The 56,481-nt window shown below is 60.3% G+C and carries 55 protein-coding genes (2 of these 55 cut by a window edge); 25 read left to right on the forward strand and 30 right to left on the reverse strand.

The window, feature by feature from the left end; all coding sequences use genetic code 11:
- Positions 1–693, reverse strand: the start of a protein-coding gene (gene secA, locus ACE3SE_RS02325; protein ID WP_045846439.1) for a preprotein translocase subunit SecA. 2,025 nt of this gene lie to the left of the window's left edge; only the first 693 of its 2,718 coding nucleotides appear in the window; its start codon is at positions 691–693; its stop codon lies off the left edge, out of view.
- Positions 694–1,171: 478 nt separating this feature from the next.
- Here secA and ACE3SE_RS02330 point away from each other — a divergent pair, with 478 nt between their 5' ends.
- From ACE3SE_RS02330 to ACE3SE_RS02345, 4 genes are all read left to right on the forward strand, one after another.
- A complete protein-coding gene (locus ACE3SE_RS02330; RefSeq protein WP_374553679.1) occupies positions 1,172–2,911 on the forward strand; it encodes an ABC transporter permease in 1,740 nt (579 codons plus the stop codon).
- A 14-nt stretch (positions 2,912–2,925) separates the two neighbouring features.
- A complete protein-coding gene (locus tag ACE3SE_RS02335) occupies positions 2,926–4,242 on the forward strand; it encodes an ABC transporter ATP-binding protein (protein WP_045846441.1) in 1,317 nt (438 codons plus the stop codon).
- 407 nt (positions 4,243–4,649) lie between these two features.
- Positions 4,650–5,699, forward strand: a complete 1,050-nt coding sequence (locus tag ACE3SE_RS02340) for a fimbrial protein (RefSeq protein WP_374553681.1) — start codon at positions 4,650–4,652, stop codon at positions 5,697–5,699.
- A 201-nt stretch (positions 5,700–5,900) separates the two neighbouring features.
- Complete coding sequence (locus ACE3SE_RS02345) at positions 5,901–6,335, forward strand: DciA family protein (protein WP_374553683.1); 435 nt, start codon at positions 5,901–5,903, stop codon at positions 6,333–6,335.
- 75 nt (positions 6,336–6,410) lie between these two features.
- Here the strand turns inward: ACE3SE_RS02345 and ACE3SE_RS02350 are convergent, their stop codons facing one another.
- Genes ACE3SE_RS02350 through ACE3SE_RS02365 form a run of 4 tightly spaced genes read right to left on the reverse strand, consistent with a single transcriptional unit; the run spans position 6,411 to position 10,272 of the window.
- Positions 6,411–7,493, reverse strand: a complete 1,083-nt coding sequence (locus ACE3SE_RS02350; RefSeq protein ID WP_045846443.1) for a sulfate/molybdate ABC transporter ATP-binding protein — start codon at positions 7,491–7,493, stop codon at positions 6,411–6,413.
- A gap of 47 nt (positions 7,494–7,540) precedes the next feature.
- The gene (gene cysW, locus ACE3SE_RS02355) at positions 7,541–8,419 is read right to left on the reverse strand and encodes a sulfate ABC transporter permease subunit CysW (RefSeq protein ID WP_374553685.1); all 879 of its coding nucleotides are present in this window, start codon (positions 8,417–8,419) and stop codon (positions 7,541–7,543) included.
- A 9-nt stretch (positions 8,420–8,428) separates the two neighbouring features.
- Entirely contained in the window at positions 8,429–9,259 is an 831-nt protein-coding gene (cysT, locus tag ACE3SE_RS02360; protein ID WP_131360866.1) for a sulfate ABC transporter permease subunit CysT, read from the reverse strand.
- A 20-nt stretch (positions 9,260–9,279) separates the two neighbouring features.
- On the reverse strand, positions 9,280–10,272 hold the full coding sequence (locus ACE3SE_RS02365) for a sulfate ABC transporter substrate-binding protein (RefSeq protein ID WP_374553687.1): 993 nt from the start codon (positions 10,270–10,272) through the stop codon (positions 9,280–9,282).
- Positions 10,273–10,632: 360 nt separating this feature from the next.
- On the opposite strand from ACE3SE_RS02365, the gene ACE3SE_RS02370 reads away from it, so the two are divergent.
- Together ACE3SE_RS02370 and ACE3SE_RS02375 are read left to right on the forward strand one after the other, a co-directional pair.
- Positions 10,633–11,931 (forward strand): DUF3422 family protein, encoded by a 1,299-nt coding sequence (locus ACE3SE_RS02370; protein ID WP_045846447.1) that lies wholly within the window; start codon positions 10,633–10,635, stop codon positions 11,929–11,931.
- Positions 11,932–12,169: 238 nt separating this feature from the next.
- Positions 12,170–13,795, forward strand: coding sequence for a methyl-accepting chemotaxis protein (locus ACE3SE_RS02375; protein ID WP_374553689.1), 1,626 nt, complete (start codon positions 12,170–12,172; stop codon positions 13,793–13,795).
- A 100-nt stretch (positions 13,796–13,895) separates the two neighbouring features.
- Here ACE3SE_RS02375 and ACE3SE_RS02380 read toward each other — a convergent pair whose 3' ends face one another.
- Positions 13,896–15,794, reverse strand: coding sequence for a propionate--CoA ligase (locus tag ACE3SE_RS02380; RefSeq protein WP_374553691.1), 1,899 nt, complete (start codon positions 15,792–15,794; stop codon positions 13,896–13,898).
- A 380-nt stretch (positions 15,795–16,174) separates the two neighbouring features.
- On the opposite strand from ACE3SE_RS02380, the gene ACE3SE_RS02385 reads away from it, so the two are divergent.
- From ACE3SE_RS02385 to ggt, 11 genes are all read left to right on the forward strand, one after another.
- The gene (locus ACE3SE_RS02385; protein ID WP_197077155.1) at positions 16,175–17,341 is read left to right on the forward strand and encodes a PP2C family protein-serine/threonine phosphatase; all 1,167 of its coding nucleotides are present in this window, start codon (positions 16,175–16,177) and stop codon (positions 17,339–17,341) included.
- Positions 17,342–17,368: 27 nt separating this feature from the next.
- On the forward strand, positions 17,369–17,926 hold the full coding sequence (locus ACE3SE_RS02390; protein WP_045846451.1) for a SiaB family protein kinase: 558 nt from the start codon (positions 17,369–17,371) through the stop codon (positions 17,924–17,926).
- An 11-nt stretch (positions 17,927–17,937) separates the two neighbouring features.
- The gene (locus ACE3SE_RS02395) at positions 17,938–18,324 is read left to right on the forward strand and encodes a DUF1987 domain-containing protein (protein WP_374553692.1); all 387 of its coding nucleotides are present in this window, start codon (positions 17,938–17,940) and stop codon (positions 18,322–18,324) included.
- A 104-nt stretch (positions 18,325–18,428) separates the two neighbouring features.
- Positions 18,429–19,688, forward strand: a complete 1,260-nt coding sequence (locus ACE3SE_RS02400; protein ID WP_045846453.1) for a glutamate-5-semialdehyde dehydrogenase — start codon at positions 18,429–18,431, stop codon at positions 19,686–19,688.
- Positions 19,689–20,025: 337 nt separating this feature from the next.
- Positions 20,026–20,478, forward strand: coding sequence for a hypothetical protein (locus ACE3SE_RS02405; RefSeq protein ID WP_374553694.1), 453 nt, complete (start codon positions 20,026–20,028; stop codon positions 20,476–20,478).
- A gap of 76 nt (positions 20,479–20,554) precedes the next feature.
- The gene (locus tag ACE3SE_RS02410) at positions 20,555–20,914 is read left to right on the forward strand and encodes a hypothetical protein (RefSeq protein ID WP_374553695.1); all 360 of its coding nucleotides are present in this window, start codon (positions 20,555–20,557) and stop codon (positions 20,912–20,914) included.
- 315 nt (positions 20,915–21,229) lie between these two features.
- Positions 21,230–21,931, forward strand: a complete 702-nt coding sequence (locus ACE3SE_RS02415) for an alpha/beta fold hydrolase (protein WP_374553697.1) — start codon at positions 21,230–21,232, stop codon at positions 21,929–21,931.
- Between the two features lie 95 nt (positions 21,932–22,026).
- Positions 22,027–23,409 (forward strand): DUF2252 domain-containing protein, encoded by a 1,383-nt coding sequence (locus ACE3SE_RS02420; RefSeq protein WP_374553699.1) that lies wholly within the window; start codon positions 22,027–22,029, stop codon positions 23,407–23,409.
- Between the two features lie 266 nt (positions 23,410–23,675).
- On the forward strand, positions 23,676–25,286 hold the full coding sequence (locus ACE3SE_RS02425; protein ID WP_374553700.1) for a methyl-accepting chemotaxis protein: 1,611 nt from the start codon (positions 23,676–23,678) through the stop codon (positions 25,284–25,286).
- 574 nt (positions 25,287–25,860) lie between these two features.
- Positions 25,861–27,213, forward strand: coding sequence for a glutamine synthetase family protein (locus ACE3SE_RS02430; RefSeq protein WP_374553702.1), 1,353 nt, complete (start codon positions 25,861–25,863; stop codon positions 27,211–27,213).
- Between the two features lie 152 nt (positions 27,214–27,365).
- Entirely contained in the window at positions 27,366–29,084 is a 1,719-nt protein-coding gene (ggt, locus tag ACE3SE_RS02435; protein WP_374553704.1) for a gamma-glutamyltransferase, read from the forward strand.
- A 14-nt stretch (positions 29,085–29,098) separates the two neighbouring features.
- On the opposite strand, the gene ACE3SE_RS02440 is transcribed toward ggt, so the two are convergent.
- A complete protein-coding gene (locus ACE3SE_RS02440) occupies positions 29,099–29,413 on the reverse strand; it encodes a hypothetical protein (RefSeq protein WP_045846461.1) in 315 nt (104 codons plus the stop codon).
- 248 nt (positions 29,414–29,661) lie between these two features.
- Between ACE3SE_RS02440 and ACE3SE_RS02445 the strand changes: the two genes are divergently transcribed.
- The gene (locus tag ACE3SE_RS02445) at positions 29,662–30,120 is read left to right on the forward strand and encodes a universal stress protein (RefSeq protein WP_165494112.1); all 459 of its coding nucleotides are present in this window, start codon (positions 29,662–29,664) and stop codon (positions 30,118–30,120) included.
- Positions 30,121–30,216: 96 nt separating this feature from the next.
- On the opposite strand, the gene ACE3SE_RS02450 is transcribed toward ACE3SE_RS02445, so the two are convergent.
- Positions 30,217–30,966, reverse strand: a complete 750-nt coding sequence (locus ACE3SE_RS02450) for a TlyA family RNA methyltransferase (RefSeq protein ID WP_062788705.1) — start codon at positions 30,964–30,966, stop codon at positions 30,217–30,219.
- Positions 30,967–31,121: 155 nt separating this feature from the next.
- Here ACE3SE_RS02450 and ACE3SE_RS02455 point away from each other — a divergent pair, with 155 nt between their 5' ends.
- Entirely contained in the window at positions 31,122–31,751 is a 630-nt protein-coding gene (locus tag ACE3SE_RS02455; protein ID WP_062788708.1) for a YceH family protein, read from the forward strand.
- Positions 31,752–31,827: 76 nt separating this feature from the next.
- Here the strand turns inward: ACE3SE_RS02455 and ACE3SE_RS02460 are convergent, their stop codons facing one another.
- The 4 genes from ACE3SE_RS02460 to ACE3SE_RS02475 form a co-directional block, all read right to left on the reverse strand.
- The gene (locus tag ACE3SE_RS02460) at positions 31,828–32,190 is read right to left on the reverse strand and encodes a cupin domain-containing protein (protein ID WP_045846465.1); all 363 of its coding nucleotides are present in this window, start codon (positions 32,188–32,190) and stop codon (positions 31,828–31,830) included.
- A 115-nt stretch (positions 32,191–32,305) separates the two neighbouring features.
- Positions 32,306–32,827: an arsinothricin resistance N-acetyltransferase ArsN1 family B gene (locus ACE3SE_RS02465; protein ID WP_374553708.1), complete on the reverse strand. Its 522-nt coding sequence runs from the start codon at positions 32,825–32,827 to the stop codon at positions 32,306–32,308.
- Between the two features lie 59 nt (positions 32,828–32,886).
- Positions 32,887–33,597, reverse strand: coding sequence for a glutathione S-transferase C-terminal domain-containing protein (locus tag ACE3SE_RS02470; RefSeq protein WP_374553709.1), 711 nt, complete (start codon positions 33,595–33,597; stop codon positions 32,887–32,889).
- Positions 33,598–33,661: 64 nt separating this feature from the next.
- On the reverse strand, positions 33,662–35,695 hold the full coding sequence (locus tag ACE3SE_RS02475; RefSeq protein ID WP_374553711.1) for a prolyl oligopeptidase family serine peptidase: 2,034 nt from the start codon (positions 35,693–35,695) through the stop codon (positions 33,662–33,664).
- 365 nt (positions 35,696–36,060) lie between these two features.
- Between ACE3SE_RS02475 and ACE3SE_RS02480 the strand changes: the two genes are divergently transcribed.
- Positions 36,061–36,375: a hypothetical protein gene (locus ACE3SE_RS02480; protein ID WP_374553713.1), complete on the forward strand. Its 315-nt coding sequence runs from the start codon at positions 36,061–36,063 to the stop codon at positions 36,373–36,375.
- A 68-nt stretch (positions 36,376–36,443) separates the two neighbouring features.
- On the opposite strand, the gene ACE3SE_RS02485 is transcribed toward ACE3SE_RS02480, so the two are convergent.
- From ACE3SE_RS02485 to ACE3SE_RS02495, 3 genes are all read right to left on the reverse strand, one after another.
- Positions 36,444–37,208, reverse strand: a complete 765-nt coding sequence (locus tag ACE3SE_RS02485; RefSeq protein ID WP_374553715.1) for an alpha/beta hydrolase — start codon at positions 37,206–37,208, stop codon at positions 36,444–36,446.
- 53 nt (positions 37,209–37,261) lie between these two features.
- Positions 37,262–38,290: a low-specificity L-threonine aldolase gene (gene ltaE / locus ACE3SE_RS02490; RefSeq protein ID WP_374553717.1), complete on the reverse strand. Its 1,029-nt coding sequence runs from the start codon at positions 38,288–38,290 to the stop codon at positions 37,262–37,264.
- Positions 38,291–38,420: 130 nt separating this feature from the next.
- The gene (locus tag ACE3SE_RS02495) at positions 38,421–38,645 is read right to left on the reverse strand and encodes a hypothetical protein (protein ID WP_045846471.1); all 225 of its coding nucleotides are present in this window, start codon (positions 38,643–38,645) and stop codon (positions 38,421–38,423) included.
- 201 nt (positions 38,646–38,846) lie between these two features.
- Between ACE3SE_RS02495 and ACE3SE_RS02500 the strand changes: the two genes are divergently transcribed.
- Positions 38,847–39,632, forward strand: a complete 786-nt coding sequence (locus tag ACE3SE_RS02500; RefSeq protein ID WP_089083034.1) for a tRNA threonylcarbamoyladenosine dehydratase — start codon at positions 38,847–38,849, stop codon at positions 39,630–39,632.
- A 258-nt stretch (positions 39,633–39,890) separates the two neighbouring features.
- Here ACE3SE_RS02500 and ACE3SE_RS02505 read toward each other — a convergent pair whose 3' ends face one another.
- The 8 genes from ACE3SE_RS02505 to ACE3SE_RS02540 form a co-directional block, all read right to left on the reverse strand.
- A complete protein-coding gene (locus tag ACE3SE_RS02505) occupies positions 39,891–40,631 on the reverse strand; it encodes a M48 family metallopeptidase (RefSeq protein ID WP_045846472.1) in 741 nt (246 codons plus the stop codon).
- Between the two features lie 139 nt (positions 40,632–40,770).
- Complete coding sequence (gene oppF / locus ACE3SE_RS02510; protein ID WP_062788723.1) at positions 40,771–41,763, reverse strand: murein tripeptide/oligopeptide ABC transporter ATP binding protein OppF; 993 nt, start codon at positions 41,761–41,763, stop codon at positions 40,771–40,773.
- Positions 41,756–42,757 (reverse strand): oligopeptide/dipeptide ABC transporter ATP-binding protein, encoded by a 1,002-nt coding sequence (locus ACE3SE_RS02515; RefSeq protein WP_045846474.1) that lies wholly within the window; start codon positions 42,755–42,757, stop codon positions 41,756–41,758. Before ACE3SE_RS02515 ends, oppF begins: the two co-directional genes overlap by 8 nt.
- Positions 42,758–42,768: 11 nt before the next feature.
- A complete protein-coding gene (locus tag ACE3SE_RS02520) occupies positions 42,769–43,683 on the reverse strand; it encodes an ABC transporter permease subunit (RefSeq protein ID WP_082696008.1) in 915 nt (304 codons plus the stop codon).
- 14 nt (positions 43,684–43,697) lie between these two features.
- Positions 43,698–44,618 (reverse strand): oligopeptide ABC transporter permease OppB, encoded by a 921-nt coding sequence (gene oppB / locus ACE3SE_RS02525; protein ID WP_045846475.1) that lies wholly within the window; start codon positions 44,616–44,618, stop codon positions 43,698–43,700.
- A 184-nt stretch (positions 44,619–44,802) separates the two neighbouring features.
- On the reverse strand, positions 44,803–46,422 hold the full coding sequence (locus ACE3SE_RS02530) for a peptide ABC transporter substrate-binding protein (RefSeq protein ID WP_131356384.1): 1,620 nt from the start codon (positions 46,420–46,422) through the stop codon (positions 44,803–44,805).
- 568 nt (positions 46,423–46,990) lie between these two features.
- Positions 46,991–48,025 carry a dihydroorotase gene (gene pyrC, locus ACE3SE_RS02535; protein WP_374553722.1) on the reverse strand — a complete coding sequence of 345 codons (1,035 nt, stop codon included), beginning with the start codon at positions 48,023–48,025 and terminating at the stop codon, positions 46,991–46,993.
- A gap of 58 nt (positions 48,026–48,083) precedes the next feature.
- Positions 48,084–48,314 (reverse strand): sulfurtransferase TusA family protein, encoded by a 231-nt coding sequence (locus tag ACE3SE_RS02540; RefSeq protein ID WP_045846478.1) that lies wholly within the window; start codon positions 48,312–48,314, stop codon positions 48,084–48,086.
- A 117-nt stretch (positions 48,315–48,431) separates the two neighbouring features.
- Between ACE3SE_RS02540 and ACE3SE_RS02545 the strand changes: the two genes are divergently transcribed.
- From ACE3SE_RS02545 to ACE3SE_RS02560, 4 genes are all read left to right on the forward strand, one after another.
- Positions 48,432–49,211, forward strand: coding sequence for an NRDE family protein (locus ACE3SE_RS02545; protein ID WP_374553724.1), 780 nt, complete (start codon positions 48,432–48,434; stop codon positions 49,209–49,211).
- A gap of 13 nt (positions 49,212–49,224) precedes the next feature.
- Positions 49,225–49,746, forward strand: a complete 522-nt coding sequence (locus tag ACE3SE_RS02550; RefSeq protein WP_161937734.1) for a CNP1-like family protein — start codon at positions 49,225–49,227, stop codon at positions 49,744–49,746.
- A 151-nt stretch (positions 49,747–49,897) separates the two neighbouring features.
- Entirely contained in the window at positions 49,898–50,812 is a 915-nt protein-coding gene (locus ACE3SE_RS02555) for a DMT family transporter (protein ID WP_374553726.1), read from the forward strand.
- A gap of 26 nt (positions 50,813–50,838) precedes the next feature.
- Complete coding sequence (locus ACE3SE_RS02560) at positions 50,839–51,237, forward strand: lysozyme inhibitor LprI family protein (RefSeq protein ID WP_374553728.1); 399 nt, start codon at positions 50,839–50,841, stop codon at positions 51,235–51,237.
- Between the two features lie 34 nt (positions 51,238–51,271).
- Here the strand turns inward: ACE3SE_RS02560 and moaC are convergent, their stop codons facing one another.
- The 7 genes from moaC to ACE3SE_RS02595 all read right to left on the reverse strand — a co-directional run.
- Positions 51,272–51,751: a cyclic pyranopterin monophosphate synthase MoaC gene (moaC, locus tag ACE3SE_RS02565; RefSeq protein WP_045846483.1), complete on the reverse strand. Its 480-nt coding sequence runs from the start codon at positions 51,749–51,751 to the stop codon at positions 51,272–51,274.
- A gap of 62 nt (positions 51,752–51,813) precedes the next feature.
- Positions 51,814–51,993: a hypothetical protein gene (locus ACE3SE_RS02570; RefSeq protein ID WP_374553730.1), complete on the reverse strand. Its 180-nt coding sequence runs from the start codon at positions 51,991–51,993 to the stop codon at positions 51,814–51,816.
- A gap of 2 nt (positions 51,994–51,995) precedes the next feature.
- Positions 51,996–52,907 carry a UDP-3-O-acyl-N-acetylglucosamine deacetylase gene (gene lpxC, locus ACE3SE_RS02575; RefSeq protein WP_062788799.1) on the reverse strand — a complete coding sequence of 304 codons (912 nt, stop codon included), beginning with the start codon at positions 52,905–52,907 and terminating at the stop codon, positions 51,996–51,998.
- 117 nt (positions 52,908–53,024) lie between these two features.
- Positions 53,025–54,209, reverse strand: coding sequence for a cell division protein FtsZ (ftsZ, locus tag ACE3SE_RS02580; protein ID WP_045846485.1), 1,185 nt, complete (start codon positions 54,207–54,209; stop codon positions 53,025–53,027).
- A 95-nt stretch (positions 54,210–54,304) separates the two neighbouring features.
- The gene (ftsA, locus tag ACE3SE_RS02585) at positions 54,305–55,516 is read right to left on the reverse strand and encodes a cell division protein FtsA (RefSeq protein WP_218645090.1); all 1,212 of its coding nucleotides are present in this window, start codon (positions 55,514–55,516) and stop codon (positions 54,305–54,307) included.
- Positions 55,517–55,562: 46 nt separating this feature from the next.
- Positions 55,563–56,288, reverse strand: a complete 726-nt coding sequence (locus tag ACE3SE_RS02590) for a cell division protein FtsQ/DivIB (RefSeq protein WP_131356398.1) — start codon at positions 56,286–56,288, stop codon at positions 55,563–55,565.
- Positions 56,278–56,481: the final stretch of a D-alanine--D-alanine ligase gene (locus ACE3SE_RS02595; protein ID WP_045846488.1), read on the reverse strand. It continues 708 nt past the right edge of the window; 204 of the gene's 912 nt are visible here — the last part of the coding sequence; its start codon lies off the right edge, out of view — the gene reads right to left on this strand; the stop codon is at positions 56,278–56,280. Before ACE3SE_RS02595 ends, ACE3SE_RS02590 begins: the two co-directional genes overlap by 11 nt.

Consider the following 56,481-nt stretch of genomic DNA (forward strand, 5'->3'; position numbering starts at 1 on the left):
GTCTTCGGCCGGGCCGGAGATGATCAGCGGGGTACGCGCTTCGTCAATCAGGATGGAGTCCACTTCGTCGACCACGGCAAAGGCCAGCTTGCGCTGCACTTTTTCGCCGGTGGTGAACACCATGTTGTCGCGCAGGTAGTCAAAACCGAATTCGTTATTGGTACCGTAAGTGATGTCGCAGGCATAGGCAGCCTGTTTGTCGTCATGCGCCATCTGCGACAGGTTCACGCCCACGGTCAGGCCGAGGAAGTTGTACAGGCGACCCATGATGCCGGCGTCACGGCTGGCCAGGTAGTCGTTGACGGTGATGACATGCACGCCGTTGCCGGTCAGCGCATTCAGGTACACCGGCAGGGTGCCCACCAGGGTCTTGCCCTCACCGGTACGCATTTCGGCAATCTTGCCGTTGTGCAGCACCATGCCGCCAATCAGCTGCACGTCGAAGTGACGCATGCCCAGCACGCGGCGCGAGGCCTCGCGGCAGACGGCAAAGGCCTCCGGCAGGATACTGTCAAGCGTTGCGCCATCAGCGATGCGCTTCTTGAACTCGGCGGTTTTTCCCGCCAAAGCCTCGTCGGACAGCGCTTTCATGCCATCTTCGAGGGCATTGATGCGCGCCACTTCCTGACGATACTGCTTCAGCAGACGGTCGTTGCGGCTGCCAAATACTTTCTTGAGTAGCGAGGAAATCATGTATTCCAATCCAGAGGCCCGGACGGGCCGATAAAACAAAATAGGCGAAAGTGTAGCACATCCCGAGAACAAGGTTATGGGGGCGAGCTTGCGCTGAATCAAGCCATGTGGGCCAAACTTGTCGCCGCCATATGGCAGTCATGACAAGCTGTCATCGCAGCAATGACAAGCCAAAGCCCGGCATGGCAATGACGACGGATTTGCCAGTAAAGCCCAAACCCGCATAAAGACTGGCAAATGGCTGATTTCCCGCCATTTTTCTACCGAATCATGTCGTTACATAATCCATACAAAAAAATGTCAAATTTCATCAAAATTTTATGAGCGCCTTGTTATCATTCGTGCGCATTTGCAGAGCCAGTTTGATGTTTGCCCACGGCATGCCGTGCCATAACAAAAGATGGTGCTCATCTGATGAAGAAGCGGAACGGGGCCTGCACCGTGCCGCCAGGTTAACCACACCAATCGGAGAGGCCTGATGACTAGCGTTATCCGTCCGTTTATTCCCGCCACAGCCAAGCGGCTGCTGCCCAATCGCTGGGACTTGATTGCTTTCCCGCTGATCCTGGGTTTCCTGTTGTTTGCCACCACCGGCATTGAAGGAACCTGGGCCCCGATCAGCGCCTTGCAGACCGAACCCATCTCGCTGGATGCGGCCAATCTGCCCGAATACGCCTTGCGTACCACCTTGCGCATGCTGGCCGCCATGTTTGCGTCCATCGTGTTCACGCTGATCTACGGCACGCTGGCAGCAAAAAGCCGCCGCGCCGGCCAATTGCTGGTGCCCATCCTGGACATCCTGCAATCGGTGCCGGTGCTGGGTTATATCTCGTTTACCGTTACATTCTTCCTGGCGCTGTTTCCCGGCCGGGTGCTGGGCGCTGAATTTGCCGCCATTTTTGCGATTTTCACCTCGCAAGCCTGGAACATGACCTTCAGCTTTTACCAGTCGCTGCGCACCGTGCCCAACGACCTGAAAGAAGTGTCGCAAAACCTGCGCCTGTCCGGCTGGCAGAAGTTCTGGAAACTGGAAGTGCCGTTCTCCATGCCGGGCATGATCTGGAACATGATGATGTCCATGTCCGGCGGCTGGTTCTTCGTGGTGGCGTCCGAAGCCATCACCGTGGGTGACAAGACCGTCACCCTGCCGGGGGTGGGTTCCTATCTGGCCATGGCCATTGCGCAGAAAAACCTGACGGCGGTTGGCTGGGTGATTCTCACCATGACCGTGGTCATCATCATCTATGACCAGTTCCTGTTCCGCCCGCTGGTGGCCTGGGCCGACAAGTTCCGCCTGGAAGACACCATGTCGCAGGCGGCACCGGAATCCTGGGTGCTGAACCTGATCCAGCGCACCCGCGTCATCCAGCAAATCCTGCGTCCGTTTGGCAAGCTGCTGAAAAAACTGGCGCGCCTGCGCCTGAACATCAGCCTGCCGCGTGCCATCCACACCGAATCCCACTCCGGCGTATCCCGCGGGCTGGATATCATATGGGGAGCCTTCATCACCCTGCTGGTAGGCTATGTCTGCTGGCGACTGTACAGCTTCATCAGCAGTGAAGTGGGGCTGGGTGAAACCTTCAAGGTGGTTGGCCTGGGCTTCATCACCCTGATCCGCGTCACCTTGCTGATTGCGCTGGCCTCCGTCATCTGGGTGCCGCTGGGCGTGCTGATCGGCCTGCGTCCGCGCCTGGCCGAGATGATCCAGCCGATTGCCCAATTCCTGGCAGCCTTCCCGGCCAACCTGCTGTTTCCGGTATTCGTGGTGTTCATTGTCCACTTCAAGCTGAACCCGGATATCTGGCTGTCGCCGCTGATCGTGCTGGGTACCCAGTGGTACATCCTGTTCAATGTGGTGGCCGGTGCCAGCGCCTTCCCCAATGACTTCCGCGAAGCAGCCACCAATTTCCACATCAAGGGCTGGCAATGGTGGCGGCAAGTGATGCTGCCGGGCATTTTCCCCTACTACATCACCGGGGCCATCACCGCTTCCGGCGGCGCGTGGAATGCCAGCATCGTGTCGGAAATGGTGTCCTGGGGCGATGACAAGCTGGCAGCCCACGGCCTGGGCGCGTATATCGCCCAAATGACCGCTGCCGGTGACTTTCCCAAGATTCTGCTCGGCATCTGCGTGATGTCGCTGTTTGTCGTGTTGTTCAACCGTCTGCTGTGGCGTCCGCTGTACGCCATTGCCGAAAACAAACTCCGTCTCAACTGACCAGGGGGAAAATCATGCACAACGAAACCACAACCCTGCGGCAGGAAATCTTCTCCCTCAAGCATGTCGACAAGGGCTATCACAAGGGTGGCGAAGACGATATCCAGGTGCTGGACGACGTCAACCTCACCTTGCATGAAGGCGAAATCGTCGGCCTCTTGGGCCGCTCCGGTTCGGGCAAGTCCACCTTGCTGCGCATCATTGCCGGGCTGATCCAGGCCAGCAGTGGCGAAGTGAACTACTGCGGCCAGCCGCTGACCGGCCCGGCCGAAGGCGTGGCCATGGTGTTCCAGACCTTTGCCCTGTTCCCGTGGCTGACCGTGCTGCAAAACGTGGAAGCCGGGCTGGAAGCCCTGGGCGTGGAACCCAAGGAGCGCCGCCGCCGCGCACTGGCCGCCATCGACCTGATCGGCCTGGACGGTTTTGAAAACGCCTACCCGCGCGAATTATCCGGCGGCATGCGCCAACGCGTGGGCTTTGCCCGTGGCCTGGTGGTGAACCCCACCCTGCTGCTGATGGATGAACCGTTCTCCGCGCTGGACGTGCTGACCGCCGAAACCCTGCGTACCGACCTGCTCGACCTGTGGAACCAGAAGCAGCTGCCGATCAAGTCCGTGCTGATCGTCACCCACAACATCGAGGAAGCGGTGTTCATGTGTGACCGCATCATGGTGCTGTCGTCCAATCCGGGCCGCGTGGTGGCAGAAATCAAGGTACCGTTCGCCCATCCGCGCAACCGGCTGGACCCGGCATTCCGCAAGATGGTGGATGACATCTACGCACTGATGACCCAGCGCCGCAGCGCCGACACCCTGCACAAGGTGCAACTGGAAATCGGCAGTCCCTTGACCGAGGTGTCCACCAACCTGATGGCCGGCCTGATGGAAGCGCTGGCCGCCGCACCGTACAACGGCCGCGCCGACCTGCCGGAAATCGGCAGCAAGCTGCTGCTGGAAGTGGACGACCTGTTCCCGGTGGCCGAAACGCTGGAACACCTGGGCTTTGTCGAACTGCGCGACGGTGATATCGAACTGACCGCCGCCGGCAAGCTGTTTGCCGACTACGGCACACAGGAACGTAAGGTGCTGTTTGCCGAGCATCTGCTGCGTCATATTCCGCTGGCCGCCCGTATTCGCCGCGTGCTGCAGGAACGTCCGGGTCAACGCGCGCCGCGCCTGCGCTTTGAACAGGAGCTGGAAGACTCGCTGAGCGACGGTGCCGCCGAGGAAACACTGGATACCGTGATCAGCTGGGGCCGCTACGCGGAAATCTTCTCCTACAACGACCACAGCGAGACCTTCAGTCTGGAAGACATGGAGGGTGGGCAGTAAGCAAGCCGAGTACTCAACACAAGGCCACATCTCACGATGTGGCCTTTTTTGTTTCCCACCTCAATACAAGCAACGCAGCCATATCATGGCAATTACATAATGCAGCCATACTAACGGTATGAATGCATACCAACGCAGACCTTCCAGCAAGCACAAGTGTGTAAAGGAAACCCCCCTATGCAAGCTCGGAATTTTCCATTTGAAAATTCTGGAACAGCTACTAACAATAAAAGATCAAATACTGCACCAAAATTCAAGGCACGCCAGTGTATATCAAGGCTAGTTCACCCACTTCCCAAATACAATAACAGCCAATTAAAAGAAATCCAAATAACAGCCAAAATCTTGCATGCCGTTTACTACGACTATTTTACAGGCAACACCAGCAAGCACAAAGGGTTAAACTGATGAAATCAACCATTATCCGCATACTATTTATTATCGGTTGCCTTTTTCAGGCACAAACCAGCCTGGCGTGTACCGGAACCTATAGCCAATACATCGCAACCCCTTTTTCGATCACCGTGCCTGGCCGTGATGCACCACTCGTGACACCACTGACTCCATGGTACACATACACCACACCCATTTATTCCGGCTGTCCCACTACACAAGCCATCCAGATCGGCATGATTAGGCAAGCAGGTTATGATGTTGGCATTAATTACTACGACCCCTCAGATGGAATTAGCCATCCCATCCAAAGAATAACATCGCCGGCATTGGTTGGAATCGGCTTTATTGTAGCTGCGGGCTCATCCCCATCAGCATGGCAAACTTTAAGTTTATACAACCCGTCAGGAATAGAAAATTACAATAGCTTTGTCACAACATCTTCAAATGGAATTATTACTGCCTCTGTCAAAATTCGCCTTATACGCTACTCCCCATTACAAAATACAAACTCTTTTACCATCACCAGTGGTCAAGCAATTATTACATTTCCATGGAAGTATGCAACCTGGTCTTCATGGGACAGAACAATGGCTACTGCTTTTCGAACAAATGCAACCGGCACCTTCACCAATAGCTTATTTCAAACATGCAGCGTACTGACCCCCAATTTACAAGTTAACCTGCCCTCCATAGAGGGAAACAAACTTAACGCCATTGGAGCCACTGCCGGTGACACGCCATTCAATTTATCGCTCAATTGCCCTAGCGGAGTTAATTTGTACATTACCATGACCGACAAAACCAATCCGGGACAGACCAGCAATATTATCAATTTAACCAGCGACTCCACGGCCAAGGGGGTTGGCATACAGATTAAAAAAAATGGCCAGACCATTTCGATGGGGCCTGATTCCAGTGCAGCAGGCAATACCAATCAGTTCTGGGCGGGGAGTATTAATGGCGTGGCAACCATTCCTCTCAGTGCCAATTACATCCGGACAGATACCGTCTCCGGCGGCAGTGTCAAAGCCACCACCACGTTTACCTTGTCTTATCAATGATGAACAAGGAAAAATATCAGCCGTACTGTGTATATTTATTTACCCTCTGAGGTTGTCTGGCCCAAAGCGGGTAGCAGATTCAAGAAAACAGGCCTACCGATTGGCAACCGTATCAGACAAGAAATGACGGACAAGAATAGTAAAGCCGCAGCTTGAGGGCATCAGTTACAATAGTGCCTATCATTTGAGCCCAGAAGCCCCATGTCAGAACGCCAGTTTGAAGATATCGCCCGTGGTGACAGCACGCTGCGCCAGCTCACGCGCGAGGCCAATGCGCTGATGGCGCTGGATCAGGTATTCCGCAGCCAGCTGCCACCGCAGCTGGCCGAGGCCTGCCGCGCGGTGCGCATTCGCGATGGCGAACTGGTGGTGTTTGCCAATAACGGCATTGTTGCTGCGCGCTTGCGCATGATGGGCAACAGCCTGCTGGTCCCGCTGGAGGCGCGCGGCTACAGTGCCAGCAAGGTGCGTATCAAGGTAGACATCCACCTGACACCACCGCCACCGCCACCCAAGCGCATCGGTATCAGCCAGCAGGCGCTGGCCGAAATTGAAGCCGGGGCCCAGCAAGTGAGCAACCCGCTGGTCAGCGCCGCGCTGGCGCGGCTGGTTGCCCACCACAAATCCCGCTCCTGAGCCCTGCTCCAGCATGAAAAAAGGCCGTATACCAGCTGGTATGCGGCCTGTTGCATTCAGATTGTCCGGTCGAGGTCAGATCACATAATCCTGCTGGCCGGAGGCATCTTTCAGGAATACCGCCAGCTTGCGTGGCGTCACGTACACGGTATCGCCCGGTACGATGCCCAGCGCGCGGAAGCGCTCCTTGCTGACTGCGGCCTCGATGGTCTGGCCATCGGCCTGCTGCAACTCCACCCGCACCACCGGCCCGACAGCATGAATGTGCTCGACCCGGCCTTGCGCCAATGCACCTTCGGCCTGCAGGCTGAGGTCCAGATCATGTGGGCGTACATAGGCCACGGCAGCGTCGCCGTCGGCATCCTGATGCTGGCTCAGTGCCTGCTCGTAATTGCCGATGGTGAGCTGACCGGCATCCACCCGGCCGTGGAACAGGTTCACATCGCCCAGGAACTGCGTGACGAAAGGCGTGGCCGGATGTTCGTAGATATCATCCGGACGGCCCACTTGCTCGATATGACCGTGATCCATCACCACCACGCGGTCGGACACTTCCAGTGCTTCTTCCTGATCGTGGGTCACAAACACGCTGGTGATGTGCATGTCGTTGTGCAGGTCGCGCAGCCAGCGGCGCAAGTCCTTGCGCACCTTGGCATCCAGCGCACCAAAGGGTTCATCCAGTAGCAGCACCTTGGGTTCCACCGCCAGTGAGCGGGCCAGGGCGATGCGCTGGCGCTGGCCGCCGGACAACTGGCCGGGATAGGCATCGGCCAGCCAGTCCAGCTGCACCATCTTCAGCAACTTCATCACCCGCTCGCGGATTTCCTCTTGCGACGGGCGTTCGCGGCGCGGCTTCACCGACAGGCCAAAGGCCACGTTGTCGAATACCGTCATGTGGCGGAACAGCGCGTAATGCTGGAACACAAAGCCCACCTGACGCTCGGCCACATGGGTGTTGGTGGCGTCAGCACCGCCAAACAGCACCTGGCCGGCATCCGGCTTTTCCAGCCCGGCAATGATGCGCAGCAAGGTGGTCTTGCCGCAGCCGGACGGCCCCAGCAGCGCCAGTAGCTCGCCGGAAGCGACATCAAGACTGACATTGTCCAGCGCGGTGAACTGGCCAAACTGTTTGCGGATATTGCGGATTTCAATGCTCATCGTGGTTCTCCGGCCGCCGCCTGTGGCAGCGGTTCACATCATTCGGTTCAGGGTTGTGCCGCCTGGGCTTGCATGCGGGCTTCGGCAGTACGCAGGGTGGAGGCCTGTTGCTGGCGGTGCAGCCGCCATTCCACCAGCGACTTCACCAGCAGGGTCACCAGCGCCAGCAAGGCCAGCAGCGAGGCGCAGGCAAAGGCACCAACAAAGTTGTATTCGTTGTAAAGGATTTCCACATGCAGCGGGATGGTGTTGGTTTCGCCACGAATATGGCCGGACACCACGCTGACCGCGCCAAATTCCCCCATGGCACGGGCATTGGTGAGGATGACCCCGTACAGCAGGCCCCACTTGATATTGGGCAGTGTCACCTTGCGGAAGGTCTGCCAGCCGCTGGCCCCCAGCACGATGGCAGCCTGTTCTTCATCCGCCCCTTGCGACTGCATCAGCGGAATCAGCTCGCGGGCAACAAAGGGGAAGGTGACGAATACCGTGGCCAGCACAATGCCCGGCACGGCAAAAATCACCTGCAGACCGTGGTCCTGCAGCCAGCCGCCCACCACCGTATTGGCACCGAACAGCAGGATGAACATCAGCCCCGCCACCACCGGCGACACGGCAAACGGCAGGTCGATCAGCGTGGTGAGCAGGCTTTTGCCGCGGAATTCAAAGCGTGCAATCGCCCAGGCGGCCGCCACACCAAACACCAGGTTGAGCGGCACCGCGATGGCGGCGGAAATCAGCGTCAACTTGATGGCGGACAGGGCTTCCGGCTCCACCAGCGCAGTCAGGTACAGCTGCCAGCCCTTGTGCAGCGCCTCCCAGAACACGCCAATCAGGGGCAGCAGCAAGAACAGGAACAAAAATACCAGCGCCACGGCAGTCAGGGCATAGCGTACCGGGCGGCTTTCAGTCGTCAGAGTGGCCATGTTTACCCCTTAACGCGCACCGTGGCGGCGTGCGGCCCACCACTGGATCAGGTTGATCAACAACAGGAAAACAAAGGAAATGCCCAGCATCACCAGTGCCACCGCAGTGGCACCTTGCTGGTCGAACTGGTCCAGCTTGGAGACGATGATCAGCGGGGCAATTTCCGACACCATCGGAATATTGCCGGCAATGAAAATGACCGAGCCGTATTCACCGGTGGCGCGGGCAAAGGCCATGGTGCCGCCGGTAATCAGCGAGGGCAGCGTGGCCGGAAAGATCACCCGGCGGAAAATGTCCCAGCGGCTGGCACCCAGGCAGGTGGCGGCTTCTTCCAGTTCCTTTTCCAGGTCTTCCAGCACCGGCTGTACGGTTCGCACCACAAAGGGCAGGCCGATGAAGGTGAGCGCCACGATGATGCCCAGCGGGGTGAACGCCACCTTGATGCCCAGCGGAGCCAGAAACTGGCCGATCCAGCCATTGGGTGCATACAGTGTGGTCAGCGCGATACCGGCCACTGCGGTAGGCAGGGCAAAGGGCAGGTCCACCAGCGCATCCACCAGCCGCTTGCCGGGGAAGGGGTAGCGCACCAGCACCCAGGCCACCAGAAAGCCGAATACCAGGTTGATGAGGGCGGACAGACCGGCCGTGGCAAAGGACAGCCGGATGGATGCCATTACCCGCGGGCTGCCCACTGCAGCGGCGAAACCGTCCCAGCCCATGCCGACGGTGGAATACACCAGCGCGGCAAAAGGCAGCAGCACGATCAGCGCCAGCCAGAACAAAGTAATGCCGAAGCTGAGCCGGAAACCCGGCAGCACGCTATGGCGCAGATTGAGGATATTGCTCACAGTCACTCCGCTTAACGCTTGCTGTAGATCTGGTCAAACACACCGCCATCGGCAAAGTGCTTCTGATTGACCGCCGCCCAGGAACCGAACACGCTTTGCACGGTAAAGGTTTTCACATAGGGAAACTGGGCATCGAATTTCTGCGCCACGGCCTTGTCCTGCGGGCGCAGATAGTTTTGTGCGGCAATGGTCTGTCCTTCGGTACTCCACAGGAAGCGCAGATAGTCTTCCGCCTGTTTGCGGGTACCTTTCTTGTCCACCACCTTGTCGACAATGGCCACCGGGGTTTCCGCCAGCACCGACAGCGGCGGGTAGACGATTTCAAAGCTGCCACGGCCGAATTCGCGGGCAATCAGCTCGGCTTCGTTCTCGAAGGTCACCAGCACATCGCCGATCTGGCGCTGCATGAAGGTGGTGGTGGCGGCACGGCCACCGCCATCCAGCACCGGTACGTTCTTGAAGATGCCCGTCACCAGTGCGCGCGCCTTGGCTTCGCTGCCGCCCGGCTGCTTCAGCCCGGCACCCCAGGCCGCCAGATAGGTATAGCGGCCATTGCCGGAGGTTTTCGGATTGGGGATGATCACCTGCACACCCGGCTTGGCCAGGTCATTCCAGTCGCGCACCTTGTGCGGATTACCCTTGCGCACCAGGAACACCGTGGTGGAAGTAAACGGCACCGATGCATTGGGCAGTCGGCTGGACCAGTTGGCCGGAATCAGGCCGCGCGTGGCCAGCAGGTCGATGTCCGAGGCCTGGTTCATGGTGATGACATCCGCCGCCAGGCCATTGGCTACCGACAAGGCCTGCTTGCTGGAACCGCCGTGCGACTGCTGGATGGTGACGGTTTCCCCGGTCTTCGCCTTGTAGGCTTTCTGGAAGGCCGGGTTGTAGTCCTTGTAGAAATCGCGCATCACGTCGTAAGACACATTCAGCAAGCTGGCATCAGCCAGAACATGAGCGGATAGCAAAGCTGCCAGAACACCGGCAAACACGCGCAATTTCATGATGGACTCCAGAATGGTGAGGTTGCATCATGCTAACCCGACAGCTTTATTCGATTTAATAATATTATTACCTACACTTATACAAAATTAATCTATCAATCCGGTGGCGGGTGACAAGCAAGTTTCCACTCGGCCATGCTGGCTGTCCGGAAACCAGCACAGCCCGCTAGCGCAGAATGGCGCCATCACAGCGCCAGGCCTTGCTGAATGGTGTTCAGTGCCGGCTCTGGCGCGCTGGCGTGGTAATTGCATGGTATGACAGGGCGACGTTCGGGTATGCTGATGCGCGCAAGCGGTTTGAGTACTGGGCAGGCTGGCAGCCACCCCAGTCCTGAAACCGTTTCTTTTTCAGGACCTGTCATGACCACACTCACCCCGCACCATTTGCGCCGTGAACTGAACGAAGAGGCGCATGCCCGGCCCTATGCCGCCATTCCCTCGCCTGCCCGGCTGACCTCGCTCAGCCTGTATTACGACTTTGACGACGCACCACAACGCGCGGCACTGGCCGACCTGGCCCAGCGCATGGGCCTGCCTGCGCCCCTGCCCGGCCAGGCTTATTACTCGGCCAGCGCAGGCGACTTGCTGGTGCGCTGGTCCTTGCATGCCGAATTTGCCCGTTACACCTTTATTGTCAGTGGCGATTGCAACGACCCGTTCGACCGCACCCCGCTGGACCGCATTCCTTCAGCCTGGCTGCGCGAGCTGCCCGGCGTGGTGCTGGTGGCACTGCACGCGGTGCTGCTGCCGGCCGAGCGGGAAACCGAGCTGGCCGATATGTCCAGCCGCTGGTTTGGCGGCCGCGAGCTGATTGGTGCTGAAATCGGCGATGGCAACGGCGCGGCCTATACCGACTTGCGACTGCATCCCGATGCCCGCCTGGCCGAAGGCTTCTCCCGTTATGTGGTGGTGGATCGCGCCATGGGCCCCAACCAGTCCGGCCGCATGCTGCAACGGCTGTTCGAGCTGGAAACCTACCGCATGCTCACCTTGCTGGCGCTGCCCATTGCCAAGAAGCAAATGCGCGATCTGGACAATCTGGGCATTGAGCTGCGTGCCATCACCGAACGCATGGCCAGTGGCGAGGGCAATGGCTCGGACGCTCAACTGCTGTCCGAACTCACCGGCCTTGCCACCCGCGTGGAACAGCTGATTTCGGAAAGCCAGTACCGTTTTTCCGCTTCACAGGCTTACTACCGCCTGGTGGAAGCCCGCATTGGCGAATTGCGCGAACAGCGCATCTCCGGCATGCAGCCCTTCCGTGAATTCATGGAACGACGGCTGTCCCCGGCCATGAACACCTGCGACACCGTGCTGCGGCGGCAAGACCGCATCACCGCCCGCCTGCAACGCACCACTGCGCTGCTGCGTACCCGGGTGGAAGTGCTGCATGAAGAACAGAACCGCGCCTTGCTGGCCAGCATGGACCGCCGCGCCGCCCTGCAACTGCGCTTGCAGGAAACGGTGGAAGGCCTGTCGGTGGGGGTGCTGACCTATTACATGGTGAGCCTGCTGCACCACCTGCTGGCTGCGGTGGAGTCCGTCGGCATTCATCTGAATGTGGAGCTGCTCACCGGCATCGCCATTCCGCTGGTGGCACTGGTGGTGTGGTTCAGCATGCACAAGCTGAAAGCCTCGCTGGGAAGCGGGCACGATTGAACCCTGTCGGCCCGCCACCACCAGGCGGGCCGATTTGTCAGGATACGCCGGGTCTCAGCCCGTCCTTCCGGCCCAAGCAAGCCATTGTTTGACAATTATGATTGTCATTACACAAGCATTCCCGGAAAATCCCCGGTCTTTAACAGGGTCAGTGCCGTTTAGCCAGCACACACCTTCAAGCAAACCGGCAAATCAACATTACAACAGGCTCAGCCTCACCCCCGCACGGATTCACGCCATGACTCACCAGAACCAGAAGCTAAAACCCGTCCTGACCGGCTTTATTGCCATTGTTGTCGTCCTGCTGCTTGCCCTTGGCGGCATCACACTGTTCAGCCTGCAACGCATAGACCAGACCGCCCATTACGAACAGGACGTCACCAATGCGCTGGTGCAGCACATGACGGACGTGCGCTACCACGTGGTGCAGATCCAGCAGTTTCTGACCGATGTCAGCGCTACCGGTGATGCCGATGGGTACAAGGATGCGGAAGAGCACTACCAGGCCCTGCAGAAAAACCTGCCGGCCATGATCAGCCTCGATCCGCAGCTCAGCAGCCAGGTTAATGGCATGCAACAGTCGCTGGACCAGTTTTACGCGGTGGGCAAGCGCATGGCCAAGGCCTATATCGATGGCGGACGGGAAGCGGGCAATGTGCTGATGAAGGAAAAAGGCAGCGGCTTTGATGACCGTGCCGAAGCACTGACCAAACAGGTTGAAGCCCTGAACGAGCACATCCACAAGGCTGATGATGACGCTTATGCCGCGATGAACAAGACGGCGAGAGATTTGCGCAACATGATGCTGGGCCTGACCAGCATGCTGGTGGTGGTGGTGGTGCTGGGCGGGGTGCTACTGTACCGTCGTGTGTTTGGCGTACTGGGCGGCGAACCGGCCCTTGCCATGGAAGTGGCCAACCGCATTGCCAGTGGCGACCTGAGCCAGCGCATCGAACTGTCGTCCGCCAGCCAGGGCAGCCTGATGGACAGCCTGTCCACCATGCAGCGCCAGCTGCGCAACATCACCAGCAATATCCGCACTCTGTCTGGCGAACTGGACAGCAGCGCCGACAGCATGAGCGGTGCCGCGCACAATCTGCAGCAAAGCAGCACGGTACAAAGCGAATCCACCCGCTCGATGAGCGTGTCGGTGGAAGAAGTGCTGCAAAGCATCCAGCAACTGGGCAGCCAGAGCGACGATGTTGGCCATGAAGCCCGCAATGCCGGTGCGATGGTGAGCGATTGTGAACAGCTGATCCATGCCACCGCCAGCGACATCAGCCACATTGCCGAGCGCATCAGCAGTGCCGCCAGCGCGATTGACGACCTGGACAAGCAGACCGACGCCATTGCCTCCATTACCCGCACCATTCATGACATTGCCGACCAGACCAATCTGCTGGCACTGAATGCTGCCATTGAAGCGGCACGCGCCGGGGAAATGGGCCGTGGCTTTGCCGTGGTGGCCGATGAAGTGCGCAAACTGGCCGAGCGCACCGGCGTGGCCACGGTGGAAATTTCCGGTCAGATCGACACCATCCGCCAGGGCATGGGCAGTGTGGTGGGGGTGATGCAAAGCAGCGTGGATGCATCCAATCACGGGGTGGAACAAACCCACAAGGCACGCGAAGCCATCAGCGGCATCCGCCAGAATACCGACCAGATTTCCCAGCACATCCAGGGCATCAGCCTGGCCTTGCATGAGCAGCAAACCGCCATGACCGACATGGCCCAGCGTATCGAAGTGGTGGCCACCATGACCGAGGCCAACCAGGCCACGGTGGCAGCTTCTGCCACCGCGTCCGACCAGCTGAGCAGCCATGCCAAGGCGTTGCATGCTGCCGTGGGTGTGTTCCGCTCCTGACCCATCAGCCGTAAAAAAACCGCATCCTGCAAAGGATGCGGCTGAATCCACAGCCGGAAACTGACCCGTACCGGCTGCTTCCACCCAATCAATCGTCCGTCTAGGACTGCACCGCCTCGCGCACTTGCTCCAGCCCGGTCGGGTCGTCCAGCGTGGTCAGGTCACCCGGGTCACGCCCTTCGGCCAATGCCTGGATGGAGCGACGCAGCACCTTGCCGGAACGGGTCTTGGGCAGCTGGTTGACGAAATAAACCCGTGCCGGATTGGCAATGGCCCCCAGCTGGGATGCCACCTTGGCAATCACTTCTTTTTCCAGTGCGGCTTTCTTTTCCGGGTCTTTCAACACCGACGGGTCGCGCAGCACGGCAAAGGCCTGCGGCACCTGCCCCTTCAGCGTGTCATGCACGCCCACCACCGCCACCTCGGCAATGGCGGAGTGACCGGACACGGCTTCTTCGATTTCCCGCGTACCCAGGCGGTGGCCAGCGACGTTGATCACGTCATCGGTGCGGCCAAGAATGGTGAAGTAACCGTCGGCATCACGGATGCCCCAGTCGAAGGAGGAGTACACCTTGCGGTCCTGGAACAGGCTGAAATAGGTGTTCACAAAACGCTCGTCCTGCCCCCACACCGTGCTCATGCAGCCCGGCGGCAGCGGCGGAATCACCGCAATCACGCCCTTCTCGCCGGCCGGCACTTCCTCGCCGGTAGCCTCGTCCAGCAGCTTCACGTTATAGCCATACACCGGCAAGCCGGGGCTGCCCAGCTTGGTAGGCAGGACTTCCACGCCATTGCACACGGTCAGCATCGGCCAGCCGGTTTCGGTCTGCCAGTAGTTGTCCAGCACCGGGATTTTCAGTTCCTCGGAAATCCAGCTGGCGGTGGGTTCGTCCAGCGGCTCACCGGCCATGAACAAGGCCCGCAGGCTGGACAGATCGTATTTGTGCAGCCATTCCGGATCCTGCTTTTTCAGCACACGGATGGCGGTGGGGGCAGAGAACATCACCGTGGCGCGGTATTTTTCCACCAGCTGCCACCAGATGCCCGGATCGGGGCGAATCGGCAGGCCTTCGTACACCAGCGTGGCCATGCCACAGATCAGCGGGGCGTACACGATGTAGGAATGGCCCACCACCCAGCCGATGTCCGAGGTGGAGAAGAAGGTTTCCCCCGGCTTGCCGCCGTAGATGTATTCCATGCTGGACGCCAGCGCCACGGCATAGCCGCCGGTGTCGCGCTGCACACCCTTGGGTTTGCCGGTGGTGCCGGAGGTATACAGGATGTAGCTGGGATGGTTGGACTCCACCCACACCACCTCGGCGCGCTCGTCCTGATGCTGCTGACGCAGGGTGGCGTAATCCAGATCGCGCCCCGGCTTCATCATCGGCGCTTCGGCAAGGCCACGATTAACCAGAATCACCTTGGCCGGGGCGGCGGCACCTGCCAGCTCCATGGCCTCGTCCACCAGCGGCTTGTAGGCAATCACCTTGCCACCGCGCATGCCGGCATCGGCAGTTACCAAGAGCTTGGGTGCCGCGTCTTCGATGCGGGTGGCCAGGCTGGCCGAGGCAAAGCCGCCAAACACCACCGAGTGAATCGCACCCAGCCGCACCGTGGCCAGCATGGCAAACACGGCTTCGGGAATCATCGGCATGTAGATCAGTACCCGGTCGCCCTTGCCCACGCCCTGTGCCTGCATGATGGCGGCAAAGCGGCTGACTTCTTCGTGCAGCTGGCGATAGGTGTAGGTGATTTCGGCACCGGTTTCGCTGGAGACATGAATCAGCGCGGCCTGGTCAGGCCGGGTTTCCAGGTGGCGGTCTACCGCGTTGTAACAGAGGTTGGTCTCGCCACCAGCAAACCATTGGCGAAACGGTGGATTGTCGTATTGCAGCACCTGCGTACAGGGCTTGTGCCAGTGAATCCGCTGTGCCTCGGCACCCCAGAAGACATCTGGCTGCTCGATGGAACGGCGGTGGAATTCTTGATAGGCGCTCATGCAGTCTCCCGAGGATGTAGGCTAGTTCATTGTTTTATTTATCAACCAAGCGGTTGCTAGATTAACAAAATAAGCCCTTTGCCTCACAGGGTCAAGCCTGATCACAGCCAAAGCCATCCGCGCAAGCTGGCCGGTGGGCCCAAAGCAACAACCCTGGTCCTGCAATTACCGTAATTTCACTTACAATATACAATTACTAATTGGTACGTATTTGATTAGCGATAAAGCAAAATTCATGGTGTCGTAACCGAATCATCATGCGGGAATCCTAGACTGCCGCCAGTCACTTCTTGCCGAGACACACCATGCCGCTAGACAGCACGCCCCAGCCCGCACACACCGCCACAATGGCTGGTCATCTGTTGCAAACGCCGCCAACCGTGAGCCCTTCTGACAACAACTACCACGTACTGGAGCTGTTCTCGCAGGACGAATCACTGGCCAACATTCCGGTGGTGGAACAGCAGCGCGCGGTCGGCATCATCAACCGCAATACCTTCATGAGCACGCTGGCACGGCCCTTCCATCGCGAAATTTTCGGCCGCAAGCCCTGCACCTCGTTCATGAATGCCAGCCCGCTGATCGTGGACTACCTCACACCCATCACCGAGCTGTCCTTCATGGCGCTGGAAGCAGACCGCAAGGTGCTGTCCGACGGATTCCTGATCAATCTGGACAATGCGTATGCCGGCATGGGCCAGGGGGTGTCGCTGATGCAGGCGCTGGCCGACCAGCAGGCAGAAAAGCACCGCCAGATGATGGAAAGCATCAACTACGCCAGCGTGATCCAGCAGTCTTTCTTGCAAAGTTCGCGCCGCGACATGGCCGCCGCGCTGGACGACTACTTCATGGTATGGGCCCCGCGCGACATCGTTGGCGGCGACTACTACTACTTTGTCAAACGGCCGGACGGCTTCTTTGTGGCCGTCATCGACTGCACCGGCCATGGCGTGCCGGGTGCCTTCATGACGCTGATCATGGCCTCCACCCTGAAACAGGTACTGAGCAGCCACGACCTGCACAACCCGGCCGCCCTGCTGCGCGCCATCAACCAGCAGGTCAAGCAGTCGCTGGGCCAGCTCACACCGGAAGAAGCCGGCCTTGCCGATCACCCGGAACTGAACTCGGACGACGGCATGGACGGTGCCTTCTGCTGGTTCGACAACGCCAGCCGCACCCTCACCTACGCCTCGGCCAAGACGCCGCTGTTTGTACTGCAGCCGGGCAAGGACGAAGTGGACACGCTGGACGGCAACAAGAAGGGCGTGGGCTATGTCGGCACCCCGCTGGACTATCACTGGGACAACCACCAGGTGCAATTGCCGCCGGGCAGCCGCTTGTATATCAGCACCGACGGCATCATCGACCAGATCGGCGGCCCCAAGCGCATCTGCTTTGGCAAAAAGCGACTGAAGGAAAACATCCTCAAGCATGCTGGCAAGCCGATGCAGCAACAACAAAAACTGCTGATCGACGCCTTCCTCAAGTGGCAGGGCGAAAACAGTCGCCGCGACGACGTCAGCCTGTTCGGCGTCCACCTGGCCTGACCCATCAACATAGCAAGTGAGCACAGCATGAGCCTGACCGACTTTCACCGATTCAAGGAACTGGCCCGCCAGGAAAACGTGGTGTTTTTCTATACCGGCTACTTCTCGCAAAGCATTGTCACTGCCATGGGCGATTCGCTGCGCCTGCGGCTGGCCAGCCTGGATGCCAGCCAGACCGCCCGCCGCAAGCTGTTTTCCGTCTTCGTGGAAATGGCACAAAACGTGGTGCATTACTCCGCCGACCATCTGAGCGCCAGTGCTGCTGACGACCACGAAATCCGCATGGGCTCGTTGTGGGTGGGCGAAACCGATGGCCAGTTTTACGTGGTCTGCGCCAACCCCATCACCCCGGAAGGGGTGGAGCACATCCGCGCCAAGCTGGAACCGCTGCGCACCATGACCAATGAAGAAATCAAGGCACGCTACAAGGAAAAGCTGCGCGCGGAAGGCGAAGCCGGCAGCAAGGGCGCCGGCCTTGGTTTTCTTACCGTGGCCCGTGACTCCAGCAATCCCATCGAATTCGATTTTGTTGAAGAAAACGACGGCAAACCCTTCACTACCTTCTACCTCAAAGCCACCATTTAAAAGCAGCCATCATGCAAAACCTGTATATCGCGCCCACTTCGTCCACCCCGGAAGTGAATTTCCAGTTCGACCGCCACCAGCTGAGCCTGCGCGGCGAGAGCTACCCGGAAAACGCCCACGCCTTCTTCGGCCCCATCATGCAGGCCATCAAAGCCTACCTGCCCACCCTGCAATCCACCCAGGTCACGGTGGACGTGCAGCTGGCCTACTTCAACAGTTCCAGCACCAAGGTACTGCTGGAGTTGTTCGGCCTGTTCAACGATGCGGCCGTGGCAGGCAATTACGTCACCCTCAACTGGCACTACATCGAGGACGACGAAACCATTCTGGAATTCGGCCAGGAAGTGGCGGATGACTTCACCGCGCTGGATTTCAACCCCTGCGCGCTGGTGGAGTAAACCACTGTCCGACAATATCCATCTGGCGGCTGACTGGATACGGCTGCAGGTTTTGGGGTAATCTGGCTGACTACCCCGACAAGATCTGATTCAGGACATCCGCCATGAATGTGAAGGACTACATGCAGCGCGTCGGCCAGGCGGCGCGCAAAGCCAGCCGCGCCATTGCCAAGGCCGATACCCGCCAGAAAAACCAGGCACTCAATGCCATGGCCGATGCCATCGTGCGTGACAGCGCCAAATTGTTGGCGGCCAACCAACAAGACCTGGACGCCGCCCGCGCCGCCGGGCTGGACGCCGCCTTCATCGACCGTCTGGCCCTGTCTGACGCCACCGTGGCCAGCATGGCCGAAGGCCTGCGCCAGATCGCCGCCCTGCCGGACCCGGTGGGTGAAATGGATGACTTCTGCTACCGTCCTTCCGGCATCCAGCTGGGCAAGATGCGTGTGCCGCTGGGCGTGGTGGGCATCATTTACGAAGCCCGCCCCAATGTCACCGCCGATGCCGCCGGCCTGTGCCTGAAATCCGGCAATGCCACCATCCTGCGTGGCGGCTCGGAAGCCTTCCACAGCAACCAGGCCATTGCCGCCTGTGTCAGCGAAGGCCTGCGGGTGGCCGGTCTGCCGGCCGAAGTGGTGCAGGTAGTGGAAACCACCGACCGCGCCGCCGTGGGCGAGTTGATCACCATGCAGCAATATGTCGACGTGATTGTGCCGCGTGGCGGCAAGAGCCTGATTGCCCGCATCAGTGCCGAAGCACGCGTGCCGGTGATCAAGCATCTGGATGGCAATTGTCATGTCTACATCGACGACACCGCCAATCCGGACAAGGCCTTCAATATCGCGATGAATGCCAAGACCCAGCGCTATGCACCCTGCAACACCATGGAAACCCTGCTGGTGCACACCGCGTTTGCCGAATTCATCCTGCCGCGCCTGGCTGAAGCCTACTGGGAAAAGGGCGTGGAACTGCGTGGCTGCGAACGCACCCGCGCCATCCTGGGCGACAAGGTACTGACGGCGACGGAAGAGGACTGGTTTACCGAATACTCCGCCCCGATTCTGGCCATCAAGGTGGTGAAGGATCTGGACGAAGCCATCGAGCACATCAACCACTACGGTAGTCATCACACCGATGCCATCGTCAGCGAAGACTACGGCCGCGCCCGTCGCTTCCTGCGCGAAGTGGACTCCTCCAGCGTGATGGTGAACGCCAGCACCCGCTTTGCCGATGGCTTCGAATATGGCCTGGGTGCGGAAATCGGCATTTCCACCGACAAGATCCACGCCCGTGGCCCGGTAGGACTGGAAGGCCTCACCAGCCAGAAATGGGTGGTACTGGGTGACGGTCAGGTGCGCGGCTAAGCCGGACTGACGGTTGGCCCCCTCTCGCTTTCCGAAAGGAAAGCGAGGCTCCCTTGCAGGACAAGGGCGGGGGGATTGGGATCAGATGGTTAAGGCTGTGAAATCAAATACTTATTCGAAAGGACCGGCTTTGCCGGGTCCAGTGCAATCGTATCAAATTACGTTGTCTGCAGCCTGAGAAAACCGGCCCCGGCCGGTTTTTTTGTGCCTGCCACATGCACCGGCAGCGGCAATTTCCCCACAGGCAGTCCGGGGACCAGGACAAAATCCGGCCACCGCTTGCCAGCCTGCAAAGGCTTCTCTAGTGTAGGAAAACTGGGCAGACCGGGGGGTCATCATGCTGCAATGGCTGCTTGCCACGCTTCATCTGCTGGCGCTGGGCTGCGGCCTGGGTGCCATCGCCGCACGCGGGCGCAATCTGGCTGATCAGCCCGATGCCCCGGCCTGGCAGCGCAGCCTGCGCGCCAATAACTGGTGGCATCTGGCACTATGCCTGTGGCTGGCAAGCGGCCTGCCCATGCTGGGCCAGCACCCGGAGCAGCTGTGGATGACTGGCAGGCTGCCGCCAGTGGCCCTAGCCAAGCTATTAGGCTGCCTGCTGCTGTTCATGCAGGAATGGCGCAGCCTGTCCCTGCTGCGCCAATGCCGCGAACGACTGGAAAGGGGCCGCTTGCCCGCAGATGAGCTGCGCAGTCGGCTATACCGCGCCAGCCGCCGGCAACTGGCCTTGCTGCTGCTGTTGCTGCTGTTGTCCACCGCCTGGCATGCCTGGCTGTTCAACACTCCTTAACATCTGCCCGCCCGGAGGGTGGAACCAGCCCCCAGGCACAGCACTCCATCCGTTTTTATTATCGGGAAACCAACCCATGCCACCACAGACCCTGTCCCGCATCCTGCCTGTCCTGGCCTGCCTTGGCATTTTTTCCGCCAGCATCAGCGCGCAGGCAGAAAGCACCTTGCAATTACAGTCCGCCAAAGCCCCGGCAGAAATTGCCGAATGCTTGCAGCAGGGCATGCGTCGGCTGAAGATTCCCGACGATTATGTAAAACGGGACACCGCCAGTGACGGTGCCGCCGCCGTCCGTCTGCTCAATCCGGTCAGCAACAACACCAGCCTGCAAGTCAGCATCACACCGCAAGCATCGGGAAGTCAGGTGCAGGTGGACCAGAACGGCATCCCGCTCACCCCGCCCTGGCAACGGATGATCAAACGCTGCGCCGAATGAATACACAGGCCATCACAGGCCTGCCATGACAACCCAGCCGTCCTGCCGGATGGCTGTGGATAATATGAAAAACTGCTGAAGATCAGTGGATAGCCTGAATAGTTTCTGCACAAGCTGTGGATAAGCTGTGTTTTCATGCACATTTGTGTGACAAGCCCCATCGCTGACGACGTAACACGCTGTGTACAAAGCGTAAGGAAACACCTGTAGCGGTGGATACTGTGCACAGCCTGTGGATGTTTCTGTGGATAACACCCACATGACAAACACCTGTACAAGGGGCAAGATTCCCGTTTTGCCCCCCCTTTCACCGCCATGTCCTTGTTCCCGCTGCCCTGTGGCGACCATCTGCTGCACGGCGATCAACTGCATTGCGCGCAACCACGCACCCACCTGCTGTTGCTGCACGGCGCAGGCAATGGCCAGCGCGCGCCTTTCCTGCCCCTGCGTCATACCTTGCAACAACAAGGCATTGCCAGCACCGCCTTTGATTTTGTCGGCCATGGCGACACCGGCGGCAGCCTGACTGGCTCCAGCCTGGCGCACCGGGTCAGCCAGACTCATGCCGTGCTGGCGGCCAGCGGGCTGCACACACAGCCTCTGGCCTTGCTGGGCAGCAGCATGGGCGCTTATATCGCCATCCGGCTGCTGGACGACATTCAATGCAGCCACCTGATCCTGCAAGTGCCCGGCGCTTACACGCCAGATGCCTTTGCCGTCCCGTTCGGCCCGGCTTTCAGCGCCGTGCTGCGCCAGCAGGACAGCTGGCTGGATAGCGATGCCTGGGACAGGCTGGCTGGTTTTCGCGGCCATCTGCTGCTGGTGGAGGCAGAACACGATGCCGTGATTCCCCGCGCGCTGAGCCAGCGGCTGCATGACAGCGCCAGTCAGGCCAAAAGCCGCAGCCGCTTGCTGATTGACGGTGCCGGCCACCTGCTGGCTGCCCACTGGCAAGCCCATCCGGACGCCGCCCGGCGCTATCAGCAGCACATTGCCCGCTTCCTGTTGCAGGACTGAAGCCGCCGCAAGCAGCGCGCCATGCCGCCAATCATCAAAATTTCATGACTTAACCATTACACTGGGGCTGACTGTCATCTATCAGGTTGCCTGCCATGCCTAGCACTACCCATCCTCAATATGAAAACGGCCTTGCCGCCGGCAAGGCCAGACGTGAACACTGCCCGCGCACCCGGCAGGCAGAATGCGTACTCAGCCCCAGCCGCGATGTGCTGGCCATGCTGCGCCAGAGTTCGGCGGACCGCGTACCCGGACTGATTGGCCTGCGCTACCAGCGCATGCAGGCCTCCCCGTTTGCCTTTTTCCGCGGCATGGCCATGATCCAGGCCGCGGACCTGGCCGCCGGCCCTGACAGCGGCATCCACCTGCAAGTATGTGGCGATGCCCATCTGATGAATTACGGTTTTTTTGCCTCGCCGGAACGCCAGCTGATGTTCGACATCAACGATTTCGACGAAACCCATCACGGCCCCTGGGAGTGGGACCTGAAACGCCTGGCCGTCAGCGTGGTGCTGGCCGCCCGCCAGCGCGGCTTTGGCACCGTCAGCGGCGCACAGGCGGTTTATCAGTTGGTGGGCACCTACCGCCGCCGCATGCAGGACTACGCCCGCATCAGCCAGCTGGAGTTGTGGTACAGCAAGGTGGGTTTTGAGCAATTGCTGGAACGCTCGCCCAACGACACGGTACGCCAGCAATTGCTCAAGCTGGCGGACAAGGCCAGAAACCAGACACAGGAAAAACTGCTGCCCAAGATGACGGTGCTGGACAATGGCAATCTGCGTCTGCAAGACAATCCACCGGTCATTTTTCACATGCAACAGCAAGACCAGGTATGGGGCAATGACGAACACTGGCTGGGCGAAGGGCAGGCCCACGACCTGCTGCGTCCCATGCTGGCCGCCTACCGCACAACGCTGAAGGAAGATCGCCAGACGCTGCTGGAGCGCTTCCGGCTGGTGGACGCGGCTTTCAAGGTGGTGGGTGTGGGCAGTGTCGGGACACGCTGCCTGGTGATGTTGCTGCAGGACAACTACGACCAGCCGCTGTTCTTGCAACTGAAAGAAGCGCGCCGCTCGGTGCTGGAGCCCTACACCGCGGCCTGCGTGCATGGCCATCAGGGCAAGCGGGTGGTATTTGGCCAACGGCTGATGCAGGCCGCCAGCGATGTATTTCTGGGCTGGACGAGCGGACCGGGTGAACGGCACTTCTATGTGCGCCAGCTACGCGACATGAAGGCCGCACCGTCACTGGAGTCATTCGCCAGCGCGGACAGCCTGGCTGCCTTTGGCCAGGCCTGCGCCTGGGCACTGGCCAGGGCGCATGCCAAATCCAGCGGCCGCGCGGCCGAACTGGCCGGCTATATCGGCCAGTCGGACAAATTCGACCAGGCCATTGCCAGCTATGCCACCGCTTATGCGGATCAGGTAGAACGTGACTTTGCAGTTTTCACTGCCGCCCTGGCAAAACAGGAGCTATAAACAAAAGAGTTGAAAAAACGACACAAGCGTTTGCCGGATTGGGGTTTTCAGCAGTTATTTTTCCCGGTGAACACGGTTTAGTATTAAAAATGCCACGGTATATTTTTAATGCCGATTGCAAAAGCGGACTCACTGCATCACCCCTCACCGTCCTTTGCCTGCATAACAAGCTGCGCTGCCTGACTTGGTAGTCTGGGAAAGCGCAGCAGGAAAAGGGGCCATGACGGTGTTTGACAAAACCAATACAGCCAACCGGGAAGACAACCGTGCGAGTCAATACCCGCCTCATCATCATCGTTGCAGCCAGCCTTTTTGCCCTGATCGCGCTGGCGGCATCGTCCCTGTACATCACGCGCAGCACGCTGCAGAGTGAAAAACGCGAGCAGATCACCATGCTGTTGCGCATGGCGGAAAACACGCTGGACTACTATGCCAAGCAGGAAGCCAGCGGCAAGCTGAGCCGCCAGCAGGCGCAAGACCAGGCACGCAAGACGCTCAAGGCACTGAAGGTGGATGACATTTACTTCTTTGCCCGCGACAAGGATAACCGGCTGGTGCTTCATCCCAAGGCGGAGCGCGAAGGCAAGGTGGACATGGGCAGCACCGTACCCGACGGCCGCACCACGGTAGCGGTGTATGACGAAGCGCTGCAAAAGGACCACTACGGCATCGTCACCATCCTCACCTCGCGCGGGGCCAACAAGGAGCAATTGCCCAAGCTCAATGGCGTGGTGCGTTTCGACCCATGGGGCTGGACGGTTGGCACAGGCTTCTTCATCGACGACATTGACGCCCTGTTCTGGAAGCAAGGCACGGTGCTGCTGGTGCTCAGCGCCGTGGCCGTGGTGACGCTGATTCTGCTGGGTGCCGCCATGTCGCGCAGCATCGTGCGCTCGCTGGGTGGTGAGCCGGCCTATGCCGCCCAGGTGGTGCGCCATATCGCCCAGGGCGACCTGACCGAGCGGATCGAGGTCAATGGCCCGCCGGAAAGCCTGTTGGCCGCCATGCAGGAAATGCAGCAAAAGCTGCGGGAAATGATCAGCCAGATCCGCCAGTCCACCGATGACATCGGCCATGCCGGCCAGCAGCTGTCGGAACAAATGCAGAAAGTGGACGAGGTATCCGGCATTGCCAGCAACTCCACCGCATCCGCAGCGGCCTCCATCGAACAGCTGTCGGTCAGCATTGATCACGTCAAGGACAATGCCGGCGGTTCGGAAGAGGGCGCACGCCGTTCCAGCCAGCTGGCGCGCGAAGGCGAAGTGGTGGCCAAGGAAGCGGCCAGCGGTATCCAGTCCATTGCCACCCAGGTGGGCGATGTCAGCGACCTGGTAGGGAGCCTGGCCGAACGCACCCGCAATATCAGCGGCATTGCCGAAACCATTCGCGACATTGCCAACCAGACCAACCTCCTGGCACTGAATGCCGCCATCGAAGCGGCACGCGCCGGGGAAATGGGCCGCGGTTTTGCCGTGGTGGCCGACGAAGTACGCAAACTGGCCGAGCGTACCGCGACCGCCACCGATGAAATCACCCATATCGTCCAGGCAGTGGTCAACGAAACCGGCACGGTAGCTGGCCGCATGGAAGAAATCCGCCCGGCAGTGCAACTGGGGGTAGGCAAGGCCAACCAGGCGGCAGAAACGCTGGACACCATCAGCCAGCAGGCCCATGCCGCCCTGGAAAGCCTGCACGCCGTGGTCAGCGCCATGACCGAACAAAGCCAGGCCGGTGCCAATATTGCCGTCAGCGTGGAACAGGTGGCCGGGGTGGTGGAGGAAACCCAGTCCTCGGTACAACTGGCGGTGGAAGCCATGCACAACATCGACAACCACGCCCGGCAACTGAACGCTTCGGTATCCCGCTTCCGGCTGTGACGCGGCAAACCCGCCCCATGGCAAGCGGATGCCAGACAGCCTGGCAGGGTGATTTGCAGATACAGGGCTGAACCTGGCAGTGCAGGGATGATTCGGGAAGGCTGGTTGTCAGCACGGCCTTCCGGTTTCATTCCCACCACGCCGCCCTTGGCTGACATCAGCGCTGCACTTCTCCACAGGCTTGATGAATTTGTGATCACACGACAGCACTACCCCATGTGTGCTGAGCAAACAGCCCAAGACCGCGACAGGCCCCGGCATCATCCAACCTTCCTGGCAAAGCCTTTGCCTGAACACTCTTCCCGATAGATTCCCATCCATCCGCTCTTGCGCGGCCAGAATGCCGCGCATTCCACACCAAGCACGAAACACATTTTGTGATCATACTGTGGCCTGTCTCATACAGCAGCCTTGTATTTGGGCCACATCCGATCAACAAGGCGACGCCACGCTTGCCCTCCCCCCTGCCGGTGGCATAATGCCCACAGGGCCAAGCCCGCAAAATCAAAAAAATGCATGACAGACAGACAGGCAGATAGATAAAACAATCGAGAACGCTCCAAGGGAGACCTGCATGTCCCAACTCTCCATCACGGCCGCTCAGGCCGAATGGTTGACGCAACAAAACGTCCGCGACGTTGAACTGGCCTTTGCCGATGTCAGCGGCTTCCCGCGTGGCAAGACCCTGCCCGCACAGGCGCTGATCAAAGGCCAGGAATTGCGCATTGCCCGCGCCGTGGCCATCCAGACTTGCGTGGGCGAATTCCCCGATTACCGTTTTTACGGCGAGAACGATCCGGACGTGGTACTGCGCCCGGACTTTGCCACCCTGCGCCCGGTACCCTGGGCCAAAACCCCGCGCGCGCTGGTGGTGTGCGACAACATCGACCATGACGGCAACCTGTCGCCGCTGGCTCCGCGCTCGGCACTGAAAAACATCCTGGCCCGCTATCAGGCGCGCGGCTGGACCCCGGTGGTGGCTCCCGAGCTGGAGTTCTACATTTTCGCCGCCCATGCCGACGCCAATCAGCCCTATCAGGCACCGGCGCTGCGCACCGGCCGGCGTGAAAGCGGCTTCGATGCCTTCAGCTTTTCCACGCTGAACGATCTGGAAGGCTTCTTCGACGACCTGTATCGCGCCTGTGAACAACTGGGCATCAACACCGATACCTATGTCCATGAAATGGGCCCCAGCCAGTTCGAGATCAACCTCAAGCACGGCAATGCGCTGGAACTGGCCGACCAGACCTTCCTGTTCAAGTACGCGCTGAAGGAAATCGGCTATCAGCACGGGCTTAACGTGGTGTGCATGGCCAAACCGCTGTCCGGTCAGCCCGGCAGTTCCATGCACTTGCACCAGAGCGTGGTGGATGGCCAGGGCAACAATGTGTTCAGCCTGGCAGATGGCGAAGCCAGCCCGGACTTCTTCCACTACATTGGCGGCCTGCAGCAATATCTGCCGCACCTGATGCCGCTGTTCTGCCCCAGCCCCAACTCCTTCCGTCGCTTCGTCAAGGGTCTGGCCGCGCCGGTCAATGTCAGCTGGGGCGTGGACAACCGTTCGGTGGGCATCCGTGTGCCGGTATCCGGCCCGGCCGCGCGCCGCGTGGAAAACCGCCTGCCCGGCTGCGATGCCAACCCCTATCTGTCGCTGGCCGCCAGCCTGGGCGCCGGCTTGTTGGGTGTGGAAGAAAAGCGCAGCCCGAGTGAGGCCGCCATCGGTAATGTCTTCAACAACGACGATGCCGCCACCCTGCCCAACACCCTGGATGCTGCCTGCGCCCTGATGGCCGCGCACGACACCGCCAAGCGGCTGTTCGGTCAGGAATTCACCGATGCCTATCTGGCAGTGAAGGATATCGAGCTGAGCCACTATCACAACCAGATCACCGCCTGGGAGCGCCAGTACCTGACCACGCTGGCCTGATCCTCCGTCAGCCTGCCAAGCTGCCTGCCGCCCTGTTGCGACTGGCAGCTTTTTTGTTGCCAACCGCGCTGGATTGACCCTGCCGAACGCCTGAGCCACCATGCTGCTGTCCTGTCCAGACCAGACTGCCAACCCCGTCCCCGAGGAATGACATGCGTTTTACCGCCCTGCTCTTGTTGCTAGTGCCGCTGTGCGCACTGGCCGATACCGCAGCACCGGAAGCGGCCAGCGGCTTTCAGACCCGCCCTGCCGTTTACAGCCGCCACAGCATGGTCAGCACGGCCAATCCCTACGCCAGTGCAGCCGCACGCGATATCTTGCGCCGTGGCGGCAGTGCCATTGACGCAGCCATCGCCGCACAACTGGTGCTGGGGCTGACCGAGCCACAATCCTCCGGCATTGGCGGTGGTGCTTTCATGCTGTATTTCGATGGCCGCAAACTCACCAGCTTTGACGGCAGGGAAACCGCCCCCGCCACTGCCGAGGCAAACCTGTTCCTGCAAAAAAACGGCCAGCCGATGGATTTTTACCGCGCAGTAGTAGGTGGTCGTTCGGTTGGCGTGCCCGGTGTGGTGGCCATGCTGAAACTGGCGCACCAGCGCGGCGGCAAGCTCGCCTGGGCCAGCCTGTTCCAGCCTGCCATTACGCTGGCACGCAACGGTTTTGCCATGTCACCGCGCCTGCACACCTTGCTGGGTTCGGAACGCTTCTTGCAGCAAGACCCGCAGGCGCGGGCTTATTTTTATCAGGCTGATGGCAGTCCGTTGCCGGTTGGCTCCCGGCTGAAAAACCCGGACTACGCCGCCACGCTGGAGCTGCTGGCGAAGCAAGGCCCGGCAGCGTTTTATCAAGGAGAGATCGGCCGGGCCATCATCGAAGCCGTCAACCATCACCCGGTCAACCCCGGCCGCATGCTGGCGGCCGATCTGGCCGCTTACCAGGCCATCGAGCGCAAACCGCTGTGTGGCCCGTATCGCAGCTGGCAGGTATGCGGCATGGATGCACCCAGCTCCGGCGGGGTTGCCGTCTTGCAGATGCTGGGCGTATTGCAGCGCTTCCCGCTGTCTTCCATGTCGCCCACCGGCAGCAACACCATCCACCTGTTTGCCGAGGCAAACAAGCTGGCATTTGCCGACCGCAACCGCTATCTGGCCGACCCGGGCTTTGTCAGCGTGCCCAGCCAGGCCCTGATTGCAACGGACTACCTGCAACAGCGCAGCCAGCTTATCAACCCGGCCCACAGCATGGGACGCGCCACAGCAGGCGAGCCTTCCGGCATCCGGCTCAGCCGTTATGGCCGGGACAATGCGCCGGAATTCCCATGCACCTCGCATCTGAACATTGTGGATGGTGACGGGCGGGTGGTCAGCATGACCAGCTCCATCGAAGACCAGTTTGGCAGCCGGCTGATGGTGAAGGGCTTTTTGCTGAACAACCAGCTCACCGATTTTTCTTTCCGTCCGGATGAAGACGGCACGCCGGTTGCCAACCGGGTGGAGGCACGCAAGCGCCCGCGCAGCAGTATGTCGCCCACCGTGGTGTTTGATGCCCGCGGGCAATTCCTGCTGGCCACCGGTTCACCGGGTGGCAGCCAGATCATCGGCTATGTCGGCCAGACGCTATTGGGCTTGCTGGACTGGAAACTGGACCCGCAGCAAGCGGTGAGCCTGCCACACTATGGCAACCGCAATGGAGATACCGAACTGGAAAGCGGACGCGGTCTGGATGCACAGGCCAGTACCTTGCAAGCCATGGGGCATGTGGTTCGTCAGGTGGAGATGACCAGTGGCCTGTCGGCCATCGTCAAAACCTCGCGTGGCTATGTCGGCGGAGCCGATCCGCGCCGGGAAGGCGTGGTGCTGGGTGATTAGACGGCTGGCCGCGCTCAGCGACGGCTGGCCTGCAGGCGCTGGGCCAGTTCGGCAATGGCGCTGTCCCGGTCCAGTGGCGGCATGCTTTGCTGCTGGGTGGCGCTGATCCACTTTTCCACTTGCGACCGATCTCCACGTGCCGCCTTGAGCAACAGGCCAAAAGCCTGACCGGTGCTGTGTTCCAGCGGCTCCACCGGGCGTGACTGGGTATGGGCTGCATAAATACGGCTGTCCACAGCCCGGCCCTGCTTGTTGCGTTTGCCGGTGTGACGCAACCACAGCAGCAACAGGATGATGCTCAACAGGCTTAGCAGGACGAAAGTCAGCATGGCGTAGAAATTTCCCCTGAAAAAGAATGAAATTCGCAACATCAGTCGGTGTCGACTTATGTGCTTATTTTAATATTTGTGATAGATCAACTGCCTGCCAATTAGTTCGAGAGACGCCAGTCTGCTCCCGAGTATGCTAAAACCAAACACAAGATGCTGTCGCCACCCATGCCGACATCATGGCATGCCTTGCGTACAGTACAGGCCAGCGCAGCTGGTTTACCGCCGGTATAGAAGAGGAGTATGCCATGTATCAACATATCGTGATTGCCGTAGATGGCAGCAAGACGGCAGAAAAAGCACTGGATGAAGCAATCCGCATTGCAAAAATAGCCAAATCGTCGATATCGCTGGTACATGTCGCCAGCTTGCGCGACATGGCGATTGAAGGCGTGGGCGCGCTGGATACCCACCAGTTGCACGATCTGGCTTTCAGGCAGGCGCGCGAGCTGCTGGAGAAAGCAGAAAAGCGCATCATCAACGAAGGCATTGGCCGGGTGGAATGCCATATTGCGGAAAGCTGGGAGGGCGGCAAGGATATGGCCGAATCACTGATTCGCTTTGCCGACAGTCGCCATGCGGAACTCATCGTCATCGGCACGCATGGCCGTACCGGCCTCGCGCATCTGCTGCTGGGCAGCTTTGCCGAAAACGTGATGCGCAAGACACATTGTCCCTTGCTGGTGGTACGCGGCAGCGAGGACTGACACAGCGTTTTTCATCCCACCGCACCACAACGCCACAGGCAAGGTGGCGGGTGCCATCCGCAGCGGCCCACGCCCCTGCGGATTTTCTTTGCCGGTTCAGAACAGCGGACGCGCCAGCACAAAGAATTCCTTGTTGCCATCGGCACCGGTAATCGGGCTGTCAAACCAGCGCTCCACCTTCCAGTCCAGCTCGTCCAGGCAATCGGTGATCTTGTCCTGCACCCCGGCAAACAGGCTTTCATCGCGGACGATGCCGCCATGCCCCAAGGCTCCGCGCCCCACCTCGAACTGGGGTTTCACCAGGCCAAGCAGGCAGCCGTTCTCGCCCAGCAAGGGCAAGGCAGACGGCAGGATCAGGGTGAGTGAAATGAAAGACACATCGCACACCATCAGGTCGAAGGGCAAACCGTCATTGGCCTGCAACAGGCGCTGGCGGTCCAGCTCACGCGCATTCACCCCTTCAAAGCAACGCACGCGCGGGTCATCCCACAGGCGCGGATGCAGCTGGTCGTGCCCTACATCCACGCCAACCACATAAGCGGCACCGGCCTGCAGCACACAGTCAGTAAACCCGCCGGTGGACTGGCCCACATCCAGCACCCGCCAGCCATGGATATCCAGCCCAGCTTCCTGCAGGGCGGCATCCAGCTTCTGCCCACCGCGAGAGACAAAGCGGTCGGATGGGTCCGGCCGCACTTCCAGTGGCGTACCCGCCGGAAACTTGCTGCTGGCCTTGCTGATGACCTGCCCGTTCAGGCTGACCCGGCCGGATTCCAGCAGGTGTTGGGCCGCCGTGCGCGAAGTGGCAAGTCCTTGTTCCACCAACAGAAGATCTACCCGCTTCATCCCGTTTTCCTTGCTTGCATTTCAAAAGGCGACAGGGTGGCCAGTCCGCTGCGGCCTGTCAAGCCTCACGCCGGTGCAAGGCCGTACTGCAAGTCGGCTTGGTGCCTTGCCGTGCTTGGTGCGATGATGTGCGCATTGCCATAAGGAGCACCGCCATGGACACACATCAACTGGATGCCGCCGAAGTACGCGTACTGGGCGCCTTGGTCGAAAAACAGGCCCTGACGCCGGACAGCTACCCCCTGACGCTCAACAGTCTGTCATCCGCCTGCAATCAGCTCACCAGCCGTGAGCCGGTGATGCAGCTGTCGGATGCCGACCTGAGCCGGGCGCTGGACAGCTTGCAGACCAGAAAACTGATTGCCGAGCGCCTGCCCGCCGGCAGCCGGGTGGCCAAGTACGAACACCGGCTGAACTATGAATGGAATATCGACGGCGCCAGACTGGCCGCCCTGGCCCTCTTGATGCTGCGCGGCCCGCAGACCAGCGCCGAAATCCGCACCCGTGCCGGACGGGTATATGGCTTTACCAGTGTGGAAGAAGTGGAAACCGCGCTGGAAGCCCTGGCCGACAAATACCCGCCGCTGGTGCAAAAGCTGGCGCGGCAACCGGGCGAGCGCGAAGCGCGCTGGTGCCATTTGCTGAGTGGAGAACCGGTGCTGGCCGAAACGGTCAGCAACGCGGTGATCGATGTCGGCCTGACCGGCCGTGTAGCGGCACTGGAAGCCGAAGTGACGGCACTCAAGGCGCGCCTGCAACAGCTGGAGCAAAGCCTGGGCGAATGACAGCCAGCCTCACCATGAACAAGCCCCGCCACGGCATCAGCCGCTGCGGGGCTTTTTTCTGTCTGGCCGGAATGGCTTACCTGGGCTCGAAAATGGCGTAGGTCTTGCGGGCGGGCTCCAGCACTTCCCACTCGCCTTCGAAACCGGCGGGAATGACAAAGTGATCGCCAGCATACAGCTCGACACTGTCCCCTTGCAGGTCGGTCAGGCGGACATAGCCTTCCAGCAAGGTACAGAATTCGTGTTCGTGGTATTTCACACGCCAGCGTCCGCAACCGCCACTCCAGATACCGGCGTGAAACTGGCCGCTGGGGTCGGAATAGTGGTTTTCTACCGTCTGGGCGCATTCACCTTCCAGCTGCCGGTCTGCCGGGGCGTTGAATTGTTCAACCCGCACCGGGTTGCGCTGAAACACGATGATGTCACTGGCCTTGCCCATGTCTTTCGCTCCACTGAGAAATTATTTGATCAAATTTCTCACAAAGTGGACGCTGGCGCAATTGTCGCTAACGCACCAGTCTGGTGAAACAACGGGTCACAACAGGGCAGCGAGCTCAGGCACCAGGTGGCCCTTCGTTCAGGCGCAGTTCCCAGTAGCCGACATCCAGCCAGCGTTCCGCCTTCCAGCCAACCTGGTGGAATGTCGCCACCTGCTGAAAACCCAGGCTCTGGTGCAGGGCAATGCTGCCAGGATTGGGCAGGGCAATGCCGGCAATGGCCAGGTGCAGCCCCAAACCGCGCAAATGCAGCAACAGGCTGCGGTACAGGCGCCCGCCCAGGCCCTGGCCGCGAGCCTCGGGAGCAAAGTACACCGAGGTTTCCACCGCATAACGGTAAGCAGGACGCACCCGCCAGCGGGTGGCATAGGCGTAGCCCAGCAACTCGCCATGCAGTTCCACCACCAGCCAGGGCAGGCCTTGCTGCGCCACTTTTTCCAGCCGTGCCACCATGTCCTCCACCGTCACCGCTTCTTCCTCGAAACTGATGGTGCTATCCAGCACATAGGGGTTGTAGATGGCAGCCATGGCCGCGGCATCTGCAGGTGTGGCGGGGCGGATAAGGATGTCACGACTCATGGCAAGGCTTTCGGGCTGACGGGGGTCTGCATGGCTTGCAAGAATCACGCCAAGCATGGCTACACCTGCCATTCCGGGAAGTACTGCTGGCGCAGGCGGCTCACATAGTCCACCAGATTGGGATACTGGCTGACCACCTGCCGACTGGGGGTGTCACCCAGCGTGGCCAGCAGGGCCGAGGCGAGAAAGGCAAATACGGTGGCGTCCAGCCAGCACGGGGCCGCACCCAGCATGTAGGGCTTGTCCGCCAGCAGGGTAGCCAAAGTGGCGATATCCAGTTGCAGCAGGCGCTGGCGTTCCGCCGGGCTGAAACGCCCCAGGCCCTGGCCGTGCAGATTGCCACGCACCTTGCGCCGGATCATGCGGATGACCATGCCGCGCAGCAAGAATGGCACACGCTGGAAAAACACCCCCGGGCCGCGGGCAAACACCGCGTCATCCAGCCAGCGTTCATGCACCACACACCAGTACAGATGGTCGCTGCACAGGCACTCCACGCTCCAGGCCACGGCCTTGTCGGCATCGGACAGCCCAGCATCCAGCGTAATTCCGTATTGCTCGGCCAGATACAGGCGAATCAGGGTGGAGTCCGGCACCTGCGCACCGGCGTCGTCGATATAAGGCAGCTTGCCCTTGGGCGCTGTGCGCATGCTGCCACGCTGCTTGCGGTAAGGCAGGCCGGAGAGCTTGAGCAGCATCTCGGCCTTGATGACAAAGGGGCTGGGGTCGGGCAGGCCGAATGCCGGTCCGAAGGTGTAAAGCGTGATCATGCAAGCTTCTCCACAGGGCGGGAATCGCCCAGACTAGCACCGCCGCCCGCCGATGACGATGGGTTTAATCCATCAGTTGCTGATACAGGTACACCAGCACCCGCGCCAGTTCCGCTGCGGTCTGCTCCTGACCGGCATTGCCGGTATGGCCACCGGCATCGGTTTCCATCAACAAGGCCGGATGCCCCAGCGCCTGCATCTGCGCCACCATCTTGCGCGCATGGCCGGGGTGTACGCGGTCGTCGCGCGTGCTGGTGGTGAACAAGGGCAGTGGGTAGCGCGCAGCGGCTTGCAGCTGGTGATAGGGCGAATAGGCCTGCAAGGCTGCTGCCTGTTGCGGGTCTGCCGGGTCGCCGTATTCGTCTATCCAGCTGGCACCGGCCAGCAGCTCGGTATAGCGCAGCATGTCCAGCAGCGGCACCTCGCACACCACAGCCTTGAACAACTCTGGGCGACGCACCATGCAAGCGGCTACCAGCAGGCCGCCATTACTGCCGCCTTCTATGCCCAGCTTGTCCGGGCTGGTCAGGCCGCTGCCAATCAAGGCCTCGGCCACGCTGCAGAAGTCATCAAACGATACCGGGCGCTTGATGCCCTGCGCGGCCTGATGCCAGCCGGGGCCGAATTCCCCGCCACCACGAATGCAGGCCAGCACGAAGGCACCGCCCTTTTCCAGCCAGTGTGCGCCGAAGTTTTCCACGTAGTAGGGCATCATCGGCACTTCAAAACCGCCATAGCCGTACAACAGCGTCGGGGTTTGGCCATCAAGTACCGTATCGCGGGCGCGCACCACGAAATAGGGAATGTCCACGCCATCGGGCGCGGAGGCCCAGCACTGCTCGGCCATAAAGCGGCTGGCGTCAAACGCAGCAGGCTGCTGGCGCAGGCAGTCCTGCTCGCCGGTGGCCACATTCAGCCGGTACAGGCCGGTGGGCGTGAGGAAGTCGCTGAAGCTGTAGCACAGCACATCGCTGTTCCAAGGCTGGTCGGCAAATTCGATGACGCCGCTGTCGGGCACCGGCAGGCTGCGGGCATGCCAGCTGCCATCCTGCCAGTCGAAAGCCTGCAGACGACTGCGCACATTGTCGATCAGGTTCACCACCACGCTGCTGCGGGTGGTTTCCACCGACTCCACCGCCAGTCTGGCAGCCGGAGCCACCAGTTGCTGAATACGGCCCTCATCACCCAGCAGACATGTCAGTGGCACCGCCAGCAGACTGCCGGCGGCATGGGTTTTGTCCTGCCAGCACCAGTCTTCCGCCAGTTTGACGATGAACTGGCCATGCAGATAAGCCTCGATATCCGCCTTGGGCGGCAAAGGCAGCGGGTGGGTCTGCAAGGCGGCGTCGATCAAGTGGTAAGTCTTGCTGTAAAAGCCGTCCGCTGCTTCGATCAGGTCCAGCCAGCCATCCGGCCCGTCCAGATAACGCCAGGCGGCCACCATCATGGCCTCCTGGTCGGCCACAAACAGCTGCTGCCATTGGTGCTGGCCATCGGTCCCCCGCTCTACCAGCCACACTTCGCGTGGATAGCCGGAACGGCTCAGTGGTGCGCCCTTCCAGCCGGGGCACACCAGCACGCTGTCCGGATCGCGCCAGGCGATATGGTTTTTGCCGTGCGGAAAGCGAAAGCCCTGCTCCACCCAACTGGCAGTTTCCAGATCGTATTCCCAGGCCAGGCTGGCATCACCGCCGCCCTCGCTCAAATGCACCAGCACGCGGGAGGGCTGCACCGTGCAGTGCGCCACCCCGTCCAGATACCAATCCTTGCCGGCAGCGGCAGCAATGGCATCCACGTCCAGCACGGTATGCCACTGCTGGCTGGCCGCCTGGTAGTCCGCCAGCGTGGTGCGGCGGTAAATGCCGCGCGGGTGGTGTTCATCCTGATGAAAGTTGTACAGCCAGCCGGCGTGTTCGGAAAAGAAGGGAATCTGCCGGGTATCGCGCAGATGACTCAGGATTTCCTGGCGCAAGGGCGCATAGCGTTGATCAGCATCCAGTACCGCCTGGGTACGCTTGTTTTGTGCGGCAACCCAGCTGTCTACGGCGGGGTCGTCCAGGCTTTCCAGCCACTGGTGGGTATCGGGGAGGTGGGACATGGGAGAACCAGAAATGCAAACAGGCGACAGCTTAGCATCGACAGCCTGGCTTGCTGCAGCCGCGTGAGGCTTGGCCATTAAGCGGCATCTGTCTTTGGTACGGTAGCAAATTAAAATTTGATGACTATAAGCAAATTTCTAGCGCTCTGATTTAATTGTATTTCATTTAAAATGACCGAATAAAATGACAATATAATCAACAATTGATAATTTGTCATTTAAAATTAGATTTTTAATTAAAGAATTTTGCTGATTTTTAAAATATTTGTTTAATAACAGCTATTGCACAATAGCACTGATGAGTCCTATAAATTCGGTAGAAATTTCTGAATTGATCAGGAAAAAATCTCAGCAAGGAGCTCATCATGAAAAAAGTCATCGCTGCCACCACTTTGGCCTCCCTGCTGCTCGCGCAAGCAGCGTTTGCCTTCTCCGGCACCATCACTTTCCAGGGAGCCATTGTCAAAACCCCCTGCGCCATTCCGGCTGCCACCTGGGTAAGCTATGCGCAAAAACCTGCCAGCTACCGGATGGCACGCCAGGCGGCACCAACCCCCTACTGTGCCGATGCGACGGCCACCCAATCGGTGCAGATCAGCCGCATTGTCACCACTGAGGATCGTGCTGGCGATGTCCGCAACGAGCCGGTCAGAAGCATGGTGACTGTTGTGTATAACTGAGCACGCCTCATGAAACATGCAGATCAGACCAGCCTGCCCTCCCGATTAGTGCAGGCCTGGTTGGCAAGTCAGTGCTGACGAATCCAGCGCGCCACCTTGTCCACCACTTCCGCTTCGATACCGTTATAGCCATGCGCTGCCCACGGCTGGCACGGGTCGCCCTTGTCCATGCCGCCATCCACCAGCAGCAGTTCCTTGCTGCGGGATGATTGCAAGCCATCCATCACCGGCTGGACATTCTGATAAAGCGTCACCTTGCACTGGTCGTGCTGGTGCTGCACCACCAGCACCGGCTGGGTCAGTTGTGGCAGGGCGAGGTCGGCCACACCGCCCCGATCACGGTTGATGGTAGAGGTCAGCACCACGCCATCCACTTTGTCCTGCAGGCGAATGGCGACGGCGGCAGCTGAGGTGGTACCGCGACTGGTGCCTACCAGCCATACCGGCACAGCGGCCCGCTGGCGCAGCTGGGCGATGACCAGCGCAATGTCCTGTGCGTGTTCGGCACTGCTGCGAAAATCCCCCCGGTTGAGATTGTCAGGGTGGTCGGACGGGGCATCCACCACCGCCACCTGAAAGCCCTGCGCGGCCCACTGCTGGCGGGTACGCACCAGGAAATTGCCGGCTCCCGCATGCAGCTGGCCGTCATCCCCCAGCCTGAGCACCCCTTCGCCGCCGGTAAACAGAATCAGGCTGGCCTGCGGTTTGCCTTCCGGTTCCAGCAGCAACATGCGCAGCGTGACTGATGGACGGGTTTGCAGTGTCAGCATCTGTTCCTGTGCCTGCACCGCTCCACAACAGAAGAACAGCAAGGCTGTCAGCAAGTGTTTCATGGTTCCTCCGGCAAGTATCCCGACATGGCGCAGCAGATTCCGGTCAGCGGCACTCAGTCGCTCAATACGCGCTGGAACACATCCAGCACCCGGTCGATGTCGCTGCGGCTGGTCTGCCAGTGCGTCACCAGCCGCATGCGGCCACCCTCGGGCGGATTGACCTTGATGCCGGCTGCAGTCAGCGCGGCCATCAGCTCGCTGACATCAATATCGGCCAGAAAACGGAACCACACCATATTGATGTGGACATCGTCCAGCTCGACTTCGATGCAGGGCATGCCATGCAGGCGCTCGGCCAGATAACGGGCATTGGCATGGTCCTCTCCCAGCCGCTGAGTCATCTCGGTCAGCGCCAGAATGCCCGGCGCGGCCAGCACGCCAGCCTGACGCCAGCCGCCGCCCAGCAGCTTGCGCTTGTAACGGGCACGGGCGATGAAATCGGCCGAACCGGCCAGGATGGAGCCCACCGGCGCGGCCAGTCCCTTGGACAGACAGCACATCACGCTGTCGGCATGGCGGGTGATGTCCTGCACCTCACAGCCAAGATGGACCGCCGCATTGAACACGCGGGCACCATCCAGATGCACCGGCACGCCGTGGCGGCGGGCAATGTCGGCAGTGCGCTGCATGATGTCCAGCGGAATCACCCGGCCATTGCTGTGGGCGTTTTCCAGGCAGATCAGCCCGGTTTGCGGCCAGTGGACGTCGTGGCCCACCCGGATGCGCGCTGCGATTTCATCCGCGTCCATCACCCCCTTGTCACCGGCAATGGTGCGCAACTGCACCCCGGCAATCACCGCCGCGCCGCCGGTTTCGTGCCACACGATATGGCAGTCGTCCCCCAGAATCACCTCGTTGCCGCGCTGACAGTGGGTGAAGATGGCCAGCTGGTTGCCAAAGTTGCCGGTAGGCACAAACAGCGCGGCTTCCTTGCCCAGCAAGCGGGCGGCCAGGTTTTCCAGTTCGGCCACGGTCGGGTCGTCACCATAGACATCGTCACCCACCACGGCATGGGCCATGGCATGACGCATGGCTTGGGTAGGTTGGGTGACGGTATCACTGCGCATATCAATCCACTGCATGCTGTGCTCCTGCAAATGAAAGCGGCGGCCACATGGGCCGCCGTGTAGGGAAATGCCAGATCAGGCCTTGCCTGATTGTGCCAGCAAACTGCTTGCCGGGGGTGATACACAAATTGTCGGCGTCACTCCATCAGGCTATTCGATAGGCCTGCTTCAAGGCGCTCACACGGCGCTGGGCCGCCTGCATGGCGGTGTGCGTCATGGAGATGTCGCTGCCGCACTGGCAGCGCAGGCTGTGGTCGGGGGAGAGGGATTTCAGATGATGGCGGTTTTCATGACCGCAGGCCACGCAGGCAATCACCACGGTGGCGTTGTAGTGCTTGTCCAGATCGATATCGAAACTCGGGTGCTTCATGGGGAACTCCCTTGAGATCACTCAGGCCGGCCCGGATCAGAGGAATGCCGACATGCATTCGTGACGGACCTATGCAGAAGAATAGGAAAGCATGCGGAAAGTTCCAGTAAATCAGCTGCTTGCTTTTTTCCGGGCAAACACTGGTCAGCCCCGGCGCTCTTGGTTATGCTTGGCCGTTTTTTGGTTCCGGATATACAGCAGATGTCGCACGACGCAGATCTTGACCGCCGCTTTGGCGGTATTGGCCGCCTGTATGGCCCCGATGCACTCAGCCGCTTTCAGGCAGCCCATGTCTGTGTGGTGGGGGTGGGTGGTGTGGGTTCCTGGGCGGTGGAGGCGCTGGCCCGCAGCGCAATCGGCCGCCTGACGCTGATTGATCTGGACAATATTGCCGAATCCAACACCAACCGCCAGCTGCCGGCGCTGGACCCGCACTACGGCATGGCCAAGGTGACGGCGCTGGCCGAACGCGTGCGCGCCATCAACCCGGCCTGCGTGGTGCAGGAAATCGAGGACTTCGTGACCGAAGACAATCTGGATGCCATGCTGGGCCAGGGCTTCGACTTCATCATCGACTGCATCGACAATCTGCGGGTCAAGACTGCCATGGCCGCCTGGTGCGTGCGCCGTCGCCAGCCGTTCATCGTGTCCGGCGGTGCCGGTGGCCAGATGGACCCGACCCTGATCAAGCTGGCCGACCTGGGCGAGGTGACTTACGACCCGCTGTTGTCCAAGCTGCGCTATAACTTGCGCCGCTATCACGGTTTTCCGCGCGATGCCGGCAAGAAGCTGCATGTTCCCTGCGTGTTTTCTACCGAACAGCTGGTTTATCCCGACACGCAAAGCTGCGATGCCGACAGCAGCCGTGGCCCGCAGGGCCTGTCCTGCGCCGGCTTTGGTGCCGGCATGGTGGTGACCGCCAGCTTCGGGCTGGTGGCGGTTTCCCATGCGCTGAAACAACTGGCCAAGCCGCCAAAGAAGCGCTGAACCGCGCCGACTCAAATATGCAAAAAGACCTCCATGCGGAGGCTTCAGATTATTGACAAACCCCTCTCGCTTTCTGGAAGGAAAGCGGGGCTCCCTTGCAGGGCAAGGGCGGGGGGATTGGGAATAGATGGGAAGGCTGCGGAATCAATTACTCAGTCGGAAGGCCCGGCTTCGCCGGGTCCAGTGCAATCGAACCAAATAACTTTGTCAGCAGCCTGAGGCCTCCATACGGAGGCCTTTTTTGTGTCAGTTGCCTGATCAGTTGGCGATCAGCTTTTCCACCTTGGCAGCACGTTCGCCCGGAGCCGGGTGGCTGGCCAGCATGCTGCTGTCGTTGCCGTACAGCTCGGCCAGCTTGCGCAGGGCCGACGGTGCGCCTTGCACATTGTAGTTGTGGCGCTTGAGGAAGCCCACGCCATAGGCATCGGCATCGCTTTCCTGCGATTGCGAGAACTGGGCGTTGACGATGGCTTCGGCAAAGTTGCCCAGATCGGACTCGCTCAGGGCCACGGCAGTGCTGTTGCCGCTGCTGCCGGCTGCCTTGCGTGCTGCGGAGGCAGAGTAAGCCAGTTGCATGGCTTTCTTGGTATGGCCCAGTTTCACGTGGCCGATTTCATGGCCAATGACGAAACGCACCTGGTCGTCATCCATCTTGTCCAGCAGGCCGCTATACACACGTACCGTGCCATCGGCCATGGCGAAGGCGTTGACGTCCTTGGTCTGGTAAACCTTGAAGTTGAGCTTGGTGCCGTCTTCGCTGTCCAGACCCTTGACGATCTTGGCCAGGCGCTTGCCATAAGCGCTGGAAGGCGGAGCAACCTTGTTCTTCTTGTCCATGGCGGCGCTGGATTCAGCCGCCAGGTTCTTCACGTCAGCGTCGCTGAGCGTGGCAGCCTTGAGCAGGTCGCTGCCCGAGCTGAGCATGCCGTTGAGGTCGAAAGCCTGGGCGGTGCCAGACAGGGACAGTGCAAAAACGAGAGCAAGGGGCAATTTTTTCATATCAAAATTCCTTTTTTAAAAGCGCCATCATGCTAACGTAATTTAGCAAAAATTAACATACTGCCTGATTCCGCCAGCTTGCGGGCAAGAAAAAGCCCCGCTTTGCATCAGCGGGGCTGGGGACCAGGCATTGGCTGCATCAAGCCAGCAGGCAGGAACTCTGGCTCTGCTCACTGATACGGCGCAGCTGGATGGTTTCCTTGCTGCAACGGTCCTCGGCCTGCGGGCAGCGGGTACGGAACACGCAGCCAGACGGCGGGTTGATCGGGCTGGGCAGATCGCCTTGCAGGATCTGGATCACCTTGTTTTTCTCCAGCTTCGGGTCCGGAATGGGGATGGCCGACAGCAAGGCGCGGGTGTAAGGGTGGGCAGGCGCATCGTACAAGGCATGCTTTTGCGCCAGCTCCATCTCGCGGCCCAGATACATCACCAGGATGCGGTCGGAGATATGCTTCACCACCGCCAGGTCGTGGGCGATGAAGATCAGCGCCAGGCCCATCTCGCGCTGCAACTCTTTCAGCAGGTTGATGATCTGCGCCTGGATCGACACGTCCAGCGCCGATACCGGTTCGTCGCAGATGATCAGCTTGGGCTCCAGAATCAGCGCGCGGGCAATGCCGATACGCTGGCACTGGCCACCGGAAAATTCGTGCGGATAGCGGTTGATCATCTGCTCGCGCAGGCCCACCTTGCGCATCATGCTGCGCACGCGCTGCATGATGTCCTCGGCGGACAGCTCCGGCTTGTGCACGCGCAGCGGTTCGCCAATGATCTGCGCCACGGTCATGCGCGGGTTGAGCGAGGCCAGCGGATCCTGGAAGATCATCTGGATATCCTTGCGCACTGCATGCCAGTCCTTGTCGCTGCCACGGGTGAGGTCCTTGCCCATCCACACGATTTCACCAGCGGTGGCCGGAATCAGGTTGAGGATGGCGCGCGACAGGGTGGACTTGCCACAGCCGGACTCGCCCACCACACCCAGGGTTTCACCGGCGTAGAGGTCGAAGCTGACCCCGTCTACCGCCTTGAGCGTGCGCCTGGCGCTCCACGGCCAGCGGCCGTCGCCCTTCACCTGAAAATGCACTTTGACATCACGTACCGACAGAATCGGCTGCTTGGCTTGTTCAGACATGTGCCACCTCCTGTGCGGCCAGCTGCAATTCGGCTACCGGCTTGTGACAGGCGCGCAGCACCTGCGGATTGCTGGTGCTGGCAGCCAGTGCCGGCAGCTCGTCGGCGCAGCGGCTGCTGGCATGGGTGCAACGCTCGGAGAACGGGCAGCCCTTGGGCATGTGCGCCATATTGGGCGGATTACCCGGAATGCTCACCAGCTCGCTGCCGTCGTGGTCCAGCCGGGGCAAGGCACCCAGCAGGCCGATGGTGTAGGGATGGCTGGGCTGATAGAAGATGTTGTCCGCCGTACCGTATTCCATGACGCGGCCGCCATACATCACCATCACTTTTTCGCACAGGCCGGCCACCACGCCCAGATCGTGGGTGATCATCACGATGGAGGTGCCAAAGTCACGCTGCAGGTCTTTGAGCAGAGTGAGGATCTGCGCCTGTACCGTCACGTCCAGCGCAGTGGTGGGTTCGTCGGCAATCAGCACTTCCGGTTCGCACAGCAGGGCCATGGCAATCATCACCCGCTGGCGCATGCCGCCGGAGAATTCGTGCGGATACATATTGATGCGACGGGCGGCTTCCGGAATGCGCACTGCGTCCAGCAGCTCGATGGCGCGCTTTTTCGCATCGCGGCGGCTGATGCCCTTGTGCAGCTCCAGTACCTCGGTCATCTGGCGCTCTACCGTCAGATAGGGGTTGAGCGAGGTCATCGGGTCCTGGAAGATCATTGCCAGCCGGTCGCCACGGATGCGGTTGAGCTCGGTCGGGCTCATGGCCAGCAGGTTCTGGCCCTGGTACAGCGCCTCACCGGTGGTTTTGCCGTTACGCGCCAGCAGGCCCATCATGGCCAGCACGGTCTGGCTCTTGCCGGAACCGGATTCGCCGACGATGCCGAGGGTCTGGCCTTTTTCCAGCTCGAAGCTGACGCCGTTGACGGCGCTGACCACGCCGTCGTTGGTCTGGAACTGTACGCCCAGATTACTTACTTTCAATAGACTCATCTGTTGCTACCTCAACGATCTTTCGGATCGAGCGCATCGCGCAGGCCGTCGCCGATATAGTTGGCGCAATACAGGGTGACCGACAGCATGCCGGCCGGGAACAGCAGAATCCACGGGCTGGCATCCATCACCCCGGCCCCGTCCTGGATCAGCACACCCCAGCTGGTCATCGGCTCCTGCACCCCCAGGCCCAGGAAGGACAACACCGATTCGGTGAGGATCACACCCGGCACGGTGACGGTGGTGTAGATCACCACGATGCCCAACAGATTGGGCACAATATGGCGGAAGATGATCTTGGGCGTGGACACGCCAATGGCGTGGGCCGCCTCGACATATTCCTTGGACTTGATGGCCAGTGTCTGGCCGCGCACCACCCGTGCCATGTCCATCCAGGAGAACACGGTAATGGTGAGCACCACCAGGTAGAAGTCGCGGCCCAGCAGGGTCACCATCAGGATGGCAATCAGCAGATAGGGCACGGCATACATCATGTCGACGATACGCATCATCAGCGCATCCACCTTGCCGCCCATGAAACCGGCCGTCGCACCCCAGACAATGCCCAGCGCCACCGAGGCAATGGTGGCCAGTGCGCCCACCATCAGCGAAATGCGTCCGCCAATCAGGCAGCGCACCAGCAGGTCACGCCCCAGTGCATCGGTACCGAACCAGTGAGTATTCACCAGCGTCGGGGAGATGCCCATCGCATCCCAGTCAGTGTCTTCATAAGTGTGTGGCAGCACCATCGGCCCGAACACACAGGCCAGGGTGATGAAGGCCAGTACGATCAGGCTGAGCACAGCCGCCTTGTTACGGAAAAAGCGCAACCGCGCATCACGCCACAGGCTGCGGCCTTCTACGGCGGCATCGGTGAGGCCATTGTCCAGCGCTGCCGTCATGGCTTTCTGTTTGCTTTGCATCATGATTTTGCTCCCGCTCAGTAGCGAATCTTCGGGTCCAGCAGCGCATAGGCCAGATCCACGAGCAGGTTGAGAACAACGGTAATCACCGTCACCAGCACCACCAGGCCAAGTACCAGCGTGTAGTCGCGGTTGGCGGCACCATTGACGATGAGCTTGCCAAGGCCGGGCAGGCCGAACACGGTTTCGGTCACCACCGCAGCGGTGATGGAGGAAATGGCCAGCGGGCCGATTACCGACACCACCGGCATCAAGGCCGGCTTGAGCGCATGGCGCAGCACGATGGTGCGCATGGGCAGGCCCTTGGCGCGGGCGGTACGGATGAAGTTGCTGCCCAGCACCTCGATCATGCTGCCGCGCATCACGCGGCCGATGGTGGAAATGTTGATGAACACCAGCAGGGCCATCGGCAGCACCATGTAGCGCAGCGAGAAATCATCCCAGCCGCCAGCGGGCAGCCACTCCAGGCCGATGGCAAACACCATCACCAGCACCGGGCCCAGCACGAAGGACGGAAAGGCGCCACCGATATTGCCCAGCAACATCACCAGATAGTCGATGATGCTGTTCTGGCGCAGTGCGGCCACAATGCCCAGCGCCACGCCGATGAACAGGGAAATCACGATGGCACCGCCACCGATGGCGGCAGACACCGGCAGGGCCTTGCCCACCAGATCGTTCACGCTCCAGTCGGCATAACGGAAGGAAGCACCCAGATCGCCCTGCAACAGGCTCTTGATGTAATACAGGTATTGCTGCCACAGCGGCAGGTCGAGATGGTACTTGGCCTGCAGATTGGCCAGCACGGCGGCAGACACCTTGCGCTCCCCGTCAAACGGGCCGCCCGGGGTCAGGTGCAGCAGCAGATAGCAAACGGTAATGACGGCCAGCAGTGTGGGAATGGTCGCCAGCACGCGTCGGAAAGTATAGGACCACATGGGGATACTCCAGCCAGGCTCGTCCGCCAGCGCAGCACACGTCTTGTGAACATGGCTGTACGGCAAGGCGCGCCGGCATGATGCGCTACATCACAAGCCGGATGTCCGTCTGGCGGACATCCGGCCTCTGTTCAACCGGGGGCCGCAGCCCCCTCCTCTTGCATCACTCAGTCAAGCGCAAGGCTTAGTGCTGGATGATGTAGAGGTCCTTGCCGCGGTAGCGGTCCATCGGGTTCTTGCCGTAGCCACCCACATAGGACTTCACCAGACGCGGTGCGGTGTATTGCAGCAGCGGGATCATCGGATAGTCATCCATGATCATCTTCACAGCCTGGGTGAACAGTTGCTTGCGCTTGGCCTGATCGGTGGTATCGCTACCCTGCTTGATCAGTGCTTCGGCCTTGGCATTGCAGTTCTTGTTGTCGTTCTGGTCGTTGTCACACTGCACCAGCGCGAGGAAGGTGGTGGCGTCGTTGTAGTCAGCCACCCAGCCGTTACGGGCGATCTGGTAATCGGCATCGTGACGCTTCTTCAGCAGCACCTTGAACTCCAGGCTTTCCAGCTCGGTATTCAGGCCCAGCTTGGATTTCCATTCGGAAGCGGCAAAGATCGCCATCTTCTTGTGGTAGTCACTGGTGTTGTAGGCAAACTTCAGCTTGGTGCCAGGCTGTACACCGGCCTGGGCCAGCAGCTTCTTGGCCTCTTCCACCCGCTTGGCCATCGGCCATTTTGCCCAGTCGTAGCTGGTGACATCGGCACCGGCAGTACCGGCCACGATGGCGCTGTAGGCCGGAGCCTGACCGTCGGCAGTCACTTTCTTGGCCAGGATGTCACGGTCGATCACCATGGACAGTGCCTTGCGCACGCGCACGTCTTTGAGCAGCGGGTCCTTGTTGTTCAGCGAGTAGTAACGCAGGCCCAGGAAAGGTGCATTGCGGATTTCCTTCGGATACTGGGTCTTGTACTTGTCGTAAGTGCCGGACGGCAGTTCCAGTACCCAGTCGTTTTCGCCGGATTCATACAGCTTCACGTCGGCGTTGTGGTCTTCGATCGGCAGATAGGTGATCTTGCCCAGCTGCACGTTCTTCACGTCCCAGTACTGGGCGTTCTTTTCCACCACCACCTTGCTGTTGACCTGCCAGTCCTTCAGCGCAAAAGCGCCGTTGGATACCATCTTGCCCGGCTTGGTCCAGTCCTTGCCGAACTTGTCGATGGTAGCCTTGGGCAGCGGAGCCAGCTGGGTATTGGCTACCAGCGACGGCATGAACGGTACCGGGTACGGGGTTTGTACTTCCAGCGTGTACTTGTCCACGGCCTTCACGCCCAGCGCAGAAGCGGGCTTCTTGCCTTCGGTGATTTCCTTGCCGTTGAGGATGAAGATGCCGTAGGTAGAGGCATAGGGAGATGCCGTCTTGGGCTCGACAAAACGCTGCCAGCCATAGACGAAATCGCTCGCGGTCACCGCGGAACCATCCGACCACTTGGCATTCTTGCGCAGCTTGAATACCCAGGTGGTGGGGCTGGTCTGCTTCCAGGACTCGGCCACACCCGGCACAACCTTGCCAAAGCTGTCGGTGGCGGTGAGGCCTTCAAACAGGTCGGCGGTAATGGTGTTGGCCGGAACCGATTCGGCCAGTACCGGGTCCAGCGACTCGGGCTCGGAACCGGTATTGCGGGTGAGTTCCTGTTTGGCAGCCAGTTTGACACCAGCCGGTACCTGCGCGGCCAGCGCCAGGCCAGAGCAAGCAGCCAGCGCCAGTGCCACTGCGGATGCGGTAATACGGAGCGATTTATTGTGATGCATTCGCCTATTCTCCTGTTCTGTAGAGCCCCGCTTATTGCGGGTGTGTAATTGGCCCGGATTATGTCCGGCATTTTCCGTTTGACTGTCCGAAACGGACGGGAAATTATGCGCCAGCGCTTTTGCAATTCTCAAGCCTCACCAGAAACAATATGACAATCGTTTTGCAAAATCCGTGTCATTTCAACGACTAGGCCTTAATTTCCAGCATTTTTGCGCAATATTTCCGCAGTAACAGCAACTATTCTCACCCAGCCCATGAGTAATGGTATTGGCAGGTATTAATATCTTGCATGCATGGCTTATTTAACAGGCAGTCCAGCCCCCTCCCCGCGCCAATATGGGCGATTTAGCCATCCGGCATTAATTGCCTGCGTATTCAGGCCGTGCCGTCACGGGTAGTCAGCGGCGTAATAAGCCGCAACGCCTTTAAATACGCGGCTTTCATTACAGCCTGTAAATAGGGCCAGTCTTTGCTCAGAGACGGACGGATTGCCCGACAACCCGGCAATACCAATAAAAAAAGCTCCCTTACGGGAGCTTTTTCGACTCTGGCCAAGCGGGACTGACTTCAGTCTTGCATGCGCCAGTGGATGGCCTCGCCGGCACGCAGCGGCACCAGCACATCGTCGCCATAGGCCAGCTCGGCCGGCACGGTCCAGCTTTCCTTCACCAGGGAAATGGTGTCGGCATTGGGGGCCAGGCCATAGAAAGCCGGGCCGTTCAGGCTGGCAAAGGCTTCCAGCTTGTCCAGCGCGCCGGCCGCTTCGAAGGCTTCCGCATATAGTTCGATGGCGGCATTGGCGGTGTACATGCCGGCACAGCCGCAGGAAGCTTCCTTGGCGTGACGGGCATGCGGTGCGCTGTCGGTGCCAAGGAAGAACTTGGCCGAACCGGAGGTGGCCGCGGCGACCAGCGCCTGGCGGTGCAGCTCGCGCTTGAGTACTGGCAGACAGTAATGATGCGGACGGATGCCACCAACGAAGATGGCATTGCGGTTCATCAGCAGATGATGCGCGGTGATGGTGGCGGCAATATTGTCCGGCGCGCTGGCCACATATTCGGCGGCATCCTTGGTGGTGATGTGTTCGAACACCACGCGCAGGGACGGCAGGCGGGCCAGCAGCGGCTGGAAGACCTGTTCGATGAACACGGCTTCGCGGTCGAAGATGTCGATGGCGGAATCCGTCACTTCACCATGCACCAGCAGCGGCATGCCGCATTCGGCCATGGCTTCCAGCGCCGGCATGGCTTTATCAATGCTGCTGACACCAAAGTCGGAATTGGTGGTGGCACCGGCCGGATACAGCTTGATGCCATGCACGAAACCGCTGGCGCGCGCCTTGCGCACTTCTTCAGCACTGGTGTTGTCGGTGAGGTAAAGCGTCATCAGCGGTTCGAAGCGGCTGCCGGCCGGCAGTGCGGCCAGAATGCGCTCACGGTAGGCGGCGGCAGCTTCCACCGTGGTCACCGGCGGTTTCAGGTTCGGCATGATGATGGCACGGCCCATCTGGCGGGCGGTGTCGGGCAGTACGGCAGCCAGGGCTGCGCCATCGCGCAGGTGCAGGTGCCAGTCGTCGGGGCGGATCAGGGTCAGTGTCGTCATGCGCTCGGGCTCTATGTCGGGTCTATGTCTGGGCTGGCAGTATCGGTTGCGGTCAGGCTTACTTGCGACGCAGCACCATGCGGAACTTGCCTTCCGCCGTGGTGGTGGACTCCAGCAGGGCATTGCCGGTCTGGCGGCAAAAAGCCTCGAAATCCTTGGGTGCACCGGCATCGGTGGCAATCACTTCCAGCACGGTACCGCTTGCCATATCGGCCAGCGCCTTCTTGGCGCGCAGGATGGGCAAGGGACAGTTGAGGCCGGACAGGTCAATCAGGCGGTCGGGAGTCATGGGGCGTGTCGCTCAGTCTTTACGTTACAATGCAGAGGTGAAGGCAGTATTCTACCGGCTATCCATCCGAGTAGTTTACGCCACCCGTCAAGCCCTTCCCAAATCGGAATGCCCGCCATGTGCGTGATTGCTTTTGCCTACAAGATGCCCGGCCTGGGCCAGCTGGTTTTGCTGGCCAACCGCGACGAATACTATGCCCGCCCGGCCGCAGCGCTGGACTGGTGGGAAGGCCATACCGATACCCTTGGCGGGCGCGACCTGCAAGCCGGTGGCAGCTGGCTGATGGTGGATGGCCGTGGCCGCTTTGCCGCGCTGACCAACTTCCGCGAAGGCTATGGCAAGAGCGGGGAACGCTCGCGCGGCGAGCTGGTCCAGCGCTTTGTCACCGGCGATGACGACCCGTTTGCCTTTGCCGACTGGCTGCGCGACAACCACCAGCACTATGCACCGTTCAACCTGCTGTACGGCAAGGTGGACGACCTGTTCCACTTTCACAGTCGTGGCGCACGCATTGCCCGGGTGACACCCGGCATTCATACCTTGTCCAATGCCACGCTGGACACCCCATGGTTCAAGAGCGAACGCCTGGCCGAGCACTTGCGCGGCCTGCGCCGTCCGCCCGGCGAGGACGAAGCCTTTGCCTGGCTGGCCGATGCCACCGCGGCCGGGCCGGGCCAGTTGCCCAACACCGGGGTGGGGCTGGCGCTGGAAAAGGTGTTGTCGCCGGTTTTCATTCAGGGCCGCGATTACGGCACCCGCGCATCGATGCTGCTCAACGTATCGGCCCGTGGTGATGTAAGCTTGTCCGAACTTTCCTGGGGGTTGGCCGGCCGCGAAGCCGGTCGCCGCCGTTATACCATCCGGCCGGGGCAAATCCAGCACCCGGCCAAGCCTTGAGCAGGAGATGTGCGTGAATCTGTCCCGATTTGGTCTGGCCCTGGCCGGACTGCTGCTGGCCCTGGCTGCCCAGGCCAGCGAATACAACAAGGGCTTCAACAACACCAACTACGCGCTGGAAGACGTAAAGCCCTGGGAAGAAGGCAAATACAGCATTCCGGCTTACCCGACGGCACCGGACTGGATCGGTTTTTATGTCGGCCCGGAAGTGGCCAACAAATACTTTGCCGACAGCAAGAGCATGACGGTGGGTGAAGATGGCGTGGTACGGCTGATCCTGCGCGTGCAAAGCCCGGCCGGTGCCGAGAACCTCAGCGTGGAAGGCATCCAGTGCAGTGCCAATACCTACCGCAGCTATGCTTTTGGCGACAGCATCAACAAACGCTGGATTGAATCCATGCGCGAGGAATGGCGCAAGATTGAATACGATGACAAGGCCCGTCGCGCCCTGCGCGAGGACCTGTGTGTAGAGAAGACTGCACCGAAATCTGCCGAACAGGCGGTCAAGCTGCTGCGTGCCGCGCCCTGGCGCTGAAGCAGCGGCGCTGAAAAGCTGACGCCCTGCCACAGGGCGATGCCTGGCTGTTACGGCCTGTGTCGCCCTGCCTGCACCAGCGCGGTGCATTCGTCATGACAAGCAAGTGAAATTGCGGTATCAATAAGGCTTTCCCCCATCTGGCCGTATTGTGTCTTCACCTGCCCCCTCCCCGCGCAGCGCCCTGGCGCTGGCCCAGTTCAAGATCCTGCTTTCCGCACTCGGTTTTGGCAGCATGGCCATTCTGGCGCGCTTTGCCTACGCCGATGGCGTGTCCACGCCCAGCCTGCTGTTCCTGCGTTTTTTCCTGGCTGGCATCCTGCTGCTGCCTTGGGTGTTATGGAAGAAGCTGCCGTGGCCACGCGGCCGGGCGCTGCTGGTGCTGATCGCCATGGGCAGCATGGGCTATGCCGGCATGGCCGCCTGTTATTTTTCCGGCCTGCACTATGCCAGCGCCGGCACCATCGCCCTGCTGCTCTACCTGTTTCCTGCCATCGTGCTGGTGCTGTCCACCCTGTTGCTGGGAGAACGCTTTAGCAGCAGACGCCTGCTGGCGCTGGCACTGGCGCTGGGCGGGCTGGTGATCACCATCGGTCTGGAACTCTCCGCCCAGCCGCTGGGACTGCTGCTGGGTCTGGGTTCGGCCATCATCTATTCGCTATACATCCTGGCCGGCAGCCGTTACACCAGCGATTGCGATCCGCTGACCTCCGCTTGCGTGGTGGTGTTTTCCGCTGCCAGTTGCTACGGGGTGTATCTGGCCAGTACCGGTTTTCACGGCCCGGCCAGCCTGCACGGCTGGCTATCGGTATTGGGCATTGCCTGTCTTGGCACAGTGGCGGCACTGGCACTGTTCCTGTCCGGACTGGCCAAAACCGGTGCCACCCAGGCCTCGCTGATTTCCACCGCCGAACCGGTGGTCACCATCCTGCTGGCCTGGCTGTTACTGGGCGAACCGCTGGGCTGGAGCCAGGTGCTGGGTGGCGGGCTGATTCTGGCAGCGGTGGTATTGATCAGCCGCGAAGCACGGCCGGAGCAGGTGCAACTGACCGAGCTGCATGACTGAAACCGGACGATACCAAGGGAACATCAATGAAATACGGTCTGACCGGCCTGCTGCTGGCAGGGCTGTGCAGCAGCATGTCGCTGGCTGCCAGCGACAGCTGCCAGAATGCCACGACGCAGACGGACATGAATGTCTGCGCGGCCAAGGCGCATGACCTGGCGGATACACAGCTGAACAGCCTCTACAAACAGTACCGCCAGCGCCTGGCTGCCGACGACCAGCAACGGCTGACTGTTGCCCAGCGTGCCTGGATAGGCTACCGGGATGCTGCTTGTCGTTTTGAAACCGCCCAGGTCAGTGGTGGCAGCATCTTCCCGACCATCTGGTTGCAGTGCCTGACCGGCAAGACGGAGACACGCATCAAGGAGCTGCAAAAACTGATGCAATGCAAGGAAGGCGACCTGGACTGCCCGTCATTGCAATAAAACGCTACACGGCATGGCGGAAGATGCCGGTGGCTCAGGCACCTGCCTTCCAGTGCCCGCTCTTGCCACCTTCTTTTTCCTGCAACTGCACGGCAGATATCACCATGCCACGGTCCACCGCCTTGCACATGTCGTAAATGGTGAGCAGGCCGACGCTGGCTGCGGTAAGGGCTTCCATTTCCACCCCGGTCTGGCCGCTGCACTCGGCAGTCACGGTAATACCGACACTGCTGGCGGCTTCGTCCAGCGCAAATTCAACAGCCACGCGGGTGAGCGCAATCGGGTGGCACAGCGGAATCAGGTCGGCAGTGCGCTTGGAAGCCATGATGGCGGCGATGCGGGCAATGCCCAGCACGTCGCCCTTTTTATGATTGCCATCGCGGATCAGGGCCAAGGTGGCAGGCAGCATGCGGATACTGCCCTGCGCCACCGCACGGCGACGGGTGACCTCTTTGTCACCCACGTCCACCATGTGGGCCTGGCCACTGGCGTCGAAATGAGTCAGTCCGGACATCAAAACCTCCAGCAAGCGGCAGCACTGACTGCCATCTGATTTGAATGGCTGGCAGTGTGCGGCTATCGGATCAATTTGCCAATCAGCCAGAAGAGGGAGAGCAACAGCCCCAGACCGCCCGTCCATTTGCACAGCCGCAGGCTGAGCTGGAGGTAGCACGGGTTGCGGGTGAGGGCATAGCAGATGGCCGCCCAGCCAAACGCCAGGATGATGACAATCGCCCACAGCCGCCACCACAGCATGCTTACACCGCCTCGGGCAGACGATGGAAGCTGGACGGGGCGTCCAGCGGGTCGACAAAGCTGGCGTATTCCCAGGCATCCGGGGTTTCCAGCAGTTTGCGCAGCAGCTTGTTGTTCATCGCATGGCCGGATTTATGGCCGGAGAAGGCAGCAATCAGCGGGTGGCCGACAATGTAGAGGTCGCCGATGGCGTCCAGAATCTTGTGTCGCACGAATTCATCGGGGAAGCGCAGGCCTTCCGGATTGAGCACGTATTCATCATCAATCACGATGGCGTTATCCAGGCTGCCGCCCAAGCCCAGTCCATGCTGGCGCATGTATTCCACTTCATGCATGAAGCCGAAGGTGCGGGCGCGGCTGATTTCATCCAGATAAGAGCTGCTGGCAAAGTCGATTTCGACTTTTTGCGGTGCCAGATTGAAAGCCGGGTGATTGAATTCGATGGACAGGGTGATCTTGAAACCGTCCAGCGGGTCCAGCCTGACCCATTTGTCGCCTTCGACGATTTCCACCGGCTGTTTCACCCGGATGAAGCGTTTGGGCACGGACTGCTCGACCACACCAGCACTTTGCAGCAGGTAAATGAAGGGGGCGGCGGAGCCATCCATGATGGGGATTTCCGCCGCCGTCACCTCGACGACAAGGTTGTCGATGCCAAAGCCGGCAAAGGCTGACATCAAATGCTCGATCGTGCCGACACGCACGCCGGTGTCTGTCACCAGCGTGGAGGAGAGGCGCGTGTCGTTGACGAGCGCAGGCTCGACTTTCACATCCACCGGCTCGGGCAAGTCGGTTCGGCGAAAGACGATGCCGGTGTCGGGCGCTGCCGGCAGCAGGGTGAGTTTCACCCGCTCGCCAGAATGCAAGCCGACACCTGTGGCGCTGATCGCTTGTTTTAGCGTGCGCTGGAATATCATGTGAAGCTCTCAGGCAATCGGGAAAACCCGATTCTAGCACAGGCTTTCGCCATGCTTTATTGATTGCTCGTCACACGTTAATAGTATTTAACTATTTATCCTGACAGACCTTTCTTAATCTGCCTGCTTGCGCAGGAAGGCCGGAATATCATAGCTGTCGCTCACTTCCGGGTTGGAGAAGTCGGTGGACGGCGCAGCGCGGCGACGGCCCTGACGCATGATGGCCGGGGTATCGAAATCGTCGTAGTTGATGACTTCCACCGCACGGTCGTCGGTGCCGGTCTTGACGATCTTGATGTACTCCGGACGCTCTTCGCGTACCGGCTTTTGCTGACCCAAGCCGGTGGCAATCAGGGTGACACGGATGGTGTCTTCCGGCATTTCTTCCACTTCGGCGGTACCGAACTTGATTTGTGCATCTTCGTCGGCGTACTGACGGATGATGCCCATGATTTCGCGGTATTCGCTCATCTTCAGGCAACCCGGTGCGGTGGAAATGTTCACCAGCACGCCACGTGCGCCTTCCAGGGTGATGTTGTCCAGCAGCGGGCTGGCCACGGCTTGCTCGGCGGCCACGCGGGCACGGTCGATGCCGGAGGCGTAGGCAGAACCCATCATGGCCAGGCCCATTTCACCCATCACGGTGCGTACGTCGGCAAAGTCGACGTTGATCAGGCCGGGGCAGGTAATCACTTCGGCGATACCGGCCACTGCGCCCTTGAGCACGTCGTCGGCAGCACGGAAGGCTTCACGCATGGTCACATCGTCGCCCAGTACTTCCATCAGCTTTTCGTTGGGGATGACGATCAGCGAGTCAACATGCTTTTTCAGGTCTTCGATACCGCTCTGGGCCACTTTCAGGCGCTTGCCTTCGTGCTCGAACGGACGGGTGACCACGCCTACGGTCAGGATGCCCAGTTCCTTGGCCACTTCAGCCACCACCGGGGCAGCACCGGTACCGGTACCACCGCCCATGCCGGCAGTCACGAACACCATGTTGGCGCCACGCAGGGCGTCGGCAATGCGTTCGCGGTCTTCCAGCGCGGCGCTGCGGCCCACTTCCGGGTTGGCACCGGCACCCAGACCACGGGTCAGGTTGTTGCCCAGTTGCAGTTTCTGCGGCGACTTGTTGCGCTGCAGGGATTGCGCGTCGGTATTGGCGCAGATGAATTCAACGCCATGCACATGGCTGCTGATCATGTTGTCGATGGCATTGCAACCGCCGCCACCTACACCGATCACTTTGATCACAGCCGCGTTGGCGGTCTCTTGCATTACTTCAAAAACCATTCCGCTCATTTGCCTCTCCTCAAGTTTAAGATGAGCTTGCATTCCACTATTTACTGCTGCCCGAAAAACAAAAATCACAGCAGCGGCCACCCGGCCGCCGTTGCTTAGAAATTACCGGCGAACCAGGCCTTCATGCGGCCAAACAGCTGCCCCACACCCGCGCTTTCCACTTTGGGTCCGCTATGGGTCTGGATCTGGTCCTTGCCGTACAACAACAGGCCGACACCGGTCGAGAAACGTGGCGTCTTCACCACCTCGGCCAGGCCGCCTACATACTTGGGCACGCCCACGCGTACCGGCATGTGGAACACTTCTTCGGCCAGTTCCACCATGCCCGGCATCAGGCTGGCACCGCCGGTCAGCACGATGCCGGAGGACAGCAAGTCCTCGAAGCCGCTGCGGCGCAGTTCCTGCTGTACCAGCTGGAACAGCTCTTCCACCCGTGGTTCCACCACTTCGGCCAGCGTGGCGCGCGACATCTGGCGCGGCCCGCGCTCACCCACACCCGGTACTTCGATCATCTGGCCCGGATCGGCCATGCTCACCAGTGCCACGGCATGCTGGATCTTGATGTCTTCCGCTTCCTTGGTAGGCGTGCGCAGCGCCATGGCGATGTCGTTGGTGATCTGGTCACCGGCAATCGGAATCACCGCGGTATGACGGATGGCACCGTTGGCATACACGGCGATGTCGGTGGTGCCGCCACCGATGTCGATCAGGCATACGCCCAGGTCTTTTTCGTCTTCCGACAGCACGGCAATGGCCGAGGCCATCGGTTGCAGCACCAGGTCGGACACTTCCAGACCGCAGCGACGCACGCATTTGGTGACGTTTTGCGCGGCAGACACCGCGCCGCTGACGATGTGTACCTTGGCTTCCAGGCGCACACCGCTCATGCCCAGCGGTTCGCGCACGCCTTCCTGGCCGTCGATGCTGTATTCCTGGGTGAGGATGTGCAGCACCTGGTGGTCCGGCGGGATGGTGACGGCGCGTGCGGTTTCAATCACGCGGTCGATGTCCATCTGGGTGACTTCGCGGTCCTTGATGGCCACCATGCCGTGCGAGTTGATGCTCTTGATGTGCGAACCGGCAATCCCGGCAAACACCTCGTGAATCTTGCAGTCGGCCATCAGTTCGGCCTCCTCCAGTGCACGCTGGATGGCCTGCACGGTGGATTCGATATTCACCACCATGCCGCGCTTCAGACCACGTGACGGGGTCTGGCCCATACCGATGATGTTGAGCTGGCCGTCATCCAGGACCTCCGCGACAATCGCCACGATCTTGGACGTTCCGATGTCCAGGCCGACCAGCATGTTCTTGCTTTCCTTAGGTTTGCTCACCTGTCGCTCCAGCTAGGTATTACTTTTTCACTTGTGCCGGCGGCGCCTTGTAATCAGGCATCCGTACGGCAAATCCATTGGGGTAGCGCATGTCCACGTAATCGATGTGGTACGGCAGCGCTGCCAGTTCGTTTTTCCAGTACAGGGCGAATCGCTCCACCCGCAAATCCACATCGCCCCGGCCCAGGTCCAGCTTGATGCCGTTATCCAGGTCCACTTGCCAGGCCCGACGCGGTGACAGCCAGATTTCCTGCGGGGCCAGCCCCGTCGGTTTCAGTCCCTGACGCAAACGCGCCAGCATGGCTGTCATGTCCTTTTCTGCCCCTGCCGGGCCATGAAACACCGGCAGTTGCTGGTCGCTGGCGGCGTCGAAGCGGTCGCCGTGGCTGTCCACCAGCCCGTTTTCGCCCCAGCGCGCCTGCGCCACATGTTCTTCCACTGCAATTTCCAGTGCATCCGGCCAACGCCGGCGCACCTGTGCGTCCCGCACCCAGGGCAGCTTGCCAAACGCCGCCCGGGTCTTGTCGATGTCCAGCGTGAAGAAAGTACCCGTCAGCTCGTGCTCGGCAATGAAGCGCAGCTGTTCCGGCGTCACTCTTTTCATCTGTCCCTGGATCTGGATTTTCTTCACCGGAAACACCGGTGCGTGTGTCACCCAGAATCCACCTGCATACAACAGCATCAGCAGCGAGGCACCCAGCAGGAAATTGGCCAGGCCTTTCAGCAGCTGATGGTTATCCCACATGCACCATATCCAGCACGTTCAGGCACAGGTCCTCATAGCTGATGCCCTGGGCGCGCGCGGCCATCGGCACCAGGCTGTGGCTGGTCATGCCCGGATTGGTGTTCACTTCCAGCAGGTAAATGCCACCTGCTTCATCCATCAGGAAATCCACCCGGCCCCAGCCCTGACCGCCCAATACCTGGAAGGCTTGCAG

It is taken from the genome of Aquitalea pelogenes, assembly GCF_041914625.1.
Lineage (GTDB): Bacteria > Pseudomonadota > Gammaproteobacteria > Burkholderiales > Chromobacteriaceae > Aquitalea > Aquitalea pelogenes.

What these genes read in the sequence shown, in the direction of transcription:
- ACE3SE_RS02465 (WP_374553708.1), bottom strand. Translation starts at nt 32,827, where the DNA reads ATGAGTCGTGACATCCTTATCCGCCCCGCCACACCTGCAGATGCCGCG.
- ACE3SE_RS02570 (WP_374553730.1), bottom strand. Translation starts at nt 51,993, where the DNA reads ATGCTGTGGTGGCGGCTGTGGGCGATTGTCATCATCCTGGCGTTTGGC.
- ACE3SE_RS02350 (WP_045846443.1), bottom strand. Translation starts at nt 7,493, where the DNA reads ATGAGCATTGAAATCCGCAATATCCGCAAACAGTTTGGCCAGTTCACC.
- ACE3SE_RS02330 (WP_374553679.1), top strand. Translation starts at nt 1,172, where the DNA reads ATGACTAGCGTTATCCGTCCGTTTATTCCCGCCACAGCCAAGCGGCTG.
- ACE3SE_RS02375 (WP_374553689.1), top strand. Translation starts at nt 12,170, where the DNA reads ATGACTCACCAGAACCAGAAGCTAAAACCCGTCCTGACCGGCTTTATT.
- cysW (WP_374553685.1), bottom strand. Translation starts at nt 8,419, where the DNA reads ATGGCCACTCTGACGACTGAAAGCCGCCCGGTACGCTATGCCCTGACT.
- ACE3SE_RS02485 (WP_374553715.1), bottom strand. Translation starts at nt 37,208, where the DNA reads ATGAAACACTTGCTGACAGCCTTGCTGTTCTTCTGTTGTGGAGCGGTG.
- pyrC (WP_374553722.1), bottom strand. Translation starts at nt 48,025, where the DNA reads ATGACGACACTGACCCTGATCCGCCCCGACGACTGGCACCTGCACCTG.
- ACE3SE_RS02480 (WP_374553713.1), top strand. Translation starts at nt 36,061, where the DNA reads ATGAAAAAAGTCATCGCTGCCACCACTTTGGCCTCCCTGCTGCTCGCG.
- ACE3SE_RS02450 (WP_062788705.1), bottom strand. Translation starts at nt 30,966, where the DNA reads ATGAAGCGGGTAGATCTTCTGTTGGTGGAACAAGGACTTGCCACTTCG.
- ACE3SE_RS02560 (WP_374553728.1), top strand. Translation starts at nt 50,839, where the DNA reads ATGAAATACGGTCTGACCGGCCTGCTGCTGGCAGGGCTGTGCAGCAGC.
- oppF (WP_062788723.1), bottom strand. Translation starts at nt 41,763, where the DNA reads ATGTCTGAACAAGCCAAGCAGCCGATTCTGTCGGTACGTGATGTCAAA.
- ACE3SE_RS02540 (WP_045846478.1), bottom strand. Translation starts at nt 48,314, where the DNA reads ATGACTCCCGACCGCCTGATTGACCTGTCCGGCCTCAACTGTCCCTTG.
- ACE3SE_RS02470 (WP_374553709.1), bottom strand. Translation starts at nt 33,597, where the DNA reads ATGATCACGCTTTACACCTTCGGACCGGCATTCGGCCTGCCCGACCCC.
- moaC (WP_045846483.1), bottom strand. Translation starts at nt 51,751, where the DNA reads ATGTCCGGACTGACTCATTTCGACGCCAGTGGCCAGGCCCACATGGTG.
- ACE3SE_RS02530 (WP_131356384.1), bottom strand. Translation starts at nt 46,422, where the DNA reads ATGCATCACAATAAATCGCTCCGTATTACCGCATCCGCAGTGGCACTG.
- ACE3SE_RS02590 (WP_131356398.1), bottom strand. Translation starts at nt 56,288, where the DNA reads ATGTGGGATAACCATCAGCTGCTGAAAGGCCTGGCCAATTTCCTGCTG.
- ACE3SE_RS02340 (WP_374553681.1), top strand. Translation starts at nt 4,650, where the DNA reads ATGAAATCAACCATTATCCGCATACTATTTATTATCGGTTGCCTTTTT.
- ACE3SE_RS02410 (WP_374553695.1), top strand. Translation starts at nt 20,555, where the DNA reads ATGCCACCACAGACCCTGTCCCGCATCCTGCCTGTCCTGGCCTGCCTT.
- ACE3SE_RS02400 (WP_045846453.1), top strand. Translation starts at nt 18,429, where the DNA reads ATGAATGTGAAGGACTACATGCAGCGCGTCGGCCAGGCGGCGCGCAAA.
- ACE3SE_RS02370 (WP_045846447.1), top strand. Translation starts at nt 10,633, where the DNA reads ATGACCACACTCACCCCGCACCATTTGCGCCGTGAACTGAACGAAGAG.
- ACE3SE_RS02440 (WP_045846461.1), bottom strand. Translation starts at nt 29,413, where the DNA reads ATGCTGACTTTCGTCCTGCTAAGCCTGTTGAGCATCATCCTGTTGCTG.
- ACE3SE_RS02515 (WP_045846474.1), bottom strand. Translation starts at nt 42,757, where the DNA reads ATGAGTCTATTGAAAGTAAGTAATCTGGGCGTACAGTTCCAGACCAAC.
- ACE3SE_RS02345 (WP_374553683.1), top strand. Translation starts at nt 5,901, where the DNA reads ATGTCAGAACGCCAGTTTGAAGATATCGCCCGTGGTGACAGCACGCTG.
- ACE3SE_RS02505 (WP_045846472.1), bottom strand. Translation starts at nt 40,631, where the DNA reads ATGAAAAAATTGCCCCTTGCTCTCGTTTTTGCACTGTCCCTGTCTGGC.
- ACE3SE_RS02335 (WP_045846441.1), top strand. Translation starts at nt 2,926, where the DNA reads ATGCACAACGAAACCACAACCCTGCGGCAGGAAATCTTCTCCCTCAAG.
- ACE3SE_RS02380 (WP_374553691.1), bottom strand. Translation starts at nt 15,794, where the DNA reads ATGAGCGCCTATCAAGAATTCCACCGCCGTTCCATCGAGCAGCCAGAT.
- oppB (WP_045846475.1), bottom strand. Translation starts at nt 44,618, where the DNA reads ATGTGGTCCTATACTTTCCGACGCGTGCTGGCGACCATTCCCACACTG.
- ACE3SE_RS02545 (WP_374553724.1), top strand. Translation starts at nt 48,432, where the DNA reads ATGTGCGTGATTGCTTTTGCCTACAAGATGCCCGGCCTGGGCCAGCTG.
- ACE3SE_RS02405 (WP_374553694.1), top strand. Translation starts at nt 20,026, where the DNA reads ATGCTGCAATGGCTGCTTGCCACGCTTCATCTGCTGGCGCTGGGCTGC.
- ACE3SE_RS02365 (WP_374553687.1), bottom strand. Translation starts at nt 10,272, where the DNA reads ATGAAATTGCGCGTGTTTGCCGGTGTTCTGGCAGCTTTGCTATCCGCT.
- ACE3SE_RS02475 (WP_374553711.1), bottom strand. Translation starts at nt 35,695, where the DNA reads ATGTCCCACCTCCCCGATACCCACCAGTGGCTGGAAAGCCTGGACGAC.
- ACE3SE_RS02445 (WP_165494112.1), top strand. Translation starts at nt 29,662, where the DNA reads ATGTATCAACATATCGTGATTGCCGTAGATGGCAGCAAGACGGCAGAA.
- ggt (WP_374553704.1), top strand. Translation starts at nt 27,366, where the DNA reads ATGCGTTTTACCGCCCTGCTCTTGTTGCTAGTGCCGCTGTGCGCACTG.
- ACE3SE_RS02500 (WP_089083034.1), top strand. Translation starts at nt 38,847, where the DNA reads ATGTCGCACGACGCAGATCTTGACCGCCGCTTTGGCGGTATTGGCCGC.
- ACE3SE_RS02430 (WP_374553702.1), top strand. Translation starts at nt 25,861, where the DNA reads ATGTCCCAACTCTCCATCACGGCCGCTCAGGCCGAATGGTTGACGCAA.
- ftsA (WP_218645090.1), bottom strand. Translation starts at nt 55,516, where the DNA reads ATGCTGGTCGGCCTGGACATCGGAACGTCCAAGATCGTGGCGATTGTC.
- ltaE (WP_374553717.1), bottom strand. Translation starts at nt 38,290, where the DNA reads ATGCAGTGGATTGATATGCGCAGTGATACCGTCACCCAACCTACCCAA.
- ACE3SE_RS02455 (WP_062788708.1), top strand. Translation starts at nt 31,122, where the DNA reads ATGGACACACATCAACTGGATGCCGCCGAAGTACGCGTACTGGGCGCC.
- ACE3SE_RS02495 (WP_045846471.1), bottom strand. Translation starts at nt 38,645, where the DNA reads ATGAAGCACCCGAGTTTCGATATCGATCTGGACAAGCACTACAACGCC.
- ACE3SE_RS02415 (WP_374553697.1), top strand. Translation starts at nt 21,230, where the DNA reads ATGTCCTTGTTCCCGCTGCCCTGTGGCGACCATCTGCTGCACGGCGAT.
- ACE3SE_RS02395 (WP_374553692.1), top strand. Translation starts at nt 17,938, where the DNA reads ATGCAAAACCTGTATATCGCGCCCACTTCGTCCACCCCGGAAGTGAAT.
- ACE3SE_RS02460 (WP_045846465.1), bottom strand. Translation starts at nt 32,190, where the DNA reads ATGGGCAAGGCCAGTGACATCATCGTGTTTCAGCGCAACCCGGTGCGG.
- ACE3SE_RS02420 (WP_374553699.1), top strand. Translation starts at nt 22,027, where the DNA reads ATGCCTAGCACTACCCATCCTCAATATGAAAACGGCCTTGCCGCCGGC.
- ACE3SE_RS02520 (WP_082696008.1), bottom strand. Translation starts at nt 43,683, where the DNA reads ATGATGCAAAGCAAACAGAAAGCCATGACGGCAGCGCTGGACAATGGC.
- ACE3SE_RS02390 (WP_045846451.1), top strand. Translation starts at nt 17,369, where the DNA reads ATGAGCCTGACCGACTTTCACCGATTCAAGGAACTGGCCCGCCAGGAA.
- ftsZ (WP_045846485.1), bottom strand. Translation starts at nt 54,209, where the DNA reads ATGAGCGGAATGGTTTTTGAAGTAATGCAAGAGACCGCCAACGCGGCT.